General features: G+C 53.7%; 36 protein-coding genes, 1 pseudogene and 1 riboswitch (1 of these 38 running past the window's edge). Of the genes and pseudogenes, 13 read left to right on the top strand and 24 right to left on the bottom strand.

What is annotated here, in order from left to right; all coding sequences use genetic code 11:
* The 21 genes from ACQ4N8_RS17775 to spoIIID form a co-directional block, all read right to left on the bottom strand.
* Positions 1–1,001, bottom strand: partial view of a sensor histidine kinase gene (locus ACQ4N8_RS17775; RefSeq protein ID WP_430705690.1) — the 5' portion only. Its footprint begins 172 nt before the window's first position; the window shows 1,001 of its 1,173 coding nt (coding positions 1–1,001); the start codon lies at positions 999–1,001; its stop codon lies beyond the left edge, outside the window.
* A 47-nt stretch (positions 1,002–1,048) separates the two neighbouring features.
* The gene (locus tag ACQ4N8_RS17770) at positions 1,049–3,829 is read right to left on the bottom strand and encodes a phosphodiester glycosidase family protein (RefSeq protein ID WP_430705689.1); all 2,781 of its coding nucleotides are present in this window, start codon (positions 3,827–3,829) and stop codon (positions 1,049–1,051) included.
* A gap of 522 nt (positions 3,830–4,351) precedes the next feature.
* Entirely contained in the window at positions 4,352–8,374 is a 4,023-nt protein-coding gene (locus ACQ4N8_RS17765) for an Ig-like domain-containing protein (RefSeq protein ID WP_430705688.1), read from the bottom strand.
* Positions 8,375–8,553: 179 nt separating this feature from the next.
* Positions 8,554–9,756: a methionine adenosyltransferase gene (gene metK, locus ACQ4N8_RS17760; protein ID WP_430705687.1), complete on the bottom strand. Its 1,203-nt coding sequence runs from the start codon at positions 9,754–9,756 to the stop codon at positions 8,554–8,556.
* Positions 9,757–9,933: 177 nt separating this feature from the next.
* A complete protein-coding gene (locus tag ACQ4N8_RS17755; protein WP_430705686.1) occupies positions 9,934–10,203 on the bottom strand; it encodes a small, acid-soluble spore protein, alpha/beta type in 270 nt (89 codons plus the stop codon).
* 112 nt (positions 10,204–10,315) lie between these two features.
* The gene (locus ACQ4N8_RS17750) at positions 10,316–10,816 is read right to left on the bottom strand and encodes a hypothetical protein (RefSeq protein WP_430705685.1); all 501 of its coding nucleotides are present in this window, start codon (positions 10,814–10,816) and stop codon (positions 10,316–10,318) included.
* A gap of 92 nt (positions 10,817–10,908) precedes the next feature.
* On the bottom strand, positions 10,909–13,410 hold the full coding sequence (locus tag ACQ4N8_RS17745) for a hypothetical protein (RefSeq protein ID WP_430705684.1): 2,502 nt from the start codon (positions 13,408–13,410) through the stop codon (positions 10,909–10,911).
* A gap of 248 nt (positions 13,411–13,658) precedes the next feature.
* Entirely contained in the window at positions 13,659–16,640 is a 2,982-nt protein-coding gene (locus ACQ4N8_RS17740) for an Ig-like domain-containing protein (protein ID WP_430705683.1), read from the bottom strand.
* 519 nt (positions 16,641–17,159) lie between these two features.
* The gene (locus ACQ4N8_RS17735; RefSeq protein ID WP_430705682.1) at positions 17,160–17,501 is read right to left on the bottom strand and encodes a hypothetical protein; all 342 of its coding nucleotides are present in this window, start codon (positions 17,499–17,501) and stop codon (positions 17,160–17,162) included.
* Positions 17,502–17,640: 139 nt separating this feature from the next.
* On the bottom strand, positions 17,641–21,783 hold the full coding sequence (locus ACQ4N8_RS17730) for an S-layer homology domain-containing protein (RefSeq protein ID WP_430705681.1): 4,143 nt from the start codon (positions 21,781–21,783) through the stop codon (positions 17,641–17,643).
* Between the two features lie 304 nt (positions 21,784–22,087).
* The gene (locus tag ACQ4N8_RS17725; RefSeq protein ID WP_430705680.1) at positions 22,088–23,212 is read right to left on the bottom strand and encodes a glycosyltransferase family 4 protein; all 1,125 of its coding nucleotides are present in this window, start codon (positions 23,210–23,212) and stop codon (positions 22,088–22,090) included.
* Between the two features lie 111 nt (positions 23,213–23,323).
* On the bottom strand, positions 23,324–24,085 hold the full coding sequence (locus ACQ4N8_RS17720; RefSeq protein ID WP_430705695.1) for a WecB/TagA/CpsF family glycosyltransferase: 762 nt from the start codon (positions 24,083–24,085) through the stop codon (positions 23,324–23,326).
* An 18-nt stretch (positions 24,086–24,103) separates the two neighbouring features.
* The gene (gene csaB / locus ACQ4N8_RS17715; RefSeq protein WP_430705679.1) at positions 24,104–25,297 is read right to left on the bottom strand and encodes a polysaccharide pyruvyl transferase CsaB; all 1,194 of its coding nucleotides are present in this window, start codon (positions 25,295–25,297) and stop codon (positions 24,104–24,106) included.
* Positions 25,270–27,288, bottom strand: a complete 2,019-nt coding sequence (locus tag ACQ4N8_RS17710; RefSeq protein WP_430705678.1) for a DUF5693 family protein — start codon at positions 27,286–27,288, stop codon at positions 25,270–25,272. Before ACQ4N8_RS17710 ends, csaB begins: the two co-directional genes overlap by 28 nt.
* 181 nt (positions 27,289–27,469) lie before the next feature.
* Positions 27,470–29,188 (bottom strand): phospho-sugar mutase, encoded by a 1,719-nt coding sequence (locus ACQ4N8_RS17705; protein WP_430705677.1) that lies wholly within the window; start codon positions 29,186–29,188, stop codon positions 27,470–27,472.
* 61 nt (positions 29,189–29,249) lie between these two features.
* Positions 29,250–29,672 carry a 3-hydroxyacyl-ACP dehydratase FabZ gene (fabZ, locus tag ACQ4N8_RS17700; protein ID WP_430705676.1) on the bottom strand — a complete coding sequence of 141 codons (423 nt, stop codon included), beginning with the start codon at positions 29,670–29,672 and terminating at the stop codon, positions 29,250–29,252.
* Between the two features lie 319 nt (positions 29,673–29,991).
* Complete coding sequence (locus ACQ4N8_RS17695) at positions 29,992–30,207, bottom strand: DNA-directed RNA polymerase subunit beta (protein WP_430705675.1); 216 nt, start codon at positions 30,205–30,207, stop codon at positions 29,992–29,994.
* A 12-nt stretch (positions 30,208–30,219) separates the two neighbouring features.
* Positions 30,220–31,041 carry a flagellar hook-basal body protein gene (locus tag ACQ4N8_RS17690; protein ID WP_430705674.1) on the bottom strand — a complete coding sequence of 274 codons (822 nt, stop codon included), beginning with the start codon at positions 31,039–31,041 and terminating at the stop codon, positions 30,220–30,222.
* 28 nt (positions 31,042–31,069) lie between these two features.
* Entirely contained in the window at positions 31,070–31,969 is a 900-nt protein-coding gene (locus tag ACQ4N8_RS17685; RefSeq protein ID WP_430705673.1) for a flagellar hook-basal body protein, read from the bottom strand.
* A gap of 72 nt (positions 31,970–32,041) precedes the next feature.
* On the bottom strand, positions 32,042–33,040 hold the full coding sequence (locus ACQ4N8_RS17680; protein ID WP_430705672.1) for a rod shape-determining protein: 999 nt from the start codon (positions 33,038–33,040) through the stop codon (positions 32,042–32,044).
* Positions 33,041–33,290: 250 nt separating this feature from the next.
* Positions 33,291–33,575, bottom strand: a complete 285-nt coding sequence (spoIIID, locus tag ACQ4N8_RS17675; RefSeq protein ID WP_009223751.1) for a sporulation transcriptional regulator SpoIIID — start codon at positions 33,573–33,575, stop codon at positions 33,291–33,293.
* Between the two features lie 1,030 nt (positions 33,576–34,605).
* Between spoIIID and ACQ4N8_RS17670 the strand changes: the two genes are divergently transcribed.
* The 3 genes from ACQ4N8_RS17670 to ACQ4N8_RS17660 are packed head-to-tail and all read left to right on the top strand — an operon-like array spanning position 34,606 to position 37,303.
* Positions 34,606–35,394 carry an ABC transporter permease gene (locus tag ACQ4N8_RS17670; RefSeq protein WP_430705671.1) on the top strand — a complete coding sequence of 263 codons (789 nt, stop codon included), beginning with the start codon at positions 34,606–34,608 and terminating at the stop codon, positions 35,392–35,394.
* A complete protein-coding gene (locus tag ACQ4N8_RS17665) occupies positions 35,391–36,200 on the top strand; it encodes an ABC transporter permease (protein WP_430705670.1) in 810 nt (269 codons plus the stop codon). Before ACQ4N8_RS17670 ends, ACQ4N8_RS17665 begins: the two co-directional genes overlap by 4 nt.
* 20 nt (positions 36,201–36,220) lie before the next feature.
* Positions 36,221–37,303, top strand: coding sequence for an ABC transporter ATP-binding protein (locus tag ACQ4N8_RS17660; protein WP_430705694.1), 1,083 nt, complete (start codon positions 36,221–36,223; stop codon positions 37,301–37,303).
* A gap of 78 nt (positions 37,304–37,381) precedes the next feature.
* Here ACQ4N8_RS17660 and ACQ4N8_RS17655 read toward each other — a convergent pair whose 3' ends face one another.
* Positions 37,382–42,826: a S8 family serine peptidase gene (locus ACQ4N8_RS17655; RefSeq protein WP_430705669.1), complete on the bottom strand. Its 5,445-nt coding sequence runs from the start codon at positions 42,824–42,826 to the stop codon at positions 37,382–37,384.
* 488 nt (positions 42,827–43,314) lie between these two features.
* Positions 43,315–43,426, top strand: a riboswitch (glycine riboswitch).
* 175 nt (positions 43,427–43,601) lie between these two features.
* On the opposite strand from ACQ4N8_RS17655, the gene sdaAB reads away from it, so the two are divergent.
* Both sdaAB and sdaAA read left to right on the top strand, forming a co-directional pair.
* On the top strand, positions 43,602–44,273 hold the full coding sequence (gene sdaAB, locus ACQ4N8_RS17650) for an L-serine ammonia-lyase, iron-sulfur-dependent subunit beta (RefSeq protein WP_430705668.1): 672 nt from the start codon (positions 43,602–43,604) through the stop codon (positions 44,271–44,273).
* Positions 44,274–44,352: 79 nt separating this feature from the next.
* Entirely contained in the window at positions 44,353–45,234 is an 882-nt protein-coding gene (gene sdaAA / locus ACQ4N8_RS17645) for an L-serine ammonia-lyase, iron-sulfur-dependent, subunit alpha (RefSeq protein ID WP_430705667.1), read from the top strand.
* Positions 45,235–45,624: 390 nt separating this feature from the next.
* On the opposite strand, the gene ACQ4N8_RS17640 is transcribed toward sdaAA, so the two are convergent.
* Entirely contained in the window at positions 45,625–46,527 is a 903-nt protein-coding gene (locus ACQ4N8_RS17640) for a transposase (protein WP_430705666.1), read from the bottom strand.
* Between the two features lie 400 nt (positions 46,528–46,927).
* Here ACQ4N8_RS17640 and ACQ4N8_RS17635 point away from each other — a divergent pair, with 400 nt between their 5' ends.
* From ACQ4N8_RS17635 to ACQ4N8_RS17620, 4 genes and pseudogenes are all read left to right on the top strand, one after another.
* Positions 46,928–47,617, top strand: coding sequence for a response regulator transcription factor (locus ACQ4N8_RS17635; protein WP_430705665.1), 690 nt, complete (start codon positions 46,928–46,930; stop codon positions 47,615–47,617).
* Positions 47,614–48,750: pseudogene (locus tag ACQ4N8_RS17630) on the top strand (sensor histidine kinase). Before ACQ4N8_RS17635 ends, ACQ4N8_RS17630 begins: the two are co-directional and overlap by 4 nt.
* A gap of 106 nt (positions 48,751–48,856) precedes the next feature.
* Positions 48,857–49,570: an ABC transporter ATP-binding protein gene (locus ACQ4N8_RS17625; protein WP_430705664.1), complete on the top strand. Its 714-nt coding sequence runs from the start codon at positions 48,857–48,859 to the stop codon at positions 49,568–49,570.
* A complete protein-coding gene (locus tag ACQ4N8_RS17620) occupies positions 49,554–52,076 on the top strand; it encodes an ABC transporter permease (protein ID WP_430705663.1) in 2,523 nt (840 codons plus the stop codon). The genes ACQ4N8_RS17625 and ACQ4N8_RS17620 overlap by 17 nt, the downstream gene beginning before the upstream one ends.
* 105 nt (positions 52,077–52,181) lie before the next feature.
* Here the strand turns inward: ACQ4N8_RS17620 and ACQ4N8_RS17615 are convergent, their stop codons facing one another.
* Complete coding sequence (locus tag ACQ4N8_RS17615) at positions 52,182–53,579, bottom strand: MFS transporter (protein WP_430705662.1); 1,398 nt, start codon at positions 53,577–53,579, stop codon at positions 52,182–52,184.
* Positions 53,580–53,708: 129 nt separating this feature from the next.
* On the opposite strand from ACQ4N8_RS17615, the gene ACQ4N8_RS17610 reads away from it, so the two are divergent.
* The 4 genes from ACQ4N8_RS17610 to ACQ4N8_RS17595 all read left to right on the top strand — a co-directional run bounded on the left by ACQ4N8_RS17610 (position 53,709) and on the right by ACQ4N8_RS17595 (position 57,547).
* The gene (locus ACQ4N8_RS17610) at positions 53,709–54,059 is read left to right on the top strand and encodes an ArsR/SmtB family transcription factor (RefSeq protein ID WP_430705661.1); all 351 of its coding nucleotides are present in this window, start codon (positions 53,709–53,711) and stop codon (positions 54,057–54,059) included.
* Positions 54,060–54,306: 247 nt separating this feature from the next.
* Positions 54,307–55,626 carry an S-layer homology domain-containing protein gene (locus ACQ4N8_RS17605; RefSeq protein ID WP_430705660.1) on the top strand — a complete coding sequence of 440 codons (1,320 nt, stop codon included), beginning with the start codon at positions 54,307–54,309 and terminating at the stop codon, positions 55,624–55,626.
* 213 nt (positions 55,627–55,839) lie between these two features.
* A complete protein-coding gene (locus ACQ4N8_RS17600; protein WP_430705693.1) occupies positions 55,840–56,601 on the top strand; it encodes an SDR family NAD(P)-dependent oxidoreductase in 762 nt (253 codons plus the stop codon).
* Positions 56,602–56,638: 37 nt separating this feature from the next.
* A complete protein-coding gene (locus ACQ4N8_RS17595) occupies positions 56,639–57,547 on the top strand; it encodes a nucleotidyltransferase domain-containing protein (RefSeq protein ID WP_430705659.1) in 909 nt (302 codons plus the stop codon).
* Positions 57,548–57,671 lie beyond the last annotated feature (124 nt).

Raw genomic sequence — 57,671 nt, 5'->3', positions numbered from 1 at the left:
TGTTCCACCTTGAAGCCCAGCCCGTTATCTTTCACCAGGATGCGGATCATTTGCGCCTGATACGTGATGTCTACGCCCACATACGTCGGAAAAGCATGCTTCGCCGCATTGGTGAGCGCTTCCTGTACCAAACGGAAGATCGCCGCCTCCATCGGAGAGGATAACCGGTGTTCCTTGCCTCGGGTTTCGAAGGTAGCCCTGATTTTCGTCTTTTCTTCATAATCATGCACATATTTGCGCAGCGTCGGGATCAGGCCAAGGTCGTCCAAAGCCATCGGGCGCAGGTTGAAAATCACCTTCCGCATCTCTTCCAAGCTCGAACGGACTTGCGCCTTCAAATCTACTATTTCGTCCTGCACCATCTTAAATTCCTGCTTAGCAAGCATTCTTTCTACAATTTCCGTCCTAAGCACTAGATTTGCGAGCAGCTGGGCAGGACCGTCGTGAATCTCCCGGGATATCCGCTTGCGTTCCTCTTCCTGGGCCAAAATAATCTTCAGCCCAATGAGCTGACGGTTCTTCGCCGACTCCAAAATGCGGGTAACTTGTCCCAGTTCGCCGGAAAAATACTCCAGCACCACGCTCATCTGCGAACTGATCGTTTCCGCACGCTCGACGGACTTCTCCACATTGCGGGCCCGTTTTTGCAGCTCGTCGCGACGGGCTTTCAAATACATTTCCTTCTCGCGGTAAATCAGCAAATCGAGCTGGAGTTGGGTGGCTTTCTCGTACGCCTGCTTGATGTCCTCCTCGTTGTACCGCACGAAGTCCCGGCTGACTTCCGTCAGCCGGATGCGGGAACGCCGGTAGTTCACTTCGAGCTGGTCGACCTTCTCTACCGTTTCCGCCGTCTCTTTCATGACGTTTTGCAGCTCGTTGTTGAGGGTCTTCAGCTCGTTGCGGGCCGAGTCCAATATTTCAAGGATTTGCAGCTTGCTACTTTCCAGTACATTTACAGCATTATTAATCACGCGATCAATGGCATCAGCTTGGAAATCCACGTAATCCTTCTCCGTTCCTTAGTCCATATAGTACCAGACTAATCATATCATGATTCGAGGGTAATGGATTTGGTTTTCTTCTCCCAATTTACGGCAATTCCCAGCTGTTCCGAGACCAAACGTAATGGGACCAAAGTCCTCCCGTTCACGATAATCGGCGAAACCTCGGATTGGGTCGCGACTCCGTTTAGCAAAAATTGCTTTTGGCCAACCGTAAGCTCCAGGATCGTCGAACCCCGCGTGACGGTGATTTTTTTGGCAGCATTATTCCAGCCGGCGGTTCCGCCAAACACGTCCAGCACATATTTGATCGGCACGTAGGTCGTGTTATCCTTCAGCAGCGGAGCCACCTCCAGGCTTTGCTTCTTGCCGTCGACCGTCATCGATTTCTGGCCGAGCACCATCACGGCCGTCGCGCTCGGGAACCCGGTGTCCCCTTCAAGCGCAGGCGCCGTAAATCTCACGTTATCAAAAGATACGCTGCCCGTCAGCGCCCGTTCGTCCTGTCCTTCTTCCACATTAACGACATACAGGCGTTTCAGCTTGGCCGGGAACTTGATATTGCTCGCCGTCAAATCGGCGGTCAACGTCTTCCAGCCGGTGTAATCCAGCGGACGCGCCAGATCGATGTAAACCGGCTTTCCGTCGGCGTCGGACAATTCGGCCCGCACCCAGTTCAGGCTGGCGTCGCCAAGTACGTCGACCGTCAGCGCCGTAGCATTGTCCGGAATGGCCTTCCCGTTCGTGCCGTTGATTTGCGCATAGGCGAATTTGCTGCCGCTGCCGCCGGTCAGATCATAGTCCAGCTTCAGCACTTTGGAGTTCGCGCGTTCGCCGGTCCCTTGCACCACGGCAGCCGATCCTCTCGATTCGGCCGGCAGGCCGGTGAAGGAAATCGGGTAAGACATGTTTTCGAAGCTTTCCCAGATCGTTTCCGTCGAGGTCGACAACACGACCGGCGTGCCGGTAAAGCCGTCATAGGAAGGCGTTGCATAGGCGAATTTCGCTCCGCTGTTGACGGATTGCACCGTCAGCACGCCGCCCTGCACGCTGGCTTTCATGCCGCTGAACGTCCATTTGACCGATTCGGCCGGTACTTCGACCGTCCGGCCGTCCTTCAGCTTCGCGGTCATGGCCACCGTCACCGTAGCTCCGGCTTCCAGCGGCGCAAACGTCGTACCCGCCGTCAGGCTCGCCAGATCGGCCCCGCCCAGCACGGTTACATCCATGCTGCTGTTCGCTTGTCCGCTGGATGCGGTCACTTTCGCGGTTCCCGCCTTCACGCCTTTAAACCCGCTGCCCGTCCATACGACATTGCCGTTGCTGGCTTTCCAGGTTGTCTGGATGCCGCCGGTATCGATCGGGTTATAGTAGGTATCGTAGCCCTTCAAGGCGTACGGCACGGTTTGACCGATGAATAGCGCGGACGCGCCGCTTACTTTCAGCCCGAGCAGCGTTCCTTGCGGCGCGTTCGTAAATACGCCCAGTCCATTGGCTACCGCGCGTTGTCCCGCCGACCCGTTGGAAGTCGTGAACGTCAGCTGCGCCGATGTTTCGGCAAGCGGACGGGTCACCATCGTCGTCGAACCGCCGCCGTCCAGGTTCATGCCTTTCCAGACGCCGATCCCGGTCATGAACCCTTGCAGTTCTTTTAGCGTGAGCCCGGTGCTGTTGCTGTTCTTCTCCGCGGTAATGATATACGCGGTTTTGCCGTCCTTGGAGTAACCTACCGCGGTACGTGCTACGGCGCTGCCGCCGCTAATGGAAGTCGTCGAACGGGTGAACGCCGAGGCTTGGCCTTGATCCACCAGCAACGTGTGGCCGCCGATCATCGTTTTCAGATCCGCCGGATTGACGATTTGCCCATCGGTCAAGGAGCGCAGCTCATACTGCGTATCGACGCTCTGCCCTACTGCCAGATGCGTTGCCACGTAATCGGCGGCCGTTCCATGGGCGCGCAGGATATAACCGTCCGATGGCACCGGTCCGGAGATCGGCGCTTTAATGGAAATCTGCGTAATGACGCCGCCCTGCACCAACACTTCGGTTGGCGTCGTCGAGCTGGCGGCCGGACGCTCTTCCGCTTTCCAGGCGCTGGTATAGATAAACATGTTATTCACATGACTGTAAGCCTTATCCGGCTCCGTCATATACGATTCCTGATTGATCCCGGTCAGCGGGAATGTCGAGCCGTCCATGGCAAGCACCGTTCCGTTAAAGCCAAACCGGTCGATGAGCGGCGTCCCGTCATTACGCACCGCAAAAGCGTACATGCCTTGCAACTGCGCCGGGCTGGTTACCAAGGTTCCTTGGGATACGGCCGCGCCCATCGGCACGCCTTGCCCCCCGGTGGCAAAGAAATCGCCGTTCACCCCGGCGACCGCGCCGGTCTCTTTGGCCATCCCTTCAACGGATTGCCTTGTCGTAACTTGTCCCCCTTTGCCGGTCATGACGTTCAACTGCACGTACGGATTCGTGAGATCCACCTCGATCACGTCGGCCAGCACCTTCACGGGCTTGCCCGAACGGGTTACGGTGTATTCGTATTTCACCAGCTTGGCTCCGGACGTGATCATGCTCTCGCTGATTTTCACGGTTTGATTGGCGGCCGCTTCGGCGGTCAACGCGGTTCCTCCAATCGGTCCGACGCCGATCACGGGTTGAATCCATATCAAACCCGCCAGGGAGACAAGCGCCAGCTTCTTGCCATGGCTTGCCACGAGGCGGGCGATCTTCGATTGGTGACGGACTGCGACTGCTTCAAGTTCGACGGTGGTTCCGGTTTCTTCCTCTCTTCTGACTACCATTTTGATTGACGACTCTCCCATCTTTTTCGCAAAAATTGATCCCGGGCGGCGCAACTCTCTTATTCCTCGGAATCTACTCTCTAATTAATAGACTACATTTTGCCGGAAAAGTTACGAAAAAAAGCAAGTTTGTTCAAGTAATGTAGCGATTCGATGAATTTTGCTATATAAGATGAACTATGAATTAGCACGTCATCGGGCAGCCGTGTGAAATGTTCTTACGATCGCTGTTGTTCGCGGATTTCTCTAGTTATCTAGATTCGAACGTTGTTGAAATCCTCTCACAAAGGCGACCACTGGCGTTTCTTCAGAATCATTTCACCCTCTTGCCTTACTCGTTAGCTTCTTAAGTTCAACTTATTTAGCATGGGGTTTGTGGATAATGTGGATTTTGTGGATAAAACCTGTGGAAAACGTGGATAAGATTTGGGGGTATGCTCACTTGCAGGTTCGATCAACTGTGGATAATGTGAATTTCGTGGATAACCTGTGCGCAAAAAAACTCCCGATGCCTTGTTTAGACACCAGGAGTTCTTCACAGGATTAAATGTAGTTCAGCTTATCCAGCACCCGCTTCAGCATAACTGCGGCTTGCGCACGCGTCGCATTGCCTTGCGGCTGGAACGTATTGGTGGATACGCCCTGGATAATACCTTCCTTCACGGCTTTGGCCACCGTGTCCTTGGACTGGATTTTGGCCGCGTCCTTGAACTTGGACAGCGTCGCAGTGTTCGCGCCGTTCATCGACGTGTCGTACCCGGCGTATTCCATCGCCCGCACCATCATCAGCGCCATCTGCTCGCGCGTGATATTGCTGTTCGGCTTGAACGTGCCGTCCGCGTTGCCGTTGATGATCCCGGCCTTCGCCGCCGCCCCGATATACGCCGCCGTCGTTCCGGACGAAACGTCCGGGAAGCGGCGGGCGTTCGCGTCATCTCCGGCCAACCCCAGCCCCTTCGCGATAAACACCGCGAATTCCGCGCGGGTGATGTTCTTGTCGGGCTCGAAGTTGGAGCCGGACGTCCGAGGCTCAACGATCAGCTTGTTGGACAATTCGGCGATGTCGCTCTTGGCCCAATGCTTCAGGGTGTCGGAGAAATACGTGTATCCGACTACCGGACCAACCACTGCATTTCCGTCCACTTGCCCCGTCAACAAGACCCCCGTCCCGCTGCTTTCGATGGTCGAAGGCAAATGAGCGACTGTTCTAGCCGTTTGATCATATTTGGCTAGCGAGGCCGTCGCGGTTGGAACCTGTCTGTTCAGCGAAATATATAATTTCCCGCTATGCGATATTTCCGCACCGCTGCCGGTTGTCCCATTAATTGCTGCTACATCCACAACAACCGGATCGTTAAGTACGCTAACGGATACTTTACCGTTTGAAGCCAGCGAGGATTGGTTCGCTTTAGGAACCGTCTCCAAACGAATGATCAAATTGACGGAAGCGAGAGACGTCGTGTTGGTCACCCGTGAAATTTGACTGAACGGGATTTTTCGCACGGGAAGCTCATACATCATATCGCCGTATTTTACCGCAAAGGATGCCGTTTTGCCGCTGCTGTACAACTCCATCAAAGGGTTCACCGGCAGCGCGACCGCAGCGGCCTTTTCCGTCGACGGAACCTCAAATACCAGCAACGGATCGCTGCCGCCGCTTGAAACCAGGAAAGATAAGGACTCCTTAACCTTCGCACTATCCAGAATATATTTGGTTATCGTCTGTCCGTATTGGGAACGGTCCGTTGAGGTTTGGACCGTTGTTGCGGCTAAAGAATAGCCGGTTTTGCCGAAGTTATTCGTCGTCATAGCCGTCAGATAAGACGGTTGCCCATTTACCGTTCCTCCGGTCGAGGCGCCCGTCAAATTCTGCACCGGGATACTGCTGTACCCTTTCATCACATTCCCCGCAGTGTCGTAGAGGAGAGTTCCGCCTGTCATGTACGACATGGCCACAGTCTGGCCGGTTGTAACAGGACTCGACAGCTTGATCGTAACGGTACTGCCGCTAACGCTGGCTGATAGAATACTGCGGTTCGTACCATCCACCGTCACGTAGAATTGGTTCACCGGAAAGGAGGCGACGGTTGCCAGGGATGTATTGTAAACTACCGAAATGGTATCATTCGTGATGGTAGCCGAGCGGATTCCTTCCGTGACCACCTTGTAATTAACCGGTTGAAGGTTGATATACCCCGCCAAATTCCCGTTCAGATCGGCGATTCCTCCCGTACCGGAAACATAGGACAAGCTTACGTTTTGTGCGCTGGTAAAGGAGGAGGCCAGGGTTAAGGTAACTTGATTCCCTGCGATCTCTACTTTCGTCACATAAACCGGCGAGTTGTTTACGAGAACGGAAAACTGGCTTTTCATCGGTATACTCGTTGTACTCAAAGCTTCATTGTAGGTTAGTATTATGCTGCTGCCGGAACCCTCCACCGCCGTAAACTCGGGAGGTCTAGTGTCGTTATAATTGCGGACAAAATAATCGGCGAATCCGGAAATATTCTGTCCCCGCGAATCCTGAAGGGGGTAAGAACCCGGCGAATATGATACCTTCACAACTTCCCCGTTGGTTACGGCGCTGGAAAGATATAACGTTACGGCAGTTCCGCTTTGCGAAATACTGTTAATCCCCTTGGAGTAACCGTCCGCCGTTACCGAAAACTGTTGATAGGCATAACTGGACACACTCTTCAAGGTATCGCTGAAATACAAGGTAACCGTACTGCCGGATACGTACCCGTCTCTCGGTTTGGGAAGAACGGAATCGACTCCGTTCGTAACCTCCCTACTGGAGAAGCCGGTAGCCACATTGGCCGCCAAATCGCGAATTGGCCGAACGCTGCTGCCGGAGTAACTTACCGTTACTTTTTGGCCTACCGCTACGCCCGTCTCCAGCGTTACGTACGCGCTCTCTCCGGATACGTAAGCATTGGACAATCTCCGCGTCTCCCCGTTTACGGTGACGGCGAAGCTGGATGTCAGAAGGCTGATCGTAGCATCCAGAGCTTCATTGTATTGCAGGCGAATGACCGAGTTGCTGTACATGGTCGTGCTCTGAAGGACGGGAGCCGTCTTATCTGCCGAAACGGTCTGGAACGTCCAACTGCTCGTGCCGACGAGTCCCCCAAAAGCGGTACCGCCAGCCGCCGGATCCGCAATAGCGCCAGCGTCGATATTAACAAAGTAAGTCGAACCATCCTGCAAATCGGCGGTCGGATCGATGATCAGCTGCCGGTTGTTCGACGGATTCACCTGAACGGCCGCCGAAATCGGAGCGGTGGTTCCTTGTTTATATAACCTTACCCCTGCCGCAGTGTTTAGTGTGATGCTCCGGTTAAATGTCGCAACCAGATTGCCGGTCACCGGATTATTCGTGCTGCGATCCGCTGGGGATAAGGAACTGACGGCTAATGTCGTTGACGTCGTCGTCCCCGTGGTAAAGGACCAGGTTGAAGCCGGCGTTAAATTTCCGTCGCTATCCGCAAACGCACCCGCCGGAACCTCCACGGTATAGCTTGTATTCATCGCCAACGCGGTTGCCGGTTGAATGACAATCGATTTGGAATCGCCGCCGGTCACCTCGGTGGAGGTTACGCTGATCGTTCTCTGAACCGCCGAACCCGTCTTGATCGTAATGTTCCCGCCCACCGGATATACGTTGCGGCTATAGTTGATTTGCAGCGCAGCGGATGGACTTACGCCCGATCCGGCAGGAGTATACTGCGATACCGTAACCGGCGAGCCTTTGACGGAGAAGGTCCATTGATTGGCATTATTAACCCCGGCAAAGGGTGTCCAGTCCGAATCTCTAAAAGCCAGACTATCCATTAGAACATAGTAGCGTTCGCCTGCCGATAATCTCGTAGCGGTGAGTTGGACTCTAGTCCGATCGGCGGGATCCGGATAACTGACCGAAGACGCGTTAATCGTCTCGATCGTTCTATTGTCCGAAACCCGGTTAATCATAATCTTACCGGTTCCCGTTTCGATCGGTTCACTGAATTGCATGCCCAGTGTTAGACGATTCCCGGCGTCTAGCGAAACGTTTTGATTGATTGGGGAAAAAGCGACTTGAGTTGGCGCAACATTGCCTGCCGACACGGTGGTAAATGTCCATTCCATTACTGGCAGCGGGTTATTGCCGTCTACTTCTATAAACGTACCTGCCGGAATCGTAATTTTATAGGTTTTGCCATTTATCAAAGCAGGCGGTGTCAAGGTAAGCTCCTGATAATCCTGGCTCACCCCTGTAGCCGGCTGCAGATGAATCACTCCATATTGAACGTTCGTATCAGTATCCGTAATCTCGATCGTTGCAGCCTGGAATGTCACCCTTTTGGCAAATTCAATCCGGATCGACGTATTGATCGGGACCCCACGGTCTCCGTTCCCGGGACTGACCGTAGACGTTCCTATCATACTGGAGGCGGCCACCGCCGTAATCGATACGTTGTTCGTGAAAGACGTCGACAAGCCCGGAGCGGCTGCTCCTGCCAAAGTTCCGCCGAATAAATGGACTGCCAGTAGAAGCGCCACTACGGCCGATGCTTTCTTATTCATTTCTAGTAACTTCCCCTTCCCTGAAACCAAATATGTATATAGGACAGCCATAAAGGCACTGAAGCGCATACCTATATCTATTAACGGCAAAAAATACCTTAAAGTTTAGAAAAAGGGACACAAAAAAACGGACTCCCGCTCAGTTCGGAGCAGTTATCCGTTTAATTTATGTGGCTAAGTTACACTCCCGCTTGGGCTTTCAACGCCTCAGCCTTGTCCACTCTTTCCCAAGGCAAGTCGATGTCCGTACGTCCAAAATGTCCGTAAGCCGCCGTTTGCTGGTAAATCGGACGGCGCAGGTCCAGCATGCGGATAATCCCGGCCGGACGGAGGTCGAAATGATCGCGGACGAGTTCAACGAGCTTCTCTTCCGATACCTTGCCGGTTCCATACGTATCGACGTTGATGGAAACCGGATTCGCTACGCCGATCGCATAGGCCAGTTGGATTTCCACTTTGTCGGCCAGACCTGCTGCTACGAGGTTCTTCGCTACGTAACGAGCTGCATAAGCCGCAGAACGGTCCACCTTCGTCGGGTCCTTACCGGAGAACGCGCCGCCGCCATGACGAGCATATCCGCCATACGTATCCACGATGATTTTACGTCCGGTCAAGCCGGCGTCGCCTTGCGGTCCGCCGATGACGAAACGGCCCGTCGGGTTGATGAAATATTTGGTCTCCCCATCCAGCAGTTCAGCTGGAACGACAGGAAGGATGACCTGTTCTTTGATGTCCTTCTGGATTTGTTCCAAGGAAATTTCTTCGGCATGCTGCGTGGATACCACGATCGTATCAACGCGTTTCGGCTTGCCGTCAACATATTCAATCGTCACCTGGGTTTTACCGTCGGGACGGAGATATTCCAGCGTACCGTCTTTGCGCACTTCGGACAAACGGCGTGCGATCCGATGCGACAGCGCAATCGGAAGCGGCATTAATTCCGGTGTCTCATTGGTGGCAAATCCGAACATCAACCCCTGGTCACCGGCACCGATATTTTCGGTCTCCTTGTCCATTTGAGCCGGGTCACGGTTCTCCAGTGCTGCATTCACGCCTTGTGCAATATCCGCAGACTGCTCGTTGAGCGAGGTAAGCACCGCACAGGTGTTGGAGTCAAAACCATATTTGGCACGGGTATAGCCGATCTCCTTCACCGTCTTGCGAACGATGGCCGGAATATCGACATACTCGGATTTCGTACTGATCTCGCCGATCACGAGCACAAGCCCGGTGGCTACCGATACTTCGCAAGCTACCCGGGCATAAGGATCATTCGCCAGAAAAGCGTCAAGTACCGCATCGGAGATTTGGTCGCAAATTTTATCCGGATGTCCCTCGGTCACGGACTCGGAAGTAAACAAGTGTCGCCCTTGTACGGACATATATTCAACCTCCCCATGGATAGTATGGCTAAGGCCTGTCTATCCAATACAATGTAAACCCACATCAAAAAATGAACCTTTCCCTAATCGGAAAAGGTTGGATTAGCAATCCTTAAAAGAAATAGTATCGCATTTGCCAAGTCATGTCAAAATAATTGATGGTTTTTGTGGAATAATTTATAGCATAAAATTTTGTTCCGCTTGAGCAACAAGGCGTTTCGTAATCTCTCCGCCAACGGAGCCGTTTTCGCGGGAGGTCAGATGTCCCCAGCTTCCGCCGTAGCTCTGACTGCCGCCAAGGGCGCCCAATTCTCCGGCAAACTCCGTATCAGCCGCTCCCGTTGCCCCATAGCCTACAGGCAATCCAAACTCGGCCGCGATTTCGTATTTCCATTGCTGCAAGACCTGACGGCTTTCCGGTACGATTTTACGATTGCTTCTTGCCATGATCCAAGCACCTCCTGAAAATTGATTTCAAGAGTAGTATGTACCCGGCGATTCTAGCTACGCTGATGAATGTTTGTTACTTCTGCCGAATCATGCCATTTCATTGGCCGAGTTATTTGATTTGATATCCGCCGCGCACCATCACGGTCAAATTGTGCGTGTCTCCATCCAACACCTGAATCCCCCGTCCGGCTCTTGGAAAAGACAGCAAATGGTTATTCAACACCGTACCGCCATTAGTAATATCCTTTCCGTCCGTAAGATCGGCTACGCCGTTGGAATCCGCGCTATAGATAACCGCCTTCCCGGAACGAACAATGAACTCCGCCCCCGCAGAAGCAACGAGAATCTTACCCGGCTTCACCTCGACGATCTGGATCCCATCCTCGCTCGAGCTGCTGCCAGAGCCTCCGGTCGAAGGCGTGGTAGAACCTCCCCCGCCACCCACGGCTTGCTGAATCGCTTGATCAACATAGCTCTTGGTAACGACTGGATCATCCGCCGTACCAGGCGTTGTCCCCGCACCTTCCGCCTGCATATTCAACAGCGATCCCGCCCAAACACTGCCGCCAATCAACACCACGGCTGTTGTTACTTTCCAACCCGTCTTCATTATGTTCCTCCTCTATGACTCTGTTACAGTCTATGATAGAGGTTTTGATAGAGTGAAACAAGCCCAAATCCGGGTGGATTTGGGCTTGTTGGTTAATCGTTTCTGGAAGAGGTATAATGGAAAGCTTGGCTCCCTAACTTTACTTTTTGACCTTGGAATAGATCATAAACATTTAAGTAGAATGAACCTGAGGTTCTACTTTCAAAAGAAGAATCATTAATACTAAAGCTGCTAGTTCCACCAGTAGTTAGTTTCAAATCTTTTTCCGGTGTAAACTCTTGTTCAAAACTTCTTCCAGTACTTGAGTCTAAAATTTCAAGTAAATATTTATGTTCAAATTCTCCAATCGCATAGTTCATATCTCTGGATAGGTTGTAATCAAAAGTAACATTAACGGATGACGAACCGTTAAGACTAGCTCCTACGCTTTTTACTGTTAAATTATACGGCGGTATATTTAGAGCGTTCAATGTACTGTTAACAGTTGGCTGTGAAATCGATAATGCTAGTGCTGCAGCATTGACATAGCCGATTGGTGCCTCTTTAACAGGAGTCAGTTTTCCATCGGTTATACCTTCTCCAACGATTAGTTTCATACCGGATGCCGAAATTGTTTTTGGAATCTTTGCCCATAAAGCAACAATACTCTTCTCTTCCGGACCTACTGAAGTATCTATCTGACTTACGGTAGCCTTGAATGTTTGACCACTCTTACTTTCGTAGGCACCTGCTAATTGTGATAAATCGAGTTGGTGATCCTCCACATTTTTGGATTCCAACTCAGTGTAAATGATATCAGAGGTAGTACCACTGTAAACAAACGATCTTAACACTCTCAATTCCTGTTGACGACCAGATGTTTCGATTTTATACGTTTCACCACTACTAATTTCGGGCAGATCTGGTAAAGCCCCGGCATTACTAAATTGGATCCACTCCGATGTCGCAGTCTCTCCTAGCTTCTCTAATAGGGATATTTGAAGCTGGCTGAAATCCAGATAACTTGGAACCTTAGCTACGACATAGACATCAGTTGACATATTAGCCCCGAGCAAACCAACGCTTTGAGTTGTAATTAACTGCGTGGCCGAAGTCAATTTTGCTGAATCTACTTTTAACTGTCCGGTTAATTCTGGGAGTTGAACTGTTTTAAACCCGGTATTATCGATTGTTATTTTTGCCGAGACCAGGTCGCCATCGCTCCAAGGTAATCTTTGCACAGAGGACAAAGTAACTCCAAGAATGCCATTACTCGTCTGAATGAATTGTTTTTGACCAATCATATTTTGCATAGGTTGCATTGCTGGAAGTGCAAAAATACCAACAGGATAAGCAAAAGAATCTTTAGAATCTGCCGCAGCAGGGAGATTCATAAATAATTGCGGGTTACTGGTGCTCACGTTCGCCGGTATGCTTACCGGTAGATTAATGACTCTCTCTTCTAAAGGTTGCAAAACTAAATTCTCAGTGCTTTGCGTCGTAATTGGCAACCGATATCCATCAGAAGTTTGAAGTTCAAATTGATACTTTGGAATTGTTACTGTCGTACCTGTAGTATTCCTTAATGTAAATCGGACCGATAAATCATGCTCATCAAAACTTTGTAACAGTGTTGCCCCTGTCACTTTGACGGCAATTTTGCCACTACCTAGAGAAATAAACTTTTCTACATTAGGCTGAACGGCAAGTGACTTATTGGATGCATTCGGAAGTTGCATCGTTGCAATGGGTAAACTAAGTTTAGTAGTTTCATCATCTTGTACCATTTGCAATTCCATATTCGTTAATTTGATGCTCTTAGGGACGGCAGTCATTAAGTTTAACGTTTTGTTATCCTGCGGCTGTATTTTATAATCCGTACTTGTAGAGTCAACAGACATAGGATAACTCGCTCCACTAGCTGTTTTGATTACGAACTTCACTTTGGGATCTTCGAAAATCTTATAGCCAATATTTTGAAGATTTAGCCCAACACTCACGTAATTATAATCTCCTGATGCAAACGCAGCCACTTGGTTAACTTTCGCTTTCACCGGTGTATCAAAAACTTTCAAAGTCTTCGATTGATCCGATGGAGTTGACGTGATATAGGTAGCCGGCACTTTAAACTGCCCTTTCAAGCTTTCATAATTTGCCTGACTAAAATCCCATTTAATTACTTGAAACATTAAATTGCTGATTTTTGTGTTTTTTCCTACTTTCGCTACGTAAGTTAGGGTTGTGGAAGAACCAGCAGATAACTTTTTCTTATCTTTGTCTTTGGTCATAAGTGAAGTACTATATGTTGTGCCGCTAGAAGTTTTCAATTTTGACCAGTAATCAAGCAAGTCTAAAGTTTTATTATCGCCATTTGTAATTGTCAATGTATATGTCAGTATACTCTCTTCATCTAAAGTTAAAATATTTACATCGGTCAATCGAACCGTACTTTTCGCCGTAATTTTGATTGGGGTAAGGTTTGCTAAAGTGTGTACTACGGCTTTAGTCTGTTTAGTCGTCTTGGTATTTGTCGTGCCCGCAGCCATTACTCCTGTCGCACCAGAAAACAATAAACTAACACTTAGTGCAGCAGCCGTCACTGGAATCTTTTTCAATGTCTTTCCTCCCATGCATAAATGTTCTTATAACATAAAACGTATTTCGATGGAAAATGTTTCGTAATTCTCCAAACTGTCATATGTATTAGTTTACCATGGGATTCTTAAAGTTGGCTTAATATATCCTTAAAAAGCTCTATTTGAAAAGATTATCATCGATATTTATTAAGTTGTCATTATCCTCCTCGATCAAGCCTAAAAAATAAAAAGGAGCCTCTCGGCTCCTTTTTATTAGTAAATCAGTATTACATTTCAAATTCCCAAACGTCAGAACTACTTACAGTATTACTACCAGTAAGATCCTTCAAGAAGCGAGCATCGTCTTTCACTTCAACAGTTGCAACGCCGTCATAAACAGCACCAAGAGTAATTTGAACTTGAGTCTCTGTACCAGTTCCACCGACTGCAGTTACAGTGAACGCTAGGTCATCACCATTAGAATCCTTAACTACAAGGTCAGTAGCTACATCGCCAAGATCCACAGTAGGATCAAGTGCTTCGGAGAATTGCAGAGTGAAGACAGTGTTAGTCGCCAAAGTAGGATCAACAACCAATACGTTATTCAAGGAAGCTGCGATCTTCTCTGTAAATGTTCCGCCAACAGCACCACTTGTAATTACCCATCCAGCTGAAGTAGAAGTTCTAGGATTTGCTACCACAGTCACAGTAGGATTAGCATTAGAAGTTTTACCTGTGCCATTATCATTAAATTCATCAGCGGAAAGAGTCAGAACAACTTTGTTGTTATCTTTCAAAGATGCACTTGCAACAGAAAGTGTTCTGGAACCATCCTTAACTTCGAAATCAGAAGCATTTACAGAAGCAGCCAACAAGTTTTTATCAAAAGCGATTTCCAACTTATTGTTATCAGTTACTTCAATACCTGTTGCTTGAGGTCTAACAATAGTCTCGAGTCCTGTACCACTGAAATCTTGGGAGATATTAGACAGGTACTTATCATTGATGCTCTTAACCAATTGTACACGGAAGTTTGTAATGGTGGAAACCAGCAAATCATCCGAGTCAACCTTAATTGTGATGGACTTGCTATCTGCACCAATCACATAGTCAGTACTATCAGGAAGATTCTTCCACTGTCCTGCCACTGTTGCATAGAGATAGTTATCCAGATTAGCAATAGAACCTTCACCTGCAACAACCATTTCTTTGTCATAAGTTACAGTGATTTCATTAGCAGTACTGTCAACATAAACACTAGCAATTGCAGCAGAGTTGTCAGAAACTACAAATTTCTTCGAGTAAGGCAATACAGAGTTTTTCAACAATGTAGCATCCGTTACACCAGCAATTTCCAATGTATAAGTTTTGCCTTCTTCAAGTGCTTGCGTCAATACAAGGGAAACCGTCTTGCTGTCAGTCAATGTTGGGGTTTTAGTTTTGCGAACCTCATTGCCGTCAGCGTCACGGATAATGTAGTTGCCTTTAGTTTCTGCACTTGTTTCATCCAAAGACTTGTTAAATTTGATCTTGAATGTTTTGTTGTCAGATTCCAACTCCGCATTCACAACTTCAGGACGAGTTTGATCAACAACTGGATTCACTTCGACTTTGGTATCATTAGCAATAGCATTACCGGAGTAGTCCTTAACGCCACTAATGTAAAGAGCAGTAGCGTATTGAAGTTTGTTTGCAGTGAAATCAAACTCATACGTATCATCGCTGATTTGTGTCATTTTAGTGCTTGCATATTTCTTAGAAGAACCTTGAAGCCAGTAAACATTTGCTCCAGAAACCGTAGACTTATCAACTGGCTCGCTGAACTGAATGCGTACAGTTTCGAAAGTAGCACTTAATACAGAAGCGACAGTTGGAGCTTGAGTGTCTTCCACTACAGAGAAAGTCAATTCTTGAGGTGCAGATTTGAATTCGGCGTAGTCTTGGACATTCTTGATAGCAATAGTGTGTTCAGCATTTTCCAGCTTAGTGTACAATTTATAGATTACTACGTTGCCAGAAATTTCAGGATAACCAAGAGCAGTTTTTCCGTCAATTGTAACGTCGGAAGTAGACACTTTCTCAATTGGCTCACTGAATGTCAGTTTAACTGTTTTGTTACCAAGCGCTTGAACAGCTGTTGCATTTGGCAACGTGTTATCAAGTGGCGTGAATTTGTAATCAGAAACACTGATCACTTTGTCACCCGCTTTAATGTTAGCAACATCCAACTGATATTCTTTTTGGTTATCAAGATGACCACCGTTATTTACATCCAGGCTCAATGTTACAGACTTTTTGTCAGCAGACAAAGTAGCCGATTCAACATTCAGTCCTTTATTCAAAGTGTAGTTGTCAGCTTCTTCAGCTGTACCTTTGTCAACTTCACCGTCAAAAGTTACAACTACTTCTTTCAAGTTACTAGCAGATACGCTCTCAACTTTAGTTGCTGTCGTCAAGACCCAAGTTACTTTAGCAGTGATTTCTTCGCCAGCTGCAGTTTTGAAAGTAACTTCAGTTTCTTTGTTAGCTTCCAAAGCAGTTTCCAACGTTACTTTCACTACTTCGTCAGTGGAGAGCGTGAACTCGATGTTCTTGCTGTCCTTAACTTCGTAGGATTTCACTGTTGGAACTTGAGCTGCTTCGTAAATAGCGTAAGCTGCTACAACCGCTTGGGAGCGAGTTGCTTGAGCTTGGTAGTTGATGCCGTCAGCCAAGAATCCAGCTTGAACAGCTGCTGCTACATAACCTTTAGCCCATGCGGATGCCGTGTTGTTAGCATCAGTTGGAACTTCCAGTTTCAGAGCAGTTACCAGAACTTTAGCCAGTTCTTGAACAGTTACTGCACCGTTAGGATCAAACAATTTCTTGGTTGCATCTTTACCATTGAGGATGCCGGCTTGCGTAGCAGCTTCAATGTAAGTGCGACCCCAGTGGTTTGCATAGTTCTTATCGTTGTAAGAAGTAGCGTCAACCGGTTCCAAGCTCATGGAGTTCACGATGATTTTCGCAAGTTCAGCGCGAGTCAACGTTTTTTCCAAGTGGGACAGGCCGTCTGGGAAGCCAGACACGATACCTGCTTCTTTCAATGCGTTGAATTGTTGCTCAGGTGTCAATTGGGCATCAGCACCGAATGCTACGGAAGCAAACATGGAGAATGCCATTGCTGTAGACAAAGCTACGGACAAAATTTTCTTCATAACCTTTTTTTCTCCTCCTTGATTAACTATCACATGAGAGTTTTCTTTAAATGAATAGCTCGTGTTACTCATTAGCCATTGCACCCCCTTTCCAGAGCTTGAGCAGGTTTCCTATAAATTAGGTCTGCAGCAGAACTGCAGAAACTTGTAAACCAATTCATCTGATAGAATGTAGAAATAGACTAGTTTCCTAATCCTACCTAAACATTATACAATGGGTCCCTAGAGGCGTAAAGCTAATTTTTCTAATAGATAGACAAGTTTCCCTATGAGGAACATGCTGCCATGTCTAATTTGGTCGCTTTAGTCGCCATTGTCAATGCTCTACATCCTTAAACGCAGCAGATTTCAAAAAGTTGCGGGGGTTTTAAAAAAAATTGCGAGACTGTAACCTTTTCTAAGATTCCCCTCTGTTACAGCTTTTTGACTCCGCTACCGCCTGACGGAAATTAGTATATCATGCCTGAATATGTCAGTCATTAAGCAACTTTTCCCATTTTCACGCTATCTCCATTGTATGTGAGTGCACGACAAATAAGACGTCCGAATTGGACGCCTTATGGGAAATACTCGTACCCCAGGCTTCCGGATTTATCTTACTCTCATCGCCAATTGGATAATACGAGCCCGCATTTGCGGATCAGTATTCAGTTTTTCATACATATCTTCAATAGCTTGTTTGTTATCCTTGTATGTCTTCTCATGCTTCATGGTGATATGAGACCATTCGATTAATTCGTTCTCGGCTGCGCGCAGCTCGGTAAAGGCATCGTGAAACCCGGTTTCGATGACAAGCCCTTCCATGACTTCCTGGGTTACCTCTTGCAGCTTCGCGGTTTCTTCAATTTTCTTCTCCAGCGCTTTGGATCTATCCTCAAATTTACGTTTGGCTTTGGAATATCCCAATTGCGGTTTTGATAGGATCGGTTTCATCTGTTCAAGTTCACCCTTTTGCATATTGTCTATTACTCTGCTTATTGTAACGTAAACTCTTGCGAATTACAAAATGATGTAATTGGAAAAAAGGAAGCGGCCAAAGCTGAGCTTTGGCCGCCTTTGGTGGTGATCCAGATTAGCTAAGGTTCTTAGGGAAAATCTTCGTGCTCTTCTTCAGCAGCTCGACCGCGATCTTGCCGGCTTCTGCCCGGGTCAAGAAACCGTCCGGATTAAAATTGTAGACCGGTTTCTTCTGTCCCGGCAGCGTGGATGGCGAGCCGCTCATGATCTTGGCTTTCGTCACCGCTTGAATGGCCGGGCGAGCGTAGTAATCCATGCTTCCCGAGTCAATAAAGTTCTTGGCGAGATCCGAGTTCAATTTATCGTCATTCGCCGACAGCTTCAATTTCAAGGCTCTGGCAATCATAACCGCTGCCTGCTCCCGTGTGATCGGCATATCCGGGGAGAAGAAGCCTTCCGTCTGACCGGTCACGATCCCCGCTCTCGCTGCCGTTTCGATATGTTCAAAGCTCCAGGTTGTCGAGCTTGTAGGATATGAAATATCGAAGAACGTTTGCTCGTTGACATCATAGTTGAGCGGAATGTTCAGGCCTTTGACAAGCAACGTGGCAAATTCACCGCGCGTAGTCTGGTCGTCGCTGCCAAAGGCATCGGCCCGCAAGCTTGGCATGATCCCTTTGGAGTATAAAGCGTTCAAAAGGTTGCGCGCCCAGTTATGGTTCGTGATATCTTCGTAACTTCTGCGCAGCTTCATGACTTTGTAGTATCCAAAATCATCGAACGGCACGGTGATGGTATGATTCTTCGTATCCACCTCTCCGCCGATGTTCTCCCATACGCCACTGGTATTGGCAACCCCGGTGTAGCGGAATACGGTAATGGTTGTTCCTACCTCATCTACCACGTTCTCATTGAATTTCAAGGTTAAGCTTCCCCGCTTAGACGGAACGATTTTACGTGCCATCGACGGAACGGCACCCGCTCCGCTACGACCCTGATAATTCGGGAAGCTGCCTTCCACGGAGTGTGGCGCTACACCGTTAGAAGCCGGATAATAGATATTTCCTTGGCGATATTCGCCAAGACCGCCGCTGATCCAATAAATATCGGACACTCGCGTGAAGTTGCTCGTATTTGTTGGCGAATTGAATTGCGCCTTTAATGTAGCGTCGATATCAATCGGATCCAAGAGCGTCTCTTCATTAGTAGGTACGCGTCCGACATAGTTGCCGTAATCATCCCGGCGCTCTACAACGCCGTCTTCAGGATCGGCAATGCCGAATAACAATTTGCTGTCCGGATAATACTGGGTTACATTTTGCCCCGGATTGGCGGTTTGAAGAATGGTTCCTTTCGGGAAGCTTAATTCAACGCTTTTGTTAAGTACCGAATACTTAGCCGCTACCTTCTCGGCCATGAACTGGGAGTTCACGTCCACGGTTGAAGTGTAATACACCTCGATCGTATCCGAGAAGGTCGTATCCTCCCGAACGATATCGATTTTGATTTTGGTAGCTTTGTCCGGTTTCAAACCTACGTAATCGTAAATGAACCGGTCTTTCTTGCCGTCGATTTGTACCGGGGTGGCTTCTTCCTTCCCGATTAGAACTTGGGTCGCTCCCTCGGCCTCGATATCAAACCGCACGAAGTTCTTATTAACAATGTACTGGTTCCCTACCGTTGGTTGAGGGGAAAGCATCCGGTAATTTTCTACGACCCGGGTGACTTCAAGTTTCTTCGTCGTCCGGGCACCTGTGCTGTTAACCAATTCCAGGTTGTAAATATGGCTGCCTGGAGCATCGAACTGCAGATCGCGTACTCTCAAGACGAAATCCTTCTCGCTACCTACCAAATCGTAATAATACGTTTTGCCGTTCAAGGTAAAGGCTTTGTTCGGGACCATGCCGGCGCTGCCCGTCTGAAGCTTCTCGGAAATAATGCGCTGCGAACCGAAGTACAAATTGACATACTCGGCGCCTCCGCCTCTCAGCACGAGATCGTAGGTCTCCTGAGTCGTCGTGTAATTCCCCTGAGTATTGTTATAAACGAATCTCGGAGACAACGCCAACAAGGTAGACATCGTTGTGTTAAACGCTTCTGTATCCGCTGTCGTTGGCGTTTCAAAGGAAATCTTCTGATATAGCGCCTGCGAAGGCAAATCCGGCCGATCCGTCGCAGCTACCGACGGAATAAACTTATCGATGGTCGATCCGTTCTCATCGATGATGTAAATACGCAGTTCCTTGACTCTTTCGACCACATTGCCAAGGGCATCCTTATACGAACCGGTAAACCGGATCAGGTTCTCGCCGTATACCAGCGGGCCGGATGGTTTAATGTTAAGGACGAGCTCGAAGTTCGGAGCCGAGGTCGTAACACTAAAATCCAGCTTCGTTCCGTTGTCGTTTCCGTTAGCGGGATTACCGTCACTATCCGTTCCATTTCTCAAGCTTGTTCCGGAGATCCCGTTAATGAAATACTCCGCCGTATCGATATTCTCAAAACCGATATAAGAGCCTTTAATGGATAGCTGGTTGGTGATCTTGGAATTAAAGGAATAGGTTTGCCCGTCCATTAAGTTTTCTACGTAAATATTGTTCATGGACACGTAGGAAACCGTGGCGTCTTTATAATCGTCGCCATATTTCAAACGGATTTGCTGTTGACCGCTTGGGAAGTTGGAAATTTTATAAATTTCTTGTTTATTGGTCAAGCCGGTAGTGACATCAGGTGTTGCAACGGCACCCGGACCCGCTACATGGTCCAGATCCAGCACTTTGGATCCGATAGGCAGGAAGTCGCCCTCCAGAGAGCCTGACGTTGGCGTATTGCTTGATTCTACCAGAATATAGAAAGTACCTGTGTTGACTTGCACCCCATTAAGAGGTTCTTTGGATATATCCGTAATGTTATCTCCGGGTTTATAGTTCGATAATAAATATAACCCGGTAATCAAGGATTGATTCGGCAAATATTTAAATTGTTGGCTGGTTGTGTAACTGAACATCGACGTGCCCGAGCCGTAATCGATGCGAAGTTTTACTGTATTAGTTCCGTTTGCCGGGGTGATTGTCGGTGTATCGATGGCAAACGTGACCAGCCGATACTCCGGCATGCCGTTGGCTCCTGGAATAACCACCTCTACCCCGGTTCCGCTCGTCAATTCTCCAGTACTGCTAAATGGATTAATGGGTTTAATTGTAAAATCAGCCTCGGTGGCGCTATCGTTGACATACAATTTAGCCCCCGTCGCGAAATCATCGGGACTCGTGCTGTAAGGCACCAGGACTTGTCCCACGATCTGTACGCTGGCAAGCGTGCCAGTGGTGATGGAAGGCACTTTATTTAGAATGTTATAGCCTTGATTGCCGTCATACACATAGAGGGCCGTGATGGGATCGGTTTGCTTGTAGTAATATACCGTGCGCTCGATATTGACGGAATCCGAGCCGTTTTCGATTTTCAACTGCAAGGTATTGAGACCAGGATTCAAGATAAGTCCCGGCGTGTTGAAGTTGCCCGTCACGCTGTCAATATAGCTGGCAAGTGACGTGCCTCCATTAGCGGAAACGGACAGCCTGCTCGCGTTCATTGCCACACCCTGCAGAGAAATGACGCTGTCCTTAACGACAACAGGAGTGCCTTCGTTTAGAGCGACGCCGTTGGTGCCTCCGCCTAGAAGTTTTAATTGGCTCAGGTAAGGAACTTTATCATAGAGGACATAAAAGGACTCCGAACGCTGCAGTTCCCCTTGAAGGCCGGTAAACGTAATTTTGTTGAATCCAGAGAACAGACTGAGGTTCTTCGCAGTGAATCTTTTGCCTGAAGAGTCGCTTGGATCAACAGTGACCACTCCGTAATTATAACGGGTGGCATCCGGTACCCAACTGACCTGACCGCTCGAATTCGCGGAAGAAACGAGCTGCTCCACTTTTACGGTCATGTTCGTGGAATTCACTTGCGCAAAGGTACCGTTAATCGTTAGCGTAGGAAGGCTCGTTTTGTAGACGTTCTCGCGGTTGATCTGCTTCCAGTTCTTCGGGTCGACCGTAGCCGGCGGAGCCGGATGGTCTGCTGCCGTGTATTCAGTAACTAAAGATATCGTCTTACGGATATCCAAAATATCCGGACTGAAGTAAGTCGTTGAGGAAAGACCGGAATCGGCCGCTTTCACAACGGGTGCTGATCCCAAGGGAATCAACGTGATCACCAGAGACAGCAAGGTCAGCCAGATAAACGGCTTCTTGAAGCGTTGCATGGAATAATCTCTCCTTTATGATGTAGTGTGTTGATGTTCCCGCCAAACCGTTTGGCGGAAACTGCCCAAAAGCGTCACTTACTTTTGTTATCGGTCGAAAGTTGGCAAAATTTTAGGAAAAACATGAAGAAGCATCCATTAAAATGTTATTTCATCGATTCGGCGCGGAATGTTGTTTTTCTACATCATAAAAACCCCCGCCGTTCCCGGCGAGGGTTGTCCATGGATAAAGCATAGGATTGCATAATTGCCCTGATTCTAGGCATGCTATGATTTCGTAGCCGGCTCTCGGACAGAGGCGTCGTTATTTCGTGCCGCCGCGTTCCGCGCCGGCTTTCATGCGCAGGCGGGCGAGGAAATCGAGCACGGGCCGTTTGGTCTTGCCGATCAGGCCGATGACCTCGGCGCCGATTTGCAGGAAGAAGACCATCACGCAGATGACGACGAACGTGACCCAGTTGGCGTTATATAATGCCGCTGAGGATTGAATGACGGCAAGCACGCCGAAGAAGGCGGCGATGCCGTAAATGATCAGCACCGTCTGGCGGTGGCTGAATCCGAGCTCGCGCAAGCAATGGTGCAAGTGCCCCTTGTCCGGCGAGAAGATCGGCTTCTTCTGCATCCAGCGGCGCACGATGGCGAACATCGTGTCCGACAACGGCACCCCGATCAGAATGAGCGGCGTGAGGAACGACACGATCGCGATTTGCTTAAACCCGAGCAGCGACAGAAGCGCCAGGCAGAAGCCCAGGAACAAGGCGCCCGAGTCGCCCATAAATATTTTGGCAGGATGAAAATTAAAATACAGGAATCCGATGATGCTGCCGAGCAGCAGCAAGCACAAGAGCGCGACCATAACGTTGCCCATCAGAAAAGCCATCACGGCAATCGTGCCGATGGCAATGGCGGATACGCCCGCAGCCAAGCCGTCCAAGCCGTCGATCAGGTTAATGGCGTTCGTGACGCCGACGATCCAAAGGATGGTGAACGGAATCGCGATCCAGTCTTCCACCGAAGCATAGGTATGAAACGGAATATTGGCAAATTCAATCCGAATATCGAACACGAACACGACCACGCAGGCCGTTGCGATTTGAATGACGAATTTAAGCTTGGCCGGCAAATCGAAGCGATCGTCCAAAGCGCCCAGCAGTACGGTAATCGTTCCGCCTACGAGGAAGGCCTTGATGAAATTCACTTCGCGTACCGTGAAAATGTCCGGAAGAAACGGAAGAAGCAAGAAGAGCGCGATGACAAAAGATAAGAAAATTCCCAAACCACCGAGTCTCGGCATAATCCGCGTATGCACCTTGCGCGCATTGGGGACATCCACGGCGCCAACCTTGAAAGCAAATTTCTTTACGAGCGGCGTCAGGCCCAAAGCCAAGCCAAGTGAAACGATGAACCCGATGATATAAATCATCAACATTAAATTTCGACCTCCAATTGTTCTGCCGGAATGAATTATACTCCGTTTCGAAAGAAACACCAAACCCGTATTTGCGCAAAAAACCGCTGATTTACATAGAAATCGAGTCTTTTAGCCCATTTTTGTAAGGTTTTCTTTCTCCCGCAGCACGCGCACTGCGAATTTCGGCAGCGCAAGCATCCGGCGGAAGCGGGTAGGTTCCTTCAATAAGCGGTACAGCCATTCCAGCCGAAGCTTCCGGAAAGCCATGGGAGCTCTTTTCGTCCGTCCCGAAATGATGTCGAAACTGCCGCCGACGCCCATCATGACGGGAACCCGCAGAACATCTTTGTATTTGGCGATCCAAGGCTCTTGGGTTTCCGCCCCCCGTGCGACGAAGAGCAGATCCGGAGCGGCTTTGATGATCTCATCGACGACTTCGCGGTCCTGATCCTGCCCGAAAAATCCGTCGCGGTACCCCACGATTTCCGTACCGGGATATTGCAGCGTCAATCTGCGGGCGGTTTCCTTGATCACATCCGGTGCGGAGCCCAGCAGATACACCTTCCAGCCCTGGCGTTCCCCCTGCTTCATCAATTCATGGAGAAGTTCGTAGCCCGGCACCCGTTCGGCGACGGGATCCCCGCCTTTTTGCGCGGCCCAGACCAGCCCCGTGCCGTCCGGAACGATCAATTCGGCGGTTTGCATCATCGCCTTGTACTCGAAATTCTCGATCGCCGCCATCATCATGATCGGATTGGCCGTTATGATATGGTGCGGCGTTCTGGCGGACACGGCTTCCGTCAAATAAGCGACCGTCTCCTTCATTCCCCATTTGCTGACGGGAACGCCAAATACCGAAACCGTGGGGATACCCGCCTTGAGCTTGGTCATCACCTTGTTCACCCTAGATCACCCTTCATTCCGTAAAAATTCAACGATCCGCCGCGCGGGCACCCTGGCTTCCCGCTTCAGTTCAGCGATTTGCGCGGCGTGGCTCTTGCGCCACGTCCCGGCTTCGTTCAGGAGGCGCTCCCCTTCCGCGGCCAAGATCCGCGGATCCAGCTCCTCCGCGCTGCCGACCGGGACGCTCCCGATCCGACCGAGGAACTGGTCGATCTTCGGGTCGTACGAGACGCCGAGCAGCGGAACGTTCTGCGAGGCGGCGTAGATCAAGCTGTGCAGCCGCATGCCGACCAGCAGGCTGCACCGGCTCACTTCCCGCAGCATATCCTGCGGGTGCTCCGTCTCTGGCGCGATGCTCACGGTGCAGCCGCGTTCCGCCGCCACATTTCCCAGCCGTTCCACCACGAAGCGAGAAGCTTCGTCGTCGCCGGGGAAATGGAAAGGCAGGAAGCGGATATGCACCGGCTTGCGGCGGCAGAGCAGCGAGAGCCCCTCGGCCAGCTGCGTCAGCTCGGTTCGCGTTTCGTTCCAGAAGCGAACCGACACCCCCACTACCGGCAAAGCCGCGCTGCCCTCCGCGGGAACCGTCCCCTCGGCAGGTTCGGCCGCTTGCGCCGAGCTTGCTTGGGCATCCCCCGCGGAGCCGTGCACGCTCTCCGGCAGCGTTAATCCCATCACCGGGTCGGGCACGACCTGGACGGCGTTCTTGCCGCGGATGCCCATGTCGCGCAGCAGACTGGCCGATTCCGCGTCGCGGACGGAAATATAATCGCAGCGCCGGAACACCGAAGCGATCAGCGGACGAAACAGCTTGCGGTTCACCGGACCGATGCCCTGGGCATAGACGAAGGTCGGTTTGCCGAGCCATTGCGCCAGCTTGATGACGCCCAGATAGTACGGAATCGACTTGATCCCGGTCGCGTCCTGCAACAGGCTTCCGCCGCCGCTGATCAGACCGTCGCTGCTCTTTATAGCCTTCCTTACCTCGCCGAGTTTCATCCGGTGAACGGCTTCCACGCCGTACGTCCGACTCGTCCATTCGGGATCGATCGACAGCACGACGGGCTTGATGTCCACGCCCGTGGTCAGTCCTTCTTCCTCCAAAGCCAACAGGATGGACTGCAGCACTGCCTCGTCCCCGCTGTTGCGAAACCCGTAATACCCCGACAGAACTATTGTTTTAGAAGTCGCGGCGACCATTTATCCCAGCACCTTTCAATGATTTGCCAAACCAGAACGGCAATCAATCCAACAATAAGGCCAAGACCAAGGCCCAATACGCCGCGGATCAGCGAAAGCACCGCCGGGGTGTGAATATGCGCAAACGTGTCGACCATGGACAGCTGTCCCATGACCGCGATGATCATCGCAAACATGGCCCAGCGGTAACGGAAAGCGGCAAATACGCCGACGATGAACAACGGATGCGCCAGCAAAAATTCCTTGTTGCGCGGCCGCACGCCAAACGCGTTCTCCAGGAAGGAGCGGAAGGCGGCCTCGCCCGGCAGCAGCGTTCCCGCGTTGCCCGTCCGGGACAGATAATACAGCGCCGCTGCGCCAAGCACGGCGGCGACGGCTACCCATAGCACCGTAATCGGCATGCGCAGCCAGTTTCTAAGCTCTTCCCCTACCGAATTGCCCCGATACAGGAACACGTATAATGCAATCAGCGCAATCGGTCCCAAATGCAGCAGGCTGACGCCGCGGAACTGGTTCAGCACCAGGCTGTACGTAATATTGTTAAGCAAAGCGATCACGAACGGCACGGCAGCCAGCGACAGCACGGAGGTTTTGACGTACAGCACGATCGTATGCGTCAATCTCCGTCCGCCCGGCATCTCCGGATGCTTCTCCTGAAGCTCCTGTACCTTGCGGATGGCCAGCACCATCGCGATCGTCGGCGCACTGATGGCCACGAACAAGGCCAAAGCCTGCTCCAGCAAGTCCGGCTTCAATACATACAGGCCTGCCGATCCGACCAAACCGATTACGAAGGCCGCCAATGTCAACGAAGGCACGAAGCAGGAAATCATCAAAGCGATGAACGCCACTCCGCCCAAGACGACGAGCGCCTTCAAATACTTTTGCCAGCCGGCATCGTGGATTGTAAAGGCTTCCGCCTGACCCATTTCGAATCCGTTATTCTCAATGCGTTCAATCGCATTCCCGGGAGCCTGCAGCGAATCGATCAAATTGTCGATCGGGTTCGTGATCGCCGCTTTGGCCGCATCCTTCGAAGCGGAGGCGTTCAGATAGATCATCCGGATATTCCGGTCCTTGGCCGCCAGCACGAACCGGTCGGCAAGGGTGGCCTTGTCTTGGGTCGCTTCCGTATCGGCCAGGGAATGCAGGCGAACGACGTTATAATCGATCAGGTACGCCAATTTGTTGAAGCCCTTTTGCGGGGCTTTCAGATTTTCGATGGCGGCGATCCCGATGCCGTGTTTTTTCAGCAAATCGGCAAACCCTTGCAGGCTGTTCTTCGCCTCGTTGTCGTTAAACCCTTTCACCGCTTCGCCGTCGAACAAAATGCGGGTCACGCCGTTTTCGGCAAAAAAGGCCAGCTGTTCGTCCATCGCTTCCTGATCGTAAGGAATATTGTCGGACAACCGCGGCAGGATATGAAATCCTTTGTCCCGCAGCATCGCAAAGGCCAGCGGGTCGAGCGGCAACGGCTTCATCACCGCCTCCTCCATGCCCATCCCGATCAACAGGCCGCCATGGTCCTGGTACTGCCAATTCGCCACCGGCACGTCAAGACTCCGGAACGTCTCTTCGATCAGGGGCCGAAGCTGTTCCTCATTCTCCGTACTAGTAAAGGCGATATACGTATAGTTGCCATCCAGCGAAATCACGGCCTGATTCAGCTTGGCCGCTTCCAGCGAGCTAAACACCATGATACGCCGCGCTTTCGACAATTCGTCCAGCGTGCTTTCAAACATCGCCATTGTGTCAATGCCGGCTTCCTTGAGCCTACCCAGCTGCTCGTCCAGGTAAGTCGCCGGATCCGCCTGATACGAAGCGATATCCAACAAACCGCGATAATTGAAAACAAACTCTACTTTATTAGCGGATGACTCGGTCTGCACCCGTTGCACAATAATCGGCAAGGATGCCACGATTCCGACGATCACCAACACCCACAACCATTTGCGGGAAGCGTTATTCCAGCGCTGCCAACTTCGAATCACAAAGGTACCTCCTCAGAAATGCATGAATGCAGTCAAGAAATAACTGCAGCCCGCGCAAATACGACGCCCGTCCGTCCAAACAATACGTACTTTCATCATATATGCACCGCTGCAGTTAAATCCTCTCAATTTGTCATTTATCGTCTAAAATAATGTAACGTAAAAGCCATGCTGTTCGTCGTTACGCGTCTACCCGGGCCAACACTTCATTCTGCATGTTGGCCAAGCGGGACTTCGCATCCTCGCCCGACGTGCCGCAAACGCCGAAATAAAATTTGATCTTCGGCTCCGTGCCGGATGGACGCAAGCAGAACCAGGAGCCGTCCTGCAGCAGAAATTTCAGCACGTTTTCTTTCGGCAGGCCGTTCAAGCCAAGCGAGTAATCGAGCACGTCGGCCACGTTCACGCCGCCAACCTGCTGCGGCGGATTGCTGCGGAAGTCCTCCATCAGCGCGCCGATTTGGGCCAGTCCGTCCTTGCCTTTCAATGTTCGGGACGACAAGGCTTCGCGGTAATAACCGAACTGCGCGTACAGCTCCTCGAGTACGTCGATCAAGGTTTTGCCTTGGCGTTTATAATAAGCCGCCGCCTCGCAGATCAGCATGGACGCCACCACGGCGTCTTTGTCGCGGGCGTAATTGCCGGCCAGATACCCGTAGCTTTCCTCATAACCGAATAAATAAGTATAGTCGCCGGATTGCTCGAATTCGTTCATTTTCTCGCCGATATATTTGAACCCGGTTAACGTATTGAACACGGTCGCGCCGAAATGGCGGGCGATCGCGGCGCCGAATTCGCTGGTTACGATCGTTTTCACGACCGCGCCGTTGGCCGGCAGCGTTCCCGCTTCCCTCATTTGGCTTAGTACATAATAAACGAGCAACGAACCCGATTGGTTGCCGGTAAGTATTTCATATTCCCCATCGGCGGTTCGAACCACGGCGCCCATGCGGTCCGCATCGGGGTCCGTACCGATCAGCAGATCGGCGCCGACTTGTTTGCCCAGCTCAATGGCCATCGTGAACGCTTCGCGTTCTTCCGGATTCGGCGACTTGACCGTCGGGAAATCCCCGTCCGGCAGCTCTTGCTCCTTCAAGATATGCACTTGGGTAAATCCGAGCTTATTCAACGCGCGGCGAACGGGCAAATTGCCGGTACCATGCAGCGGCGTGAATACGACCACAAGATCCTTGGCGGCCCCGGCAGCCATCAGCGCGCGGTTTACGCTGGTATTCGCCACCGTCTCCGCAAAAGCCTCATCCTCCGGTTCGCCCAGCCAAACAAGCAGTCCTTTCGCTTCGGCTTCCTCGCGGCTCAAACGATTGACCTGTGCAAACGAAGCGACCTCCTGGATTCGGGCGATGACCTGCCCCGCTTCGTGCGGTACCAATTGTCCCCCCGTCGCGTTATAGACCTTATACCCGTTATACTCCGGCGGATTATGGCTGGCGGTGATCACGATGCCGCCTGTTGCGTTTAAAGCCCGAACGGAAAAAGACAACTGCGGCGTCGAGCGCAACGACGGAAACAGCTTGGCCACGATCCCGTTGCCGGCCAGTACCAAGGCGGCCTCCAAGGCGAATTCCGGCGAGAAATGGCGGCAGTCGTGAGCGATGACCACGGAAGGATCGTCCGGTTTCCCCTGATGCGCTTCCAGAATGTATTCGGCAAACCCCTGCGTGGCGCGTGCCACCGTATACCGGTTCATCCGGTTGCTGCCTGCGCCGATCACGCCGCGCAAACCGCCGGTGCCAAACTCCAGATCCCGGTAGAAGCGATCCTCCAGTTCGGCCGGCTGGTTCTCCAGATCGCGGAGCTCCTGCTTGGTCGCTTCATCGATCGACGGGTCTTGCAACCACCCTTCCACTTTCTCTCTAATGGTCATGCTGATTTCAGTCATGGCTGATTCTCCTCCTTATGATCTCCTTGCGCTTGCATCCGTTACTTTAAGTGCAACCTCTTTAAGACAACGCAAACATGATTTCGCCTTCCGCGACGATCTTGTCGTCAACCTTGGCGACCGCCCGGCCTTTGCCGATCGATCCCTTCATTCGAATAATGTCGACCTCCAGCTGAAGCGTGTCGCCGGGCACGACCTGTCCCCGGAAACGGAAATCATCCAATCCGGCCAAAAGCCCGATTTTCCCGCGGTTGCTTTCCACATTCAACATGGCTACCGCTCCTACCTGGGCAAGCGCTTCGGTAATCAACACGCCGGGCATCACCGGATAACCGGGGAAGTGGCCGGTAAAGAACGGCTCGTTGATCGTGACGTTCTTGATCCCGACGGCCCGTTTGCCTTCCTCCATCTCAATAATCCGATCCACCAGCAAGAACGGTGGACGGTGCGGCAGAATCTCCTGGATTTGGTTTGTATTCAGCATATGTACAAATCTCCTTTCGAATGGCAGCGCGAATTCCGGTTCGGCCTCAGGTTGAATAAAACCAAAGGCTTCCGGTCACACTGTAGTTATCCTTCGCCTCTGCAGAAGCGAAGGTTAAGATAAGGGGCTTATCCGCAGGCGACCGCATGTCGCTTACGGATAAAGCCCTTTTGATTGGTCTTTTTTTATATACAGTCCCCCATCATTATACATTTTCCGCATGCAAAAAGAAAACTCCCGTCATCCGAGAGTTTGTGGACATTTCTGTTAAATTCGTTCTGTTTCTTCTATTATATATACGCATGATATACGCATATCCTCAGGGTGCAAAAACCAAATCAAATACGTGGCGCCAAGTCGCCAAATCCCAAATATCCGACATCTCCCGATGGCCGAACACGACATAACCGACAACGGTTCCTCCCGCCAAGGCCAAGAAGAGGATCAAGAGGATAATGACGATGCGCAGGATGATGATCCAGGCCGAACGCCCCGCCACCGAACGCCCCGCCACCGGGTGATTCTCTTCAGTCATGAAAACTCCCACCTATCCGCGCAAGTTGTTGGCCAGGCCCATCATCGTTTCGCCCGAAGTCAATGCACGAGCCGCCAACTGGTATGCACGCTGCACTTGGACCATTTCCGCCATTTCGTCCGTCAAATTCACGTTGGAGCCTTCCAACGCGCCTTGGCGCAAACTAGCCTGCTGCTCCTGCGGCAAGGCCAGCGTATCTACGATTACGTCGCCCGCAACCGCCCCGGGCGCCAGTACAAACAAATTGCCGTCCCGTTGCTCCAACGCTTCCGGCCGTCTGGGGGTCAACATGGCAATTCGTCCCGCTTCCGTTACGCCCTCGCCGTTCGTTGCCCGGAGGTTGCCTTGGCCGTCAACGCTCAGCGTTGCGTTCGAAGGGAATGTAATCGGATCGCCGTCGGCATTCAGCACCACATAACCCTGGTTGTTAACCAGAAACGCGGCCTCCGTATCATCCGGATCCGGTTGAACGTGGAAATCTCCGGCTCGGGTATAGGCGACCACCCCGTCCGGCGTCAACACGCTGAACAAGGCATTCCCTTCAATCGCCAAATCGGTCGGATTACCGGTTTCTTTGATCGAGCCCTGCACATAATTCACCGTTACGTTCGACATTCTCGAACCGAAACCCAGATTAAATCCGGACGGAGATGCGCGGCCGGGAAGATTCAGGTCCGACGTCTGCTGCTGTACCCGGGTTAAGGTATCCTCAAAGTTCGCCTCTTTCCGCTTGTATCCAACGGTGTCCACATTGGCGATATTGTCGGCAAGCAGGTCGAGACGCTGCTGAATCCCGCTCATCGATACCATGGCGCTGATTACGGAGTTATTCATGTGCACCTCCTATTGATGAAACCGCGCGTTACACGCGGCCGATTTCGTTAACCGCTTTATCCAGGCTTCGGTCGTAATATTGAATGACCTTCTGATTGGATTCGTAGGCCCGCTGGGCCGCAAGCAAATCTACCATCGATTGGGCGGTATCGACATTGGACACCTCAAGGTAGCCCTGGCGAACCTCCGCGCCGTCGGCAACCGGATCCAGATTGCGAACGCCGGCCGCTTCTTCGTCAGCCGCGCGGTACACGCCGTTTCCTTCCCGAATCAGCTGATAAGGGCGTTCCACGACCGTCATCCCCAGCGTACCGAGATCCACGGCGGCTCCCGTATTGTCCAGCGCCGTCAAGTTTCCCGTGGCACTGCTCGTGAGCGTATTCACCGACAATCCTGCGGCTAACACGATCGGATTTCCGTCCGTATCAAGCACGCGATAGCCGGTTGAAGTCCTTAACTCCCCCGCCTCATTTACGGAAAAGCTCCCGTCCCGCGTATATCTGACGTTGCCCTCGTTATCCTCCACGGCAAAAAACGTCTGCGGCTGATAAATCACTTCTCCGTCTTCCGTGACGAATTTCCCGGAGGCATCGAAGGCGATCGGCTGCCCCGTTGCCGGGTCGGTCAAGCCAAGGTTCGAGATCAGGGCAAAGTCCGTATTCTTGGCCGTTTCCTTCAGATCTCCCTGAACGAACGAGCCCAGGCTCTCCTCCGCAAACACCCCGGTCACGAGCTTCCCGATCCGGGAAGCGCCTCCCGACTGCTTGTCCCCCATAAGCGAGATGAGCATCTCGGGAAAAGAATGCGCGATCGTATTCACCTGCTTATAGCCCGGCGTATTAAGATTCGCGATATTTTGCGTGACCGTATCATGCCGCCGCTGCTCCGTAATCATGCCGGATGCCGCGGTATAGAGTCCTCTTAGCATGCCCTTCCCTCCAAACGACTATATATTCAATGCCCCTCGGGGCATGACATTCCTTCTTTATATATCGGCGGATCAAAACCGTTTCTTAAGCACTTTGTCCAAATTGTCGAGCATGACGCCGGTTCCCTTCACGACGCAGTGCATCGGATCTTCGGCGATCAGCACCGGTACGCGAAGCTCTTCGGCGAGGAGCTCGTCCAGTCCGTTCAGCAGAGCGCCTCCCCCGGTCAAAATCACGCCGCGATCGATAATGTCGGCGGACAATTCCGGCGGAGTGCGCTCCAGCACCGATTTTGCCGTAGCCACAATGGAGGATACCGGATCGGCGAGCGCTTCCTGCACTTCGTTCGCCGTAATCGTAACGGTAAGCGGAAGCCCGGATACCATGTCCCGTCCGCGGATATCCATTTCCGCCACCCGGCCGTTCGGATATACCGTGCCGATGCCGATCTTGATATCTTCGGCGGTACGTTCGCCGATCAACAGCTTGTACTTCGTTTTAATATATTTAATGATGGCGGCATCGAACTTGTCCCCCGCGACTTTAAGCGACGAGGCCGTGACGATGTCTCCCATCGAGAGCACCGCCACATCCGTCGTCCCGCCGCCGATATCGACAACCATATTGCCGCTCGGTTCGAAAATATCCATTCCGGCCCCAATGGCGGCCGCTTTGGGTTCTTCCTCCATATACACTTCTCTGGCGCCGCTATGCTCGGCGGCTTCGCGAATCGCTTTCTGTTCCACCGAGGTGATGTTCGTCGGCGCGCAAATGAGAATCCGCGGGCGGCTGTACCAGCTTCTGCCGCCAACCCGGTCTATAAAATATTTCAGCATCGTTTCCGTAATTTCAAAATCGGCAATAACCCCATCCTTCAGAGGACGAATCGCAGTGATATTTCCAGGCGTACGGCCTACCATCCGCCTCGCTTCTTCGCCGACGGCCAGCACCCGTCTTCCGTCGCTGTCAATCGCCACAACGGAAGGTTCGTCAAGAACGACTCCCTTTCCTTTGACGTGAATCAGCACATTGGCTGTGCCCAAATCGATACCAATATCCTTGCTCATCATTCGATCCCCCAAAGCGTATTTTTGTAGATCACGGAAAGGACGGTGCAACCTTTTTCCCATGCCACGTGCATATGGTAAGAAGTTCCCAATAGTCCAGAAGCCCAAAATTCGACAGAAGTCGATGCTGATCGTTATTTTTCGGGAGAAATGGATATAAATCCACATCATCTTATACCATACTTAAAAATACCATACTTTAGGGGAACTGTTCAACGATATTTGTTCGATGAGCGAACTAAATAATTACCCATTAATTCACCGAGCTAATCACCTCGCGTTTGGATTGTCCCTTTTTCTTATACTTGATCTTCGTCGCTTCCCCTCCGCGCAGGTGCCGGATCGATTTGTGATATTCGAGAATGTGCTTGACCTGATCCGCCAAATCCGGATTAATCTCCGGCAGACGTTCCGTTAAATCCTTGTGCACCGTGCTTTTCGATACGCCAAATTCCTTGGCGATCGTCCGAACCGTATGCCGCGTCTCCACGATGCACCGACCTATTTTAATCGTCCGTTCCTTGATGTAATCGTGCACGCTCCCGCCTCCCTCAACTCGAGATAGTTTGGTACATTATATGAGGGGCGGGCCCATATATTCTTTGTTTCCAAGCCTGACAAGCCTGGGCGAGGCCATTTATTTTGTTCCGGGCCGGTTCCGAAAAACGCCGGTGCCCCTTGGGCGCGGACATGGACAAGCGGCAAACGCCGGCATTTTCCGGCTTGGTATTGGGGCCGGAACGTTCCGTTGGATGGGTAGTCGGACGGGTTCGGAATGGCGGAGGAGGCGCTGGCTTGCCGCTCGTATTTTGCTTCGGATTGCCACGTCAGCTTGCGGAGCCATAGGCATTGCATTAAACCTAACAAGATACCCGATGTGCATAAAGGCAGGCCAAGGCGTGGGGGTCTATAGGGTTCGAGTCTTGTTGTCTCTGCATGCTGCTTTGCACGATTATCCCTTTCGTTAAGGGAGTAAAGGTCGGGGCTAGGAGAAATGAAGCAGACCGGAGAGGAGATCCATGACAAGAAGCGGTGGAAACGAAAATACTGTGATCTTGCTGCAGTCTAAACCCTTCCGTCAGCAGAAACGACTGCATCGTCATACGGACCCCCGCCTGCTTCTTTGGCCTAAGGCCCGTCTCATGATTTCGAACCGATCTATTTTTCTTCACCCCATATTTTCTTTCCTTTCCCCGAGGCTTGCCGGTTTCTCTGTTACCTGATCAAACGGGATAATTGTGCAAAGCTTCCGGACAGCGAGTGTTGACCTGACGCCAAAAGGTTGCCGGCTTAACTGTCAAACATGGATGATTAGGAATTCCATGGATTTCATGAATGCTTTAATGCAACGCTAGTGCCACTGAAGTCCGTTAGGTCAGGAAATAGCCGGGAAATGAACGATTAGCGTCATTCAGGTCCGTTACCGAGATGTTTTTCTTATTTCTCACCGGCAAAAAATCCTCTTGCCACCTTTGGAATATTAAGGTATGATAATGTCCTTCTCGCAAAATCGCCTTGTCTGAAGTGGACGGGTCCGCCGTCTAACATGCTTATCGGAGGTGTATCATATGTTTAATCCTACGCTTTATTTCACCCTGGCTTCCAAAGCCTACGCCCGCAATCTGCAGTATCGCGGAGCCCACATGGTGCACAATCTCGCGAGCGCGATGTTCGGCTTCATGTACGCGAGCATCTGGATCGGGTTAGGCCGGGACCACACGCTTGGCGAATACGGAACGCAGGGCATGGTGAATTACATCGCCTTCACGCAGGCCGCGCTCTGGATCACCAGCTTCATCTCGAACGGGCTTGGCATTCCGCAGTCGGTCAGGACCGGGCAAATCGCCCTTGACCTGATGCGCCCCGTACACCTGTTCAGCCATATGATGGCTAAGGAATGGGGACAGATCGCCTACCAGTTCGCGTACAAATCCATCCCGATTTATCTCCTGTACTTCTTCGTTTTTTCGCTTCGGATTCCGGATCAGGGAATCGCCGTTCTGTACACCGCCTTGGGGTTGTTTGGAGCCTCCTACCTATCCATCTGCATCAACTATTTGATTGGAGTCAGCGCCTTATGGACGACGGAATCGTCCTGGTTGTATTGGGGCAATCACGCGCTGATCAATCTGCTGGCCGGCTTTTTCATTCCGTTGGAATGGTTGCCGGGTTGGCTTGAACGGCTCGCCTGGATGTCGCCGTATCCTTATTTGCTGTACGTACCGACAACGATATACCTCGGAAACGGAGATGGCTCCGCGGTCTGGGGAACGCTGTTTTGGTGCGCTCTGATGACGATTGTCTGCCTGCTGTCTACCCAGTTGCTCCGGCGGAAGGTGGAGGTGCAGGGCGGATGAGGCATGCGAAGCTGCGCTCTTGGCTGAGGCTGTATCGGCTCCTGATTCGGACCAGCGTGAAAAGCCGGATGCAGTACAAATTCAACTTTATGCTAGGCTCGGTGCTGGCCGCGTTGATTCAAATTTCCGAGTTTCTGATGGTCGCGATCGTTTTGGACCGCTTCGGGGCCATTCAGGGCTGGTCGGTTTACGAAATCGGTTATTTGTTCGCGGTCATGACATTGTCCAAAACGCTGTACCGTACGTTTGCCGATGAAGTGCACCACTTGGAAAGGTATCTGGTCGGCGGCGATCTGGACCAACTGTTAACCCGGCCGTTGCCGGTGCTGCTGGCCTTGATGCCGCAAAACTTCCGGTTGATGCTTGGCGAGGTGCTGCAGGGCGGCTTCATCCTTTGCTGGTCGCTGGGCGCGATGATCCTGAGCGGGCAGGTCGGCTGGTCCGCCGCAGTCTGGACGCCGTTCGTCATCCTGACGGGCGCGGCCATCCTGTTTTCGATCGGGCTTGCCACCGCGACGCTGGGCTTTTGGACGACCCGGATCACGGAGCTGCAAAATATTACGGAGGATGCCGCCCGAACGGCGGCGCAGTATCCACTCACGTTGTATCCCAAATGGATGTCCTCGCTGCTGTTGTTCGCCATTCCGGTCGGCTTCGTCAATTACGTGCCCTCGCTGTTTATTCTCCGGGGCGAGATTGGGCCGTGGATCCTAGCGGCGACGGCGGGCGTCGCCGTGATTTGCTTGGCGGCCAGCCTGCGGTTTTGGCGGTTTGGCATCACCAAATACCAGAGCACGGGAAGCTAAAAAGGGGGAGCACAAACATGATGATCGAAGCCAGGAATTTGACCAAGGATTTCAAAACGGCGGTGGCGCGCGAAGGGAATTTCGCCGGCCTCCGCACGTTGTTTTCGCGGGAATATCGAACGAAGGAGGCGGTACGCGGGATCAGCTTCCAAGTGGAACGCGGGGAATTCGTCGGCTACATCGGGCCGAACGGAGCGGGAAAGTCGACGACGATCAAGATGCTCACTGGCATTTTGCATCCCAGCTCCGGCGAGGTGACGGTCGGCGGCGTGAATCCGCACCGCGACCGGCGGCGCGCCGTGCGCCAGCTCGGCGTCGTATTCGGGCAGCGCAGCCAGCTGTGGTGGGATCTGCCGGTCAAGGACTCCTACGATATTTTGGCGGAGATGTATGGCGTCAGCGAGGCGGACAAGTCGCAGCGATTGGACCAATTCGCCGAGTTGTTGGACCTGCGCGAGTTTTGGCTGACGCCGGTGCGCAAGCTCTCGCTTGGCCAACGGATGCGGGCCGACATTGCCGCCGCCATGCTGCACGACCCGGATCTGTTGTTTCTCGACGAGCCGACGATCGGCCTGGACGTGCACGCCAAACGAAATATCCGGCAGTTTTTGCGCAAGCTGAACCAGGATTTCGGCAAAACCATTCTCCTAACGACGCACGACATGGATGATATCGAACAGCTGTGCAGCCGGGTGATGGTCATCAATCACGGGCAGCTGACGTACGACGGGACGATCCGGTCGCTGCGGGAGATGATCGGCTTGCCGACGCGAATCCGCGTGACGTTTCGCGGTCCGTTTCAGGTGCCGGAGGCATGGTCCGAACTGCTGCGGGGTTACGGGGACTCGCCGACCTCGCTCGGGGCGGACCGCATTCCATCGGTTTTGGCGGTTGCCGGGAGCGTCGACAAGACCGGCGCTGCCGCCGCCCTGCCGTTTCGCGTCACGGGCATCTGCGACGATGCGGTCATCGTCGAAGCCAATCGGCACGAGATCAGCGCAATGGAGATCATCCGGGAAGTCGGCAGCTGGGGCGACATCGACGATGTCGACATGGCCGAGCCCGATTTCGAGGAGGTCATCCGCAGCTTTTCGTCTTCGTAGGTAAACTTTAAGAAAAAGTCGGCCCCAAGGCGGAGATACCGCCTGGGGCCGATTTCTTATTGTTGGATCGTCTCCGGATTAACGAATCACGATCTTGTGAACGACGGTACCCACGGCGCCGTCGTCATCGGTAACCGTGAGCGTAACGCTATACGTTCCGGCGGCAGTAAAACGGTGGTTCACTTTGGGGCCAAGCTCCTGGCCGCCGTCGCTGAACGTCCAGCTATAGCGGACGATTCGGCCGTCCTCGTCCGAGGACGCCGTCCCGTCAAAATCTAGCTGCTTGTTTTTGGCGGCGCGATCCACCGCCTCGATCACGGCAGTTGGCGCAGCATTCGGAGTATTGCCTGGATCCTCGCCGGGATCTTCACCAGGATCTTCACCCGGGGCGCCGACAAACAACCGGCCAGGCGCTGGGAAGTCGCCGTCGTTGCCGGCCGAATCCCGGACGCTTACAACGATCAGGCCGCCTTCCAGCACGAGCGAAGCTGGCGTCGTATAAGTGCCTTCATAATGTCCGGGCGTGGTTTCGGTCATCGGAATTCCGCTGCCCGCGCCGCCGCTCAGCGACAACGGCAGCTCGATACGGAACGAAGCATCCAGTCCCGGCACACTGTCGAAGGAGACCGTGAGCGCTTCGCCGGCCGTCAGGCGAACGTCTTCCGCCGGAGCCAGATTGGCGATCTCCGGCAGCTCCGTTTCGACGTAAACGGTGCGGGTAACCGTTGTTTCATTGCCCGCTTCGTCCGTAGCGGTCACGGTGATCACATTCTCACCGGAGTCGATCAGCATCCGGTAGGCGAAGGAGCCGCCGTCCTCTCGCGGAACCTCTTGGCCGTTAACGGTTACCTTGCTGAAGAACGCGTCGACCGCGGTTCCCGCTACGTTCAGGACTTCCGTATTCGTACGGAATCCATCCACCGGCGAAACCACGTCCAACTCCGGAGCGATGGTGTCCAGCGTAACCGTGACCGGCAGCGAACGATCGGTGGTTTTCCCGTTTACGATCACTTCGGCACTCAGTTCATTCGCGCCGTCATGAAGCTCGACCGGCAGGCTGAATTGGCCGTTTTCAACCGTAGCTTCTCCAGCCAACTCCGTGCCGTTGTAAACCTTGACGTCGGCATCATTGGCCGGCGATGTCCCGGTTACCGTGACGGTCGGCTGGTTCGTGAAAGAACCGGCTTCCGGCGACGTGATCACCGGCGCATTGACCGGGTAACGTACGATAGCCCGAATCATATAGTTCCCGTCTTCTTCGGCCGTCGGCGTCCAGACACCGCTGATGCGCTGCCAGCCTCGAAGGGCATTTGGACCGGATTCGTCCGTGGCCAGGCCAGGGGAGTTTGCTCCGACCGAAGGCTGAATGTAGACGATGTAGAAATCGCCTTCTACGGTGACAGGCTCGGGTAATTCCACGGTGGTCCATTGGTCGTTGCGCAGTGCGGTACCGTCGAACGGTCCGGCTAATTGCCGTCCCGGCGATCCGTTCGGACCGGATGAGTCAAATACCGCATATTGGAATGCGGTTCCGCCCGGAGACGGGAAGGCCGTATTCCAGAACCGGATCGAAGCGCCCGTCACTTGAGCCGCCCCGGATTCCGGCGTCATGCGTACCGCCCAGGCGTTGCCTCCGGCGTTAAAGGCCCAGGCATTTTCCGGGGTTCCGTCATCATAGGCGATTTCGCCCGGCAGCCCGACGAACGGTTTGAGCGCGAGCGAGCCGTCGGCCGTTCCGTTAGGCGGAGCCGTTACGGTAAGCGTTTCGCTATAGTAGTCGGGTGCGGTTACCGAAAGGGTATACGTGCCTTCCAGCACTTCCAGTGAGAAGGCGCCGTCCGGCCCGGTCGTCTGCGGCGCGATCGTCGCATCTTCGAGGACGAGTACCGTAGCGTCGGCAATCGGCTCGCCGGTGCGTTCATCGGTAATCGTCCCGGCGATTTGTCCTTTCGGAATGGCCGCAAGATTGAAATTCGCTTTGGCGGTCAGTTGGTCCTGAATCTTGACCGGCAGCGTTTGCGGGTAATACCCATAAGCTTCCGCTTTTAGCGTAAAGTCGCCGGCGACATGATTAAAGCTGTATTTCCCGGTGGCTGGATCGGTTTTCACCGAACGTCCGGTTTCCAGCACAGTAACGGTTGCGCTGGCCGGAAGGCTGCTGATGCCAACCTCGGCGGTTGTCTCCGTTTGTTTCACGGACTGGTCAAATTCGTTTTTGCTCGTACGGGTCAGCTTGTAGGCCGGCCCGGATTTCGCCGCTTTGGCTTTTTGCGGCTCGGCTTCGGCAAGCACGTTTTTCGCCGCCAGGCTCTCCGGCGTATTTACGCTAAGTACTTGGAAGTTATCGAGATACCAGCCGGATTTAACGACACTGCTGTCCGTCGTTATATGGAAGCGGATCTGCACTTGTTCTCCGATATAATCGCCAAGGTCGTAATATGCCGGGTTCCAAGCCATGCCGTTTGAGCTATGCGAGAATCTGCCCAATGGAGACCACGTGGCCCCGTTATCCGCGCTGGCTTCCACATAACCGAAATCGTAGTTGCTTTCGATCTCAAACCAGTGATCGAACAACAGCGTCGCATTATCGACTTCACTGAGGTCGATGACCGGAGAGACGAGAGAATAGTTGGCTCCGTTCTCATAGCCGGCATCGAGATCCGTTCCCCAAACATTAGGTGCGGACACGGCACTCGCCGGTCCTGGCGCTACAGGCGCGCCGCGTTCCCATTCATCGCGCGTTCCGCTGTGCGTCCAGCCGTTATCGCTGCTGCCATCGAAATTGTCGCTGAACAACGTGGCCGGACGTTCGATCGCCAGTCCAATCTCGTTCGATTCGGCGCTTTCGTTGTCGCTGTAGTCGGTGGCGGTTACCGCATAATAATATGTTTCATCCGTTTCGGTCGCCGAATCGGTATATTCGGTTCCAGGCGTCGTTCCGATCGCTTCATATCCGGAGCCCGAAGTCGTTGAGCGGTATACTGTGTAAAGCTTCACGTCTTCATCGGCGGATGGCGACCAGGTCAACTCGGCGCTGCCGACGAAATTGACGGAGCCGCTCAAGTCGGCCGGAGCCGCAGGAGGAGTCTCATCCGGCGTTTGCAGCGAAAGGTCGTCCAGGTACCAACCCGCCTTTTGCACGGAACCGTCGCTGCTGAGGCCGAACTGCAGGTAAATTTGCTCGCCGGCGTATTCGCGCAGATCGACGAATTGCGTTTTCCAGCCGCCGCTTGTCCCGGTGAATTCCGCTGCCGGAACAAAGGCGTAGTCGGTGTCGATGGATGCGATGTACAACGTGCCGAAGTCGCGGTTCTCCTCCAGATCGTACCATTGTTTGAAGGACAACAGCGCCCCTTCCGGACTATCGGTCAAATCGACCGGAGGCGTCAGCAGATAGGAATCGGCCCCGGAAGCATAATTGCCGGTCAGGTTGGTAGCGTACGCTTTTTCTCCGGAATAGGCGCTTCCCGGTCCACTGGCCGGGGTCCCCCAAGCCCAGGTATTCCCGATGCCTCCGGACATAAATCCGGTGATATCCGTTTCGAAATCCTGCAGATATCCGGGCTCGATCCCTGCCGAAACCGTTACGGAATACGGTTCGCTGTCAAAGCCGTTATTGCCGTAATCGTTCACGCGGATATAGTATTCCAATCCTTCGCTTCCAAGCAGGAATGCGGGAACGGTTGCCTCGTAAATTCCGTCTTTCATATCGCCGGAAACCCGGGTAGCCGGAATGTAAGAATAATGGCTGCTTCCTGCTTCCTTGGCGTAAAATTCGACCGAGGTTACCGAGACGTCATCGCTCACGCGAGCGGTTAGCGTAATATCAAAACCTTCATATACTAAGGTAGGAGGCGTGTGCTCCAGAACCGGTTCCTCCAAGTCGTCCCCGGCGGTTACGACCCGGCCGGATACGGAGCCGACGCCTTCCAGCACGGAGCCGACGGCATCCAGCGCATTGACGATGCCATGCCCGTATCCGTTGTTTGGCGCCGTCGGATACTGGCTGTCCGTACGCGGCGTGGCGGTTTCGGTCAAGATCCGCTCCAGGTCATCCACCGTCAGGGAATGGTTGGCCTGCAGCAGCATCGCCGCGATGGCCGTCGTATGCGGACCGGCCATCGAGGTGCCGTTCCAGCCGCCTTCATAGGCTCCGCCGGGAACCGAGGAGCGGATATTGACGCCCGGTGCGGAGACCTCCGGTTTGATTTCGTCGTACGGCGAAGGGCCAAGCAAAGAGAAGTCGGCCAGATTGCCGTTGATGTCCGTCGCCCCCGTGGCGAACGCTTCCGGGTAATTGGCTGGATTGGCGACGGAACCGGGGCCGCCGGGATTGGACTCGTCGACGTTGCCTGCGGAAAATTCCGGGAAGATCTGAGCATCCCGCCAGGCCTGAACGACCGGACGATACCATTCATCGATGCCGGGACCCCCGCCCCAAGAGTTGTTCACCACGTCGGGCGCCAGTTCGGGATGGAGATTGCCTTCGGCATCAACCGGGGCAAGCAGCCATTGTCCGCCGTCGAGAATGATCGCGTCCGTGGTAGAGGGGTTGAAAATCCTGACCGCAATCCACTTAGCGCCGGGCGCTACGCCGATATGATTCGAGCCGTCCGGCTCCGAACCGACCATTGTTCCCATCGTGTGGGTTCCATGACCATGGGAATCGGTCGGGAGCGAAGCGCGGCTGTGCGGATCGTACCAGTTGAGCTCAGGATCCACGACGTTGCCGGAGGCATCGAGCCCGCGCCATTTGTCGTGCAGAGCCGGATGGTTGTAATCGACCCCGGTATCGAGGTTGGCGACGACAATGCCCGTCCCGTCGATGCCCATGTCCCAAACCTCGGGAGCATTCACTTGGGCGATGTTCCACTCGACGCTGTCCGGGTCGACCGTTGCCGTACCCGTGCCTGCGGCATCCTTGGGCGAGGTCTTGCCGTCGGCCGGGTTCGCGCCAGGCTCGACCGCCGGTTGTTTATCGATTTCTACCTTTTGCAGAAACCGCTCTTCGTTGGGAAGGATCTTTTCCACTTCCGGAAATAAGGCGATTTGCTCAAGTACATCTTTTGTACTTGTCACCGCCATGGCATTTACGATAAAGTAGCTTTTGTAGTCTTTGACGTCTCCGGATTTTTGCGCCTGCTGCAAGTAGTCGTCCAGTGCGTTCTGGGAGCGGGATGCCGTCTCGCGGAGGGCGCTGACGACGGATGTCCGGGCCGAAAGCTTCGCGGCCGATGGCGTGGCTTTTTGAACGGCGGCTTTTTGCAAGGCCAGCTTGGCGACCGAGGCCGTGTCGGTTTGCTCCTTTAATTTGATGAGATAGGTGACGAAGTCGTCATGCTTGAACCGGGCCTGCAAGTTGGCGTCGATTTTGGCTTCGGCGATTTGGGGCGAACTCGATTTCAGGCTGAATTTTCCCGTAGCCCCGGCGCTTTCGGCATAGGTCGCAGGAACAAAAGTAAGCACAAGGAGGATCGACATACCGAGTGAGAAAGATTTGCGGAATTTTTTAAGATTAATCAACTTCTTCACTCCCTTTACTAGGTTAGTTGCTGCTTCCTAAAACATCCTCTTGTGGTTGCCCGGAGATACTTCGGCTTGATCCGGACTTGGCGCTGGAAAAGCTAAAATGCGGGAGACGGTTTTCTTTTTTTCAATCACCTCCTTGAATGGATGGCATAACATCTATGCGAGCAGGTAAGCTGCGGGTAGCGGGTGTCGGAAACGCAATAACGTGATGGAAAAACGCGTGTGATCTTGCTGAAGGAAAGTTGACGCGAAACGGCCCTTATTTTCAATCAATCCGCAAATAAGGGAATATTTGGAATGGTTAGAGACAGTATATAATTGTAAATTCATGTGCACAAGTAGTAATATATGAAAAATATACATATTTTCACAGAAAAATAGGAAAATATTACTAGAATATGCCGTGAAATAGCGGATATTCGTGTTAGATATCTTGACATTTGAATCATTTTAATTTACATTATTTACAAAATATATGGCGAATGATGATCATGGGAGAGTCCGTTGATTTAAGTCAGCGGCACCGAAGGAGCAAAGAGCCGGTCCTGCAAACCGGCACCCGAATCTCTCAGGTTCAAGGACCATGATCGGACGCCGCTCTGGAGAGAGCGTTAAGCCACCCACGAGGTACATGTTGCTCTGCGAGAAGCAGCTCGGAGGACATTAAACTTTCAGGTAACGGGGACAGAGAAGAAGGCAGCTAGCCTTTTTCCTGTCCTTTTTTAGCGGTATTCATGGTTGGATTCATGCCAAGGGAGAGGTTATATCCATGCGATTTAAAAATGTGTTTTCGATTATAGGGCCGGCGATGATCGGGCCCTCCAGCTCGCATACCGCCGGGGCGGTGCGGATCGGGCGGTTTGCGAGGCAACTGTTCGGGGAGAAGCCGGTCGAAGCGGCCATTAGCTTCTACGGCTCTTTTGCCGAAACGTATAGCGGGCACGGCACCGATTTGGCCGTGGTCGGCGGGATCCTCGATTACCGGACGGACGACGAGCGGATTCGCAACTCCCTGAAGGGCGCCGAGGAGCAGGGAATCCAAGTGGTCTTTTCCACGGGGGTTCTGCCGGGGGCGCATCCGAATACGGTGAAAATCAAATTGACCGGCGGCAACGGCCGGCATACGGAAGTCACCGGCGCCTCCATCGGCGGGGGGACGATCGTGATTCGCGGCATCGACGGCTTTGAAGTCAAAAGCTCGGGCGAACTGCCAACGCTGGTTATTTCGCATGCGGATCGCCAAGGCGTGTTGGCAGGAATCACCGCGCTGTTTAGCCGGGAGGATGTCAACATAGGTTACATCATTACCGACCGGAAAGGGAGAACCGGGGAGGCATTGACCGTGGTTGAAGCCGATTCGCCCATCCCCGAAGGTCTGATGGCGGCGATCGGCTTGCTGGAGCATGTTAGCCGGGTGGCGTACGTCAATTTGATGTCTTGATCGCGTTAGCAAGTGGCCATACTAGATAAGTTGAAGAAAAGAGGGAAAGGGTAACTAGATAAGAAAGGAGATGGGCAAGATGCGTTTTCGGAATTTACGGGAGCTGGTCGAACTATGCGGCAGGGAGTCCAAAACGATTTCCGAGATCATGATCCAGGACCAAGCGGCCGAGAGCGGGCAATCGGAAGCGGAAATCCTGACGGCGATGGGCGAGTACTACCAAATCATGAAATCGGCGGTGCAAAAAGGTTTGACGGAGGACATCACCTCCACGAGCGGACTGACCGGCGGCGACGCCAAAAGAGTGGAGGCCTACCGCGGGCGCGGAGAGGCTTCCGTCGGAGACATCGCCTGCCAGGCCATGGCCTACGCGTTGGCGGTGTCGGAGGTTAATGCATCGATGGGACGGATCGTCGCCACGCCGACGGCAGGCTCCTGCGGCATCATCCCCGGCGTGTTCGTCAGCGCGCAGGAACGCTTCGGCTGGGAGGATGAGCACCTGGTGCGCGGGTTGTTCAGCGCCGGGGCGATCGGGTACGTGATCGCCAACAATTCGTTTATCTCCGGCGCGGAAGGCGGCTGTCAAGCGGAGATCGGCTCCGCCATCGGGATGGCCGCGGGCGCGATGGTCGAGCTGCGCGGCGGAACGCCGGAGCAGGCGGTGCACGCCGTCGGCCTCGCGCTGAAAAATACGCTTGGCCTGATCTGCGATCCCGTCGGCGGCCTGGTGGAAATCCCCTGCATCGTGCGCAACGGCTTCGGGGCGGTCAATGCTTTGGCTGCCGCCGATATGGCGCTGGCCGGCGTGCGCAGCGCGATCCCGTCTGACGAAGTCATCGACGTGATGCTGGAGGTCGGCTCGGCGATGCCCAGCCGCCACCGGGAAACCGCCCAAGGCGGCCTCGCGCAAACGCCGACCGGGCGCAAAATCATGAAAGAGCTGCGGAACCGGAAAAAGTAGGAGAAGAAGCCACCAATCGGGTAAGAAACACGGAAGGGCGTTGTAAGCTTGGAGGGAAGGAAATGGGCGGTAGGTCGGGTCAATACTCGCTGGCTGGACGCTTTGCACGATTATCCCGTTTAATCAGGTAGCAGAGCGGCAGATAAGTTCAGAAGAAGTTATGTTTCAAAGAAGATATGTTCGGGAGAAGCGGATAGGTTCGAGATCAGTAGACGGGCTTAGTTTAGGCGAAGTAACGCAGACCCGGACGGAGGATGGGACAAGACGCTGGAAAAATGAAAATCATCGTTGCAGCCTGAACCCTGAATTTTTCCGACTACACCGTTCATGCAAAACAACACTGATCAAGTCGGCCCACATCAAGTAACCCCCACCGTTCAAGCTCGTCGATCAGGCCGCAGCCGCAAGGGGCTGATTCGATTGGCGCGCGATCAGCCGGCGATAGGTAATCGCCGGAATTGCCACACACATGCGCAGAAACGTCTGCCGCATCGTTTCTTCTGCTCCGGGCAGGCGCAGCCGGCGGCGTACGGTGTACTCGTTCAGATACGCCTGCAGATGCTTCAGTCCCAAGGCCACATACGTACTCTTCAGCGATTCCCACGCCTCTCTCACCACTTTTCGCAAGGGCAAATATAGTCGAAAGGCTAGAGGGAACGACTGCACCGCCGATGTACGGACATCCACATGCCCGTTGATGAACGTGGCGAGTTCGTGACGACTTGCCCTTGTTCCGTCCCCCCTCATATGTTGAACCAGACGGATTTTGACCTGTTCCGGCTCGCCCGACTCCGTTACCGTGCAGCCCGCTACGACTGCCGAGGCATACGGATGCGGAAACTGATACCGGGAGGGGTTACCCCCATAAAGATCGCTGTTCACCTTCACCTCTCCGCAGAGCAGCTCCCGGGCGTCGAACTCCCCGACGGCATGGCGTATTTTGTGCAGCATCAACCAGGCGGTCTTGTAGGTGACCCGGATCACCTGGCTCAGACGCAGCGCCGAGATGCCATCGGGAAGCAAGAACAACTCTAGCGCCCGGAACCACTTCAACAGGGGCAGATGCGTCCGTTCAAAAATCGTACCGGCCAAAGCCGACGTTTGATGCCCGCACCTTGCGCACTCGAACAAGGGGATACGCCGGGAGGTGAGACGGCTGCACCGGGTGTGAACGCAGCGTGGGCAGACAAAGCCATTCGGCCACTTCATCGCGATCAGCGCCTCCATGCAGGCCTGCTCGCTGTGATAACGGGTGCTGAAGGGTTGAAGATCTGTTCCCCCATTGACTTCCATGGCCGCTCGCCTCCAAATTAGGAATTTGCGTACATGCGTTCGCTTTATTTTATTATACCAAACATACGTTCTCTTATCAATCCGAAAATCTTATCTGAGCCCCCTCATTTTCCTCCCCTTATTTCTATACCCGTTTCTTTTATTATTTCTTTATCCCTTATCCTGTCAGCCCCCAACCCCTGTCCTCTGAACGAAGGGGATAATCGTGCAAAGGAGCGTACAGAGACAACAAGACACGAACCTCATAGACCGCCACCTCAGGAACCGACCCTAGTATCCTACCTTAGTAATCTACCTCCGCTGACAGCAATGTATTTGGTTTTGAGCCGGTATATCGCCATGTCACGATCATGTATAATTGCAAATAGAATATGACCGGAAGGAAAGGGAGTACTTAGTCATGACGAGCATTCTGATCGTAGAAGATGATATCGGCTTAAACAAAGGCGTAGCGCTGACGTTGGCCCGGGACGGGTTCGCCGTGGAGCAAGCATACGATTTGGCCGGGGCGGAAGCACGGTTTGCGGCGGGCGGGATCGATCTGGTCCTGCTCGACGTCCGGCTGCCGGACGGGAGCGGCCTTGATTTTTGCGCCAAACTTCGGGCGGCTTCGCGGGTGCCGATCCTATTCCTTACGGCGAACGATATGGAGTCCGATATCGTGACGGGCTTCGAGCTTGGGGGAGACGATTACATCACCAAACCGTTCAGCCTGATGGTGTTGCGATCCCGGGTGATGGCCGTACTGCGGCGCTGCGATCCCGATCGCGAGGATAAAGTGAGTATCGGTTCCCTGGCGCTCGACTTCGGAAAAATGGACTATCGCAAGGAGGGAATCTCCATTCCGCTAAGCGTTACGGAACAAAAGCTGCTGAAAGCGCTGGTGGCCAACCGCGGCCAAATCCTGACGCGGGAGCAATTGCTCGGGCTCGTGTGGGGGCAGGAAGCCGAGTTTGTGGATGAGAACGCGTTAACCGTGACCGTCAAAAGATTGCGCGCCAAAATCGAAGACGATCCCTCCGCGCCCCAATATATCAAAACGGTGTACGGTTTGGGGTATCTCTGGGCCGACGCGGGGGGACAGCGATGACAAGCGGTGACGGCTACGGCGGAGAGAACGGACGCAGCGGTGGGTTCGCGGGACGTGCCGGAAACGGTGAGCTTGGACGATCAGACGGACGAGCCGGATCCCCGGGGCGGAACGGGCTTGCCTTCGCCCGGATCTACACGGCGTTCGGGGTGCTGTTTGGCCTGCTGGTGTTTGGTTACCCGGTTGCGGCTTGGGTTATGGCCGGGGAAGTGTTCGCCCCGCCGCTTTGGCTGCCCGTGTCCTTCGCCGTCGCGCTGCTTCTGGCGGCCGGTTCTTTCGCCTGGATCCTGAGGGCCCGGGCCGCGGCCGCGATTCAGGCGGCCTTCGATATCGTGGACGCGGCGATCGGCGGCAGGCAGCGACTCACCGGCTATGAGGAGACGAGTCTTTCGGCGCTGGAAAACAAGGTGTTCCGCTATGTCGAGCTGACCCGGGCGCGTGAAGGGCAAATCGAAACGGAGCGAAGCAAAATCAAAACGCTCATCTCGGACATATCGCACCAGACGAAAACGCCGCTTTCGAGCATCATGCTTTACAGCGAACTGCTGGAGGAAGTCCCGGATTTGAACGAGGAGGCCCGCCAGTATGCGGCCCAGGTCAAGGAGCAATCCGCGAAGCTGGATTGGCTGATCGGGTCGCTGGTCAAAATGTCCCGGCTGGAGACGGGCATGATCACGCTGCAAACCGCCGTGTCCCCGGTGATGGCCACGATCACGCAAGCCGTGTCGCAGGTTTATGCGGCAGCGGAGCGCAAAGGCATCGAGATCGCGATTGCCTGCGATCCGGCGACCGCGGCGAGGCACGATCTGAAATGGACCGGCGAGGCGCTGTTCAACCTGTTGGAGAACGCGGTCAAATACAGCGGTCCCGGGAGCGGCGTGCATATTTCCGTTCAGGCAGGCGAAATGTTCGTCCGCATCGATGTCGCCGACCGGGGCATCGGCATCGCGGAGCGCGAATAGAACGATATCTTTAAACGCTTTTACCGCAGCAAACAAGCGGCCAAGCTCGAAGGCGTCGGGATCGGCCTGTACCTGGCCCGGGAGATCGTTGCCGCCCAGGGCGGGCACATCAAGGTGTCTTCCAAGCCCGATGAAGGATCGGTATTCTCGGTATTTTTGCCGGTCCTCTAGAATATGTCGAACGTGTTATTTTTCGGACACCCGGGAGTCAGATTGGTCTGCTACATTTAGTCCTGTACGAAAGTACAGGATTTTTCATTGGGAGGTAGAAAAAGACATGCCGATCCTGCAGATCGAGGAGCTTAAGAAGTACTACGGCCAAGGGGATACCGCAGTCAAGGCGCTGGACGGAATCACGTTAAGCGTGGAAAAAGGCGAATTCGTCGCGATTGTCGGCACGAGCGGCAGCGGAAAAAGCACCCTGCTCCATATGCTGGGCGGGCTGGACCGCGCGACCGAAGGCAAAGTGTACGTCGACGGAAACGATATTTTTGCGATGAATGACGAGAAACTGACGATTTTCCGGCGGCGGTCGGTCGGATTCGTGTTTCAGAGCTATAATCTGATTCCGATCTTGAACTCTTACGAGAATATCGTGCTGCCTATTGAACTGGACGGAGCCCGTGTGGAGAAGGAGTACGTGGATCAGGTGATCGGCGCGCTGGGGCTGGCCGATAAGGTGCACAATCTGCCGGCGAATTTGTCCGGCGGGCAGCAGCAGCGGGTGGCGATCGCCAGAGCGCTGGCGACCAAGCCCTCCATCGTCCTGGCGGACGAGCCGACCGGCAACCTGGACAGCAAAACGAGCCAGGAAGTGATGGTTCTGCTGAAGCAGATGAGCGAGCGGTTCCATCAGACGATCGTGATGATTACGCACAATGAGGAGATCGCGCTTACCGCGGACCGAATCGTCCGCATCGAGGACGGCCGGATCGTCAGCCGTTCCGGCCGCGCCGGGAGGGAGGCGGGAACGGATGCCGGCAACGAATAACCGCAAAGCGGTCGCGCACCTCGCAAGACGAAGCCTGAAGGCCAATCTGCCGCGAAATTGGATCATCGTCTGCGCCATTGTACTCACGACGCTGCTGCTTACTTCGGTTTTTACGATGGCTTTCAGCCTCAATGAATCGATGCAGCGAACGAAAATGAAAACGGCCGGCGGCGATTATCACGGCAGCTTTAAATATTTGACGCCGGAGGAGGCCGACCGGCTCCAAAAGCATCCATCCATCAAGGAGTACGGCAGATCCGTGCTGGTCGGACGCGCCACGAGCGACGTATTTCGCGGCACCGCGCTGGAAATCGACCAAATCGACGAAAACGAGGCCAAGCACAGCTTCATCCGATTTGAGCAGGGCGGTTTGCCGACGGAAGAGAACGAGATCGCGATGAGCGGCTGGGTGCTCGATTTGCTTGGCGTACCTCAAGAATTGGGCGCCAAGGTAAAACTCGACATGGATATCGACGGGCAGGCGGTTACCAGGGAGTTCGTGTTGTCGGGGGTTTTTCCGGCGGATCGGAACCTGGGCATAGCCGGGCAAGCGTTCGTGTCGGAGGCTTTTGTGGAGCGGAACATTTCGCAGATCGACCCCGAGCAGTCCAGGCTCAGCGGAAGTTACGTCAATACGACCCGGCTGGACGTCATGTTCGCGGGTTCCTTCGGCATTGAAAAGAAACTGAAAAAGGTGTTGTCCGATACCGGACTGGACGTTCTTTACGGCGTGAACTGGTCGTACAGCAGCGTCGCCCTTCAGGAAGATCCGGCGAACGCGGTTCCGTTCCTCGTTTTGATCCTGATCATCATGTTGAGCGGATATCTGCTGATCTACAATATTTTTCATATCTCCGTCGTGCGGGACATCAAGTTTTACGGGCTCCTGAAAACGATCGGGACAACGCCGCGCCAACTGCGACGGATCATCTCCATTCAGGCGAACCGGCTGTATTTGGCGGGCCTTCCGGTCGGATTGGCCTTGGGTTACGGGGTTGGACGGTGGCTGATGCCGCTGATGACCCGCTTTTCCGGCGGAGAAATGGAGGCCGTGGGCTCGGTCAACCCTTTGATTTTTGTCGGGGCCGCCGTCTTCACTTATTTGACGGTTCGGATCGCCGCGAGCAAACCGGGACGAACCGCGGCGCGGATTTCGCCGGTCGAGGCGGTGAAGTTTTCCGGGATCAGCGGCGGCGTTCGGCGAAAAATCAAACGTTCGGAGCAAGGGGCCAAGCTGTCCCGAATGTCGCTCGGGAATCTGTTCCGGCAAAAGAAAAAGCTGTTGCTCATGCTGGCTTCCTTGTCGCTAAGCATCATTTTGTTCAGCGTTATTTATACGGTCATTTCTTCGTTTAGCGTAAATAAGTACTTGAACAGCTATATTTCGGGGGACTTTGCCGTTAAAGAGGATGTCGACAGCCGGGGCGATGTGCCCGAGCCGGAGGCCGCCGCGCTGACGGAAGAGGTTTGCGATTCATTAGGTCAAATCGACGGCGTCACCAGCTTGGATAAAGTGTACTATAGTCCATATTCGCTTAAGGTCGACGATACGATCCGGCAGGTGCTGGAGCCTTTGGCGGCAACGGAGGATCCCCGGATGCCCGACTTCACCACCCTTCTTGACAATGGAGCCGTTTCGCTTCAATTCCATGGCATAGACCGCGGATGGTACGACGTGATCGACAAAAAGGATATTGTCGCCGGTACGTTTGACCGGGACAAGTTCGACTCCGGGAATTACGTCCTCATTACGGAAGCGCTGCTCGGTTCGGACCGATATACCTCTTATTATCAGCCGGGAGACATGATTAAACTGGACGGTATGAAGGAAAGTTACGAGGTGATGGCGGTATTGGAGTCGGATGCGCTGTACGCGGCGGGCACCCAGTTTTACAACATGGGCGGGTTTAAAGTGTTTTGGCCGGCGGACGAGTTCGTAAAGGCAGTTAAGGACCCGGTTATATTGTCCGCGACCCTGCACGCCGATCCGGCCAAGCTTGGCGATGTAGAAACGGCAGTGAAATCCGTCACGGCATCCAGTCCAAGCCTGGTCGTCAAATCACGGGAGGATTACAAGCGGGAGATGCAAGGTTTTATCCGCATTTTCCAGACGATCGGCTACAGCCTAAGTTTTATCATCGCTTTGATCGGGATTTTGAACTATATCAACACGGTGGTCACCGGCATGATTTCACGCCGCAATGAATTCGCCGTTCTGGAGAGCGTCGGCATGACCCGAAAGCAACTGAAAAAAATGCTTGTGTTGGAAGGTCTCTATAGCGTTCTGCTGACGAGCCTGATCGTGGGGACGGCAGGCATGGGAATAACGTATCTGGTAGCCAAGGGCGTCGCGGACAATATCGCGTTTGCGGAATTCCGGATGAGCCCGCTGCCCATTGCCGGTATGGTACCGCTGCTCATCGTTATCGCCCTGATCGTGACGCTGGCTTCCTACCGCAGGATCTCCAAAGCGACGATCGTGGAAAGGCTGCGGGAAGCGGAGTAGGTTTCAAGTTGCCCGAGCAAAGAAACACCCCCTGGTTACGCCGGGGTTCACGAACGTGGATCCGGCAGGAAACAGGGGGTGTTAATGCATTTTTCGCAAGCGGATTTAGGTTTCCAGCGATCCCTGCTTCTTCCGATCAGGCAGGCCCACGCCGCGCAGGTAGGCGTACGAAGAACCGATGGCAAGCAGGGCCATGACCATCAATCCCCAGAAGATGTTGGAATAGGCCGCGGACATCGACAATCCGTGCTGCCACTCCATGGCGCTGGAGGCCATGGCGACGCTGAAGGCTCCACTGAAAAATTGCAGCAGTTGGAACAGCCCCATGCCCGAGCCGACCTGGGAAGCGGGCAGAATGCGGGAAATTTCGTTGGACACGCTGCTGGAGAGCATGGTGAAGCCCAGGCTCATCAGCAGGTAGATCAACATGATGGCGAGCCAAGACTGCCCGCTGAACAGCGCAAACAGGATCGTGGAGCTTAGCACCAGGAGCGGCACATACCGCAGGATCGCCCCGTTGCCGTGGCGGTCGATGATGGAACCGACCTTGCGCGAGGCGACCATGGCCAGCATCGAGCCGGGGAATATGATGAAGCCGGCATGGCTGGCGCTGAGGCCAAACTGGTGCACCAGGATTTGCGGCAGCAAAAACAACGTGGCAAAGCTGCACAAATACGAGGCGATCCCCACGATCGACAAGGCCAGATACGAGCCGTTGCCGAACAAGGCCGGCGACACGAACGGCTCGGGGGTGCTGCGTATGCGGAAGACGAATAAAGCGAGCGCGGCGATGCCGAAGATAAGCGCAGTCCAGGAGCTTTCGGTCAGAAACAGCAGCAGCCCGGTCGTACCGGCGGCAATGAAGATGGCGCCGAGGGTGTCGAATGTTCCGCGTACCGGTTTCTCCTTCGGTATGTATTGAAGGAAAAACGGGATAAGCAGCAGCGTCAACACGGTAACGGCAAAGAGGTATCGCCAGCCCATGTACTCAACGATCGCGCCGCCCGCGACAGGGCCAAGCCCCAAGCCGAGCGATACGGCCGACATCAGCAGCGCCATCGCTTTGCCGCGTCGTTTGACGGGTACGTACCGGGCAAGCATCACCAGTGAGAGCGAAACGATGGCTCCGGCACCGGAAGCCTGGATGATGCGTATCGCAAGCAGGAACCAGAAGCTGGCGCTGAACAGTCCGGCTACGGCCGCCAGCCCCAGCGTCGCGAGTCCGATTACGAACAGGCGCCGGATCGGCAGGAAATCGGAAAGCCGGCTAAACGTAATGGATGAAATGGCGAACAAGATGGAGTAGCCGGTCACGATCAAGGAAGACACGGCGGACGAAAGGCCAAACGTTTCGGTTAGATCGGGCAGCGCCAGGTTGAACATGGCGGTGTTCATGATGACCAAGACGACGGCCAGCCCCAGCAACAGGGTGAGCAGCCCTTCTTTTTTCAGGGCAGCCTCCGGAGCGGGAATGGCAAGAGTTTCGGTGGATACAGAATTCACGCGTTTCACCCACTTTTTATTTGTTTTAATATTCGATTGTAATCGAACATTTGAAATATAGCATGCCATCGGTTAAAATGCAATTAGGAAACTAAGATTCGAAAAATTTTAAAGAAAGGAGTTATTGCGATGAAAGTGCTGTATCATCCGGACCGGGACGAAATTCAGCTGACCTCGGTGTTGTATGCCTTAAGCGACCCCGTTCGGCTAAGCGTCGTCGCCGAAATCCGCAAAAACGGCGAACGGCCGTGCAATTGCTTTGAAGTGCCGGTCGCCAAATCGACCTTGTCGCATCATGCCCGTACCCTTCGCGAGTCGGGGGTCGTGTATACGCGCATCCAGGGAACGCAGCGGTTTATGTCGTTGCGGGAGGAGGACCTGGAATCCCGGTTTCCCGGGCTGCTCGATTCGATTCTCGAGGCTTACGAAAGCTCGAACCAGGACGTTCGGACCGGGGAACCGCTTGGAGCGGGAGATTAAGCCGAGCCAACGAACGGATGGGTACAAGGTTTTGCTTCCCGACGCCTATTTCGCCCGAGCCCGCAGGAAATCGGCGGGCTTTTTGTGGTTCGTTTTGCGCAGTGGGAGCCTGCAGCGAATATGCCGGATTTACGGCTGTCGTTCGGCCTATTCACAATCGCTCCGAAATGTGGTTTTCTGAGTAGTGGCGGCGTTTTTGCGTCAGCCGTACATAACGCGCGTCATTATTTTTGTCGGGGGGCCCATGATGATCGGAAAGATATGGAGAAAAATGATTCAACGGAAACTGCGGAAATCGCTGGCGTTTTGCTTGCTGACTAGCTTGATCGCCTTGGCCGGAGCGGCCGGGTTTGTTGGCGGCGGGACAACCGCCGAAGCGGCAACGTCAAGCGGAACCGGCTCATTTAAGGACATTCGCGGACACTGGGCGCAGCAAGCCGTCGAAGCGATGGTGCTCGACGGCATCCTGGACGGGTATCCGGACGGGACGTTCCGGCCGAACGAGCCGGTGAAGGTGGACCAATTCATCAAAATGCTGATTTTGTCTTACAGCGAGCAGCATCCGAATCTGGAGCGCACCTGGCGGGCGTCCTTTTTGGATTCGCTGAGCGAAGAGAATCGGACGATCCTCAAGCAGGATTACCGTTATTTCGATTTCAAGCCGGCGATGACGGGATATTGGGCCAAGCCCTATATCGACGTGGCCAGCGATTTGAATTTCTTGAACAAAAGCCGCTACGGCGATTTTCAGGCGGACATGACCCGGGAAAACGTCGCGGAGGTGCTGTATTATACGCTGCAGGAAACCGAATTCCTTGAAGACGAGCAGTTCAGCCGGGCTGTGGCCGGGTCCTACGGGGATTTGACCAGCGCAAGCGATCGCCAGCAGAAATTCATCGCCGAATCGCTGATCAAGGGGATCATGCAGGGATACCCGGACGGTACATTCGGCGTTGGACGCTACGTGTCCCGCGCGGAGGCGTTGGTTATCCTGAACCGGTTGACCGACAAGACGAAGCGGATCCCGATCCGGCCTCAGGCCGACAAGCTGCAGCGGCTGGTGCCGACGGCAGGCGGCGGGCAGAAAATCGTCGCTTTTCCGGACAAGCGCATGTGGGATGCCTACGACACTTTGCTGAAGGCGGGGCAACTGCGCGGAACGAACTATGATTTGCTGGACACGACGCTGCGGCTGTTCAAGGACGAGAAGGAGAAAAAGGCGGTTCAGCAGGCCGCAAGCGCAGGCACGACGGCTACGGCTGGCGGGGCGGCGACGGAAGAGGCGGCGATCTGGCTCGATCCGACGTATAATACGTACGGCATCACGGTTCGGCTGAGAGAGGGGACCTTAGCCCGGAACAAGGAGTCGATCGAGCTGTTTGCCAACCAGCTGTTCTCCTACGACGCGATCGCATTCCGCCGCTGGTTCGAAGCGATTTGCGCCGAGGTGGAAGCCGGCCGGCCGCTCGCGGACAAGCAAGCTGCCGTCGGAGATTATACGGTCAACGTGCTGGTCGACAACGCGGCCAAAACGGTCGTTTTTTCGATCGCCGACAAGCAGCAATAATCAATCGATACGTCACGCGCGAAACGTCCGGTAGGGAGGAACTGCTCCCGGCTGGGCGTTTTGCTCTTCAATTCGGAAGCGGAGGGATGCGTCGCCGGTGCGCGGCTATTCGCTTTTGCGCCGGCCGCGGCGGGAGGGTAGAATGGGAGAAGATGCCCGGATAGCGGGCCGTTTTTTACATAACCGGATGCTAGGGGGAAGGTTACATTGATGCTGAATATCGATTTGTCGGGGAGAATCGCGCTGATCACCGGGGCTACCGGCCAGCTCGGACGAGTCATGACGCGGACGTTGTCGGCCTGCGGGGCGAAAGTCGCCATCCATTACATGAATAATGAAACCAAGGCGCAGGAGCTGCAGCGGGATATTGAGGCAGCCGGCGGAACGGCGATGATCGTGCAAGGGGACATCACCCGGGAAGCGGACATTATGGCGATGAAGGAGCAGGTCGCGGCGAAGCTGGGCGATCCCGATATCGTCGTCGCCAACGCGGTCGTCCAGTACGCCTGGACCTCCGTATTGGAGCAGCCCGCCGAGGATTACGTCAGCCAATTCGAGTCCTGCGTGCTGCAAAGCGTGTTTTTGGCCAAAGCGTTCATACCGGCCATGATAAGCAGGAAGCAAGGGCGGTTCATCGGGATCAATACGGAATGCGCGATGCAAAACTTCCCGAACCAATCGGCCTACGCGGCAGGAAAAAGAGGCATGGACGGCGTCTACCGCGTGCTCGCCAAAGAGGTCGGGGAGCACCAAATTACCGTCAACCAGGTGGCGCCGGGTTGGACGATCAGCGAGCGGGACCGCGAGTCGGCGAGCCGGAACGATGAAGCTTATGTGGCGGGAGTTCCGATGAAACGGCGGGGCGAGGATCAGGAAATCGCCAACGCGGTCGCTTTTCTCGCTTCCGATTTGGCCGGTTTCATCACGGGAGCCTATATCCCGGTCTGCGGCGGCAATGTCATGCCGACGATCTAGCCGGAAAAGGGCCAAGCGCGCGAAAGGAGGGCGGGTCGTGACGGCAGCATCGGCCGGGGAACGGCAGTTGATATTGCGGCATTTGCATCGGGTGGAGCGGGAAGAGGGCATGAAGGTGCTTTATGCCTGCGAAGCCGGCAGCCGGGCGTGGGCCTATTCGTCCTCGGCCAGCGATTATGACGTCAGGTTTATTTATGTTCGTCCGGTGGCGTGGTATCTGTCGATTGCCGATAAAAAAGACGTGATCGAGCGCACGGACAGCACGGAATGCGGCGAGGGGGCGGCGGACCCGGGGGAAGCGCCGGGCGGAGCCGGAGATCCGGCCGCCGGGAGCGGACTGGACCTGGTTGGCTGGGACTTGCGCAAGGCGCTATCCCTGCTCGGCAAAGGCAATCCCGCGCTGTTCGAGTGGCTAGGATCGCCGGTCGTTTATGCGAACGGCCAGCGGGTGAAGGAGCGCTTGCTGGCGCTGGCCCCGCGCGTGTTTTCGCCGAAGGCGGCGATGTATCATTACCTGAACATGGCCAAACGCAACTTCCGGGCAGAGCTTCGGGGAGAGCGGATCAAGCCTAAGGCCTACTTTTACGTGCTTCGGCCGATGTTGGCCTGCGGCTGGATCGAACGTTACGGCACGATGCCTCCGCAGGAAATCCGCCGGTTAACCGAACCCGTATTGCCGCTGGAAAACCGGCGGCTGGGCGGCGAGATCGAGCGGCTGCTTGCCTATAAACAGGCAAGCTTCGGGGCGGAGCGCCGGCCCCGTATGCCGGGGCTGGACGCTTATCTTGCGGAACGCATCGCCTATTTCGAGGAACTGGCCCCAACGCTGGGGGCGATCGCCGCGGCTGTTCACCCGACGGAGTCGGACGACCAGCTTGAAGGCGAGCTGGATGCCCTGTTCCGCGCCGTCTTGCAGGATGTGTGGGGCCTCCCGCTAAGTGACTGAATGAAAGAAGCGCCATGGATCGCCATGGTGCTTTTTTTCCGTGTGCGCCCGGCATGGGCGATAACTAGGCGGTGAAAGTCCGCTACAGGCTTGGCAGTAGGAACTGTTAGCTGAAGGCAAGGGT

It is taken from the genome of Paenibacillus macerans (assembly GCF_050565405.1).
Lineage (GTDB): Bacteria > Bacillota > Bacilli > Paenibacillales > Paenibacillaceae > Fontibacillus > Fontibacillus macerans_B.
The sequence above is the reverse complement of the archived record's forward strand: the minus strand, read 5'-3'. Positions and strand labels throughout refer to the sequence as shown.

Coding starts and splice junctions, on each gene's coding strand:
- ACQ4N8_RS17770 (WP_430705689.1), bottom strand. CDS start 3,829: ATGGGAGAGTCGTCAATCAAAATGGTAGTCAGAAGAGAGGAAGAAACC.
- ACQ4N8_RS17765 (WP_430705688.1), bottom strand. CDS start 8,374: ATGAATAAGAAAGCATCGGCCGTAGTGGCGCTTCTACTGGCAGTCCAT.
- metK (WP_430705687.1), bottom strand. CDS start 9,756: ATGTCCGTACAAGGGCGACACTTGTTTACTTCCGAGTCCGTGACCGAG.
- ACQ4N8_RS17755 (WP_430705686.1), bottom strand. CDS start 10,203: ATGGCAAGAAGCAATCGTAAAATCGTACCGGAAAGCCGTCAGGTCTTG.
- ACQ4N8_RS17750 (WP_430705685.1), bottom strand. CDS start 10,816: ATGAAGACGGGTTGGAAAGTAACAACAGCCGTGGTGTTGATTGGCGGC.
- ACQ4N8_RS17740 (WP_430705683.1), bottom strand. CDS start 16,640: ATGAGTAACACGAGCTATTCATTTAAAGAAAACTCTCATGTGATAGTT.
- ACQ4N8_RS17735 (WP_430705682.1), bottom strand. CDS start 17,501: ATGAAACCGATCCTATCAAAACCGCAATTGGGATATTCCAAAGCCAAA.
- ACQ4N8_RS17730 (WP_430705681.1), bottom strand. CDS start 21,783: ATGCAACGCTTCAAGAAGCCGTTTATCTGGCTGACCTTGCTGTCTCTG.
- ACQ4N8_RS17725 (WP_430705680.1), bottom strand. CDS start 23,212: ATGTTGATGATTTATATCATCGGGTTCATCGTTTCACTTGGCTTGGCT.
- ACQ4N8_RS17720 (WP_430705695.1), bottom strand. CDS start 24,085: ATGACCAAGCTCAAGGCGGGTATCCCCACGGTTTCGGTATTTGGCGTT.
- csaB (WP_430705679.1), bottom strand. CDS start 25,297: ATGGTCGCCGCGACTTCTAAAACAATAGTTCTGTCGGGGTATTACGGG.
- ACQ4N8_RS17705 (WP_430705677.1), bottom strand. CDS start 29,188: ATGACTGAAATCAGCATGACCATTAGAGAGAAAGTGGAAGGGTGGTTG.
- fabZ (WP_430705676.1), bottom strand. CDS start 29,672: ATGCTGAATACAAACCAAATCCAGGAGATTCTGCCGCACCGTCCACCG.
- ACQ4N8_RS17695 (WP_430705675.1), bottom strand. CDS start 30,207: ATGACTGAAGAGAATCACCCGGTGGCGGGGCGTTCGGTGGCGGGGCGT.
- ACQ4N8_RS17690 (WP_430705674.1), bottom strand. CDS start 31,041: ATGAATAACTCCGTAATCAGCGCCATGGTATCGATGAGCGGGATTCAG.
- ACQ4N8_RS17685 (WP_430705673.1), bottom strand. CDS start 31,969: ATGCTAAGAGGACTCTATACCGCGGCATCCGGCATGATTACGGAGCAG.
- ACQ4N8_RS17680 (WP_430705672.1), bottom strand. CDS start 33,040: ATGATGAGCAAGGATATTGGTATCGATTTGGGCACAGCCAATGTGCTG.
- ACQ4N8_RS17670 (WP_430705671.1), top strand. CDS start 34,606: ATGTTTAATCCTACGCTTTATTTCACCCTGGCTTCCAAAGCCTACGCC.
- ACQ4N8_RS17665 (WP_430705670.1), top strand. CDS start 35,391: ATGAGGCATGCGAAGCTGCGCTCTTGGCTGAGGCTGTATCGGCTCCTG.
- ACQ4N8_RS17660 (WP_430705694.1), top strand. CDS start 36,221: ATGATCGAAGCCAGGAATTTGACCAAGGATTTCAAAACGGCGGTGGCG.
- sdaAB (WP_430705668.1), top strand. CDS start 43,602: ATGCGATTTAAAAATGTGTTTTCGATTATAGGGCCGGCGATGATCGGG.
- sdaAA (WP_430705667.1), top strand. CDS start 44,353: ATGCGTTTTCGGAATTTACGGGAGCTGGTCGAACTATGCGGCAGGGAG.
- ACQ4N8_RS17640 (WP_430705666.1), bottom strand. CDS start 46,527: ATGGAAGTCAATGGGGGAACAGATCTTCAACCCTTCAGCACCCGTTAT.
- ACQ4N8_RS17635 (WP_430705665.1), top strand. CDS start 46,928: ATGACGAGCATTCTGATCGTAGAAGATGATATCGGCTTAAACAAAGGC.
- ACQ4N8_RS17625 (WP_430705664.1), top strand. CDS start 48,857: ATGCCGATCCTGCAGATCGAGGAGCTTAAGAAGTACTACGGCCAAGGG.
- ACQ4N8_RS17620 (WP_430705663.1), top strand. CDS start 49,554: ATGCCGGCAACGAATAACCGCAAAGCGGTCGCGCACCTCGCAAGACGA.
- ACQ4N8_RS17610 (WP_430705661.1), top strand. CDS start 53,709: ATGAAAGTGCTGTATCATCCGGACCGGGACGAAATTCAGCTGACCTCG.
- ACQ4N8_RS17605 (WP_430705660.1), top strand. CDS start 54,307: ATGATCGGAAAGATATGGAGAAAAATGATTCAACGGAAACTGCGGAAA.